This is a genomic window from Micromonospora sp. NPDC049891 (genome assembly GCF_040660295.1).
GTDB lineage: Bacteria > Actinomycetota > Actinomycetes > Mycobacteriales > Micromonosporaceae > Micromonospora.
Map to the genome: position 1 here is coordinate 57,672 of NZ_JBFAML010000017.1, position 57,671 is coordinate 115,342.

The 57,671-nt window shown below is 70.7% G+C and carries 44 protein-coding genes and 2 pseudogenes (2 of these 46 cut by a window edge); 19 read left to right on the forward strand and 27 right to left on the reverse strand.

Annotation, left to right across the window (positions count from 1 at the left end; translation table 11 throughout):
* A protein-coding gene (locus AB0I71_RS21290) for a BTAD domain-containing putative transcriptional regulator (RefSeq protein ID WP_357587154.1) crosses the window boundary here: on the forward strand, nucleotides 1-619 show its end. 2,705 nt of this gene lie to the left of the window's left edge; only the last 619 of its 3,324 coding nucleotides appear in the window; the start codon falls outside the window, past its left edge; it ends in the stop codon at nucleotides 617-619.
* Between the two features lie 14 nt (nucleotides 620-633).
* Here the strand turns inward: AB0I71_RS21290 and AB0I71_RS21295 are convergent, their stop codons facing one another.
* Nucleotides 634-1,116, reverse strand: coding sequence for a molybdenum cofactor biosysynthesis protein (locus tag AB0I71_RS21295; RefSeq protein ID WP_357587156.1), 483 nt, complete (start codon nucleotides 1,114-1,116; stop codon nucleotides 634-636).
* Between the two features lie 229 nt (nucleotides 1,117-1,345).
* Here AB0I71_RS21295 and AB0I71_RS21300 point away from each other — a divergent pair, with 229 nt between their 5' ends.
* Nucleotides 1,346-2,209, forward strand: a complete 864-nt coding sequence (locus AB0I71_RS21300; protein ID WP_357587158.1) for an alpha/beta hydrolase — start codon at nucleotides 1,346-1,348, stop codon at nucleotides 2,207-2,209.
* 12 nt (nucleotides 2,210-2,221) lie between these two features.
* On the opposite strand, the gene fxsT (AB0I71_RS21305) is transcribed toward AB0I71_RS21300, so the two are convergent.
* The 14 genes from fxsT (AB0I71_RS21305) to AB0I71_RS21370 form a co-directional block, all read right to left on the reverse strand.
* On the reverse strand, nucleotides 2,222-6,148 hold the full coding sequence (gene fxsT / locus AB0I71_RS21305) for an FxSxx-COOH system tetratricopeptide repeat protein (protein ID WP_357587160.1): 3,927 nt from the start codon (nucleotides 6,146-6,148) through the stop codon (nucleotides 2,222-2,224).
* 5 nt (nucleotides 6,149-6,153) lie between these two features.
* On the reverse strand, nucleotides 6,154-7,299 hold the full coding sequence (locus tag AB0I71_RS21310) for a hypothetical protein (protein ID WP_357587162.1): 1,146 nt from the start codon (nucleotides 7,297-7,299) through the stop codon (nucleotides 6,154-6,156).
* Between the two features lie 77 nt (nucleotides 7,300-7,376).
* Nucleotides 7,377-8,216, reverse strand: coding sequence for an AAC(3) family N-acetyltransferase (locus tag AB0I71_RS21315; protein WP_357587164.1), 840 nt, complete (start codon nucleotides 8,214-8,216; stop codon nucleotides 7,377-7,379).
* Nucleotides 8,213-10,516, reverse strand: coding sequence for an FxsB family cyclophane-forming radical SAM/SPASM peptide maturase (locus AB0I71_RS21320; protein ID WP_357587166.1), 2,304 nt, complete (start codon nucleotides 10,514-10,516; stop codon nucleotides 8,213-8,215). Before AB0I71_RS21320 ends, AB0I71_RS21315 begins: the two co-directional genes overlap by 4 nt.
* Before the next feature lie 60 nt (nucleotides 10,517-10,576).
* Nucleotides 10,577-10,753 carry a hypothetical protein gene (locus tag AB0I71_RS21325; RefSeq protein WP_357587168.1) on the reverse strand — a complete coding sequence of 59 codons (177 nt, stop codon included), beginning with the start codon at nucleotides 10,751-10,753 and terminating at the stop codon, nucleotides 10,577-10,579.
* 214 nt (nucleotides 10,754-10,967) lie between these two features.
* Entirely contained in the window at nucleotides 10,968-14,411 is a 3,444-nt protein-coding gene (locus AB0I71_RS21330) for a tetratricopeptide repeat protein (protein WP_357587170.1), read from the reverse strand.
* The gene (locus tag AB0I71_RS21335) at nucleotides 14,408-14,728 is read right to left on the reverse strand and encodes a CU044_2847 family protein (RefSeq protein WP_357587172.1); all 321 of its coding nucleotides are present in this window, start codon (nucleotides 14,726-14,728) and stop codon (nucleotides 14,408-14,410) included. Before AB0I71_RS21335 ends, AB0I71_RS21330 begins: the two co-directional genes overlap by 4 nt.
* Before the next feature lie 138 nt (nucleotides 14,729-14,866).
* The gene (locus tag AB0I71_RS21340; protein ID WP_357587174.1) at nucleotides 14,867-15,604 is read right to left on the reverse strand and encodes an ABC transporter permease; all 738 of its coding nucleotides are present in this window, start codon (nucleotides 15,602-15,604) and stop codon (nucleotides 14,867-14,869) included.
* A gap of 10 nt (nucleotides 15,605-15,614) precedes the next feature.
* Nucleotides 15,615-16,514, reverse strand: a complete 900-nt coding sequence (locus AB0I71_RS21345; protein ID WP_357587176.1) for an ABC transporter ATP-binding protein — start codon at nucleotides 16,512-16,514, stop codon at nucleotides 15,615-15,617.
* The gene (locus AB0I71_RS21350) at nucleotides 16,511-16,822 is read right to left on the reverse strand and encodes a transcriptional regulator (protein WP_204007518.1); all 312 of its coding nucleotides are present in this window, start codon (nucleotides 16,820-16,822) and stop codon (nucleotides 16,511-16,513) included. Before AB0I71_RS21350 ends, AB0I71_RS21345 begins: the two co-directional genes overlap by 4 nt.
* The gene (locus AB0I71_RS21355) at nucleotides 16,819-17,457 is read right to left on the reverse strand and encodes a transporter (protein ID WP_357587179.1); all 639 of its coding nucleotides are present in this window, start codon (nucleotides 17,455-17,457) and stop codon (nucleotides 16,819-16,821) included. Before AB0I71_RS21355 ends, AB0I71_RS21350 begins: the two co-directional genes overlap by 4 nt.
* A 111-nt stretch (nucleotides 17,458-17,568) precedes the next feature.
* Nucleotides 17,569-18,384 (reverse strand): cellulose binding domain-containing protein, encoded by an 816-nt coding sequence (locus AB0I71_RS21360; protein WP_357587181.1) that lies wholly within the window; start codon nucleotides 18,382-18,384, stop codon nucleotides 17,569-17,571.
* A gap of 284 nt (nucleotides 18,385-18,668) precedes the next feature.
* Nucleotides 18,669-19,229 carry a DinB family protein gene (locus tag AB0I71_RS21365; protein WP_357587183.1) on the reverse strand — a complete coding sequence of 187 codons (561 nt, stop codon included), beginning with the start codon at nucleotides 19,227-19,229 and terminating at the stop codon, nucleotides 18,669-18,671.
* Nucleotides 19,230-19,262: 33 nt separating this feature from the next.
* Entirely contained in the window at nucleotides 19,263-19,988 is a 726-nt protein-coding gene (locus tag AB0I71_RS21370; RefSeq protein ID WP_357587185.1) for a DUF305 domain-containing protein, read from the reverse strand.
* A 229-nt stretch (nucleotides 19,989-20,217) separates the two neighbouring features.
* On the opposite strand from AB0I71_RS21370, the pseudogene AB0I71_RS21375 reads away from it, so the two are divergent.
* Nucleotides 20,218-21,609: pseudogene (locus AB0I71_RS21375) on the forward strand (hypothetical protein); the annotation flags it as partial.
* 489 nt (nucleotides 21,610-22,098) lie between these two features.
* On the forward strand, nucleotides 22,099-23,442 hold the full coding sequence (locus tag AB0I71_RS21380; protein ID WP_357587187.1) for a glycoside hydrolase family 18 protein: 1,344 nt from the start codon (nucleotides 22,099-22,101) through the stop codon (nucleotides 23,440-23,442).
* Between the two features lie 54 nt (nucleotides 23,443-23,496).
* On the opposite strand, the gene AB0I71_RS21385 is transcribed toward AB0I71_RS21380, so the two are convergent.
* Nucleotides 23,497-24,141 carry a response regulator transcription factor gene (locus AB0I71_RS21385; protein WP_357587189.1) on the reverse strand — a complete coding sequence of 215 codons (645 nt, stop codon included), beginning with the start codon at nucleotides 24,139-24,141 and terminating at the stop codon, nucleotides 23,497-23,499.
* Nucleotides 24,138-25,241, reverse strand: coding sequence for a histidine kinase (locus tag AB0I71_RS21390; RefSeq protein WP_357587190.1), 1,104 nt, complete (start codon nucleotides 25,239-25,241; stop codon nucleotides 24,138-24,140). Before AB0I71_RS21390 ends, AB0I71_RS21385 begins: the two co-directional genes overlap by 4 nt.
* Before the next feature lie 111 nt (nucleotides 25,242-25,352).
* Here AB0I71_RS21390 and AB0I71_RS21395 point away from each other — a divergent pair, with 111 nt between their 5' ends.
* On the forward strand, nucleotides 25,353-26,093 hold the full coding sequence (locus tag AB0I71_RS21395) for an ABC transporter ATP-binding protein (RefSeq protein WP_357587192.1): 741 nt from the start codon (nucleotides 25,353-25,355) through the stop codon (nucleotides 26,091-26,093).
* Nucleotides 26,090-26,857 carry an ABC transporter permease gene (locus AB0I71_RS21400; RefSeq protein WP_357587194.1) on the forward strand — a complete coding sequence of 256 codons (768 nt, stop codon included), beginning with the start codon at nucleotides 26,090-26,092 and terminating at the stop codon, nucleotides 26,855-26,857. Before AB0I71_RS21395 ends, AB0I71_RS21400 begins: the two co-directional genes overlap by 4 nt.
* A 77-nt stretch (nucleotides 26,858-26,934) precedes the next feature.
* On the opposite strand, the gene AB0I71_RS21405 is transcribed toward AB0I71_RS21400, so the two are convergent.
* Complete coding sequence (locus tag AB0I71_RS21405; protein ID WP_357587196.1) at nucleotides 26,935-28,011, reverse strand: NYN domain-containing protein; 1,077 nt, start codon at nucleotides 28,009-28,011, stop codon at nucleotides 26,935-26,937.
* A gap of 94 nt (nucleotides 28,012-28,105) precedes the next feature.
* Here AB0I71_RS21405 and AB0I71_RS21410 point away from each other — a divergent pair, with 94 nt between their 5' ends.
* Both AB0I71_RS21410 and AB0I71_RS21415 read left to right on the forward strand, forming a co-directional pair.
* A complete protein-coding gene (locus tag AB0I71_RS21410) occupies nucleotides 28,106-28,672 on the forward strand; it encodes a nucleosidase (RefSeq protein WP_357587198.1) in 567 nt (188 codons plus the stop codon).
* A 123-nt stretch (nucleotides 28,673-28,795) separates the two neighbouring features.
* A complete protein-coding gene (locus AB0I71_RS21415) occupies nucleotides 28,796-29,227 on the forward strand; it encodes a hypothetical protein (RefSeq protein ID WP_357587200.1) in 432 nt (143 codons plus the stop codon).
* A gap of 89 nt (nucleotides 29,228-29,316) precedes the next feature.
* Here AB0I71_RS21415 and AB0I71_RS21420 read toward each other — a convergent pair whose 3' ends face one another.
* The 4 genes and pseudogenes from AB0I71_RS21420 to AB0I71_RS21435 all read right to left on the reverse strand — a co-directional run.
* Nucleotides 29,317-30,978, reverse strand: a complete 1,662-nt coding sequence (locus AB0I71_RS21420) for an ABC transporter permease (RefSeq protein WP_357587202.1) — start codon at nucleotides 30,976-30,978, stop codon at nucleotides 29,317-29,319.
* Nucleotides 30,978-31,892, reverse strand: coding sequence for an ABC transporter ATP-binding protein (locus AB0I71_RS21425; RefSeq protein WP_357587204.1), 915 nt, complete (start codon nucleotides 31,890-31,892; stop codon nucleotides 30,978-30,980). Before AB0I71_RS21425 ends, AB0I71_RS21420 begins: the two co-directional genes overlap by 1 nt.
* Before the next feature lie 141 nt (nucleotides 31,893-32,033).
* Entirely contained in the window at nucleotides 32,034-32,519 is a 486-nt protein-coding gene (locus AB0I71_RS21430; RefSeq protein ID WP_357587272.1) for a hypothetical protein, read from the reverse strand.
* A 33-nt stretch (nucleotides 32,520-32,552) separates the two neighbouring features.
* Nucleotides 32,553-32,738: pseudogene (locus AB0I71_RS21435) on the reverse strand (helix-turn-helix domain-containing protein); the annotation flags it as partial.
* An 80-nt stretch (nucleotides 32,739-32,818) separates the two neighbouring features.
* Here AB0I71_RS21435 and AB0I71_RS21440 point away from each other — a divergent pair.
* On the forward strand, nucleotides 32,819-33,349 hold the full coding sequence (locus tag AB0I71_RS21440) for a GNAT family N-acetyltransferase (protein ID WP_357587206.1): 531 nt from the start codon (nucleotides 32,819-32,821) through the stop codon (nucleotides 33,347-33,349).
* 24 nt (nucleotides 33,350-33,373) lie between these two features.
* Here the strand turns inward: AB0I71_RS21440 and abc-f are convergent, their stop codons facing one another.
* Both abc-f and AB0I71_RS21450 read right to left on the reverse strand, forming a co-directional pair.
* A complete protein-coding gene (abc-f, locus tag AB0I71_RS21445; protein ID WP_357587208.1) occupies nucleotides 33,374-35,011 on the reverse strand; it encodes a ribosomal protection-like ABC-F family protein in 1,638 nt (545 codons plus the stop codon).
* A gap of 277 nt (nucleotides 35,012-35,288) precedes the next feature.
* The gene (locus AB0I71_RS21450) at nucleotides 35,289-36,560 is read right to left on the reverse strand and encodes an amino acid permease (protein ID WP_357587210.1); all 1,272 of its coding nucleotides are present in this window, start codon (nucleotides 36,558-36,560) and stop codon (nucleotides 35,289-35,291) included.
* A gap of 70 nt (nucleotides 36,561-36,630) precedes the next feature.
* Here AB0I71_RS21450 and AB0I71_RS21455 point away from each other — a divergent pair, with 70 nt between their 5' ends.
* From AB0I71_RS21455 to AB0I71_RS21475, 5 genes are all read left to right on the forward strand, one after another.
* Entirely contained in the window at nucleotides 36,631-37,644 is a 1,014-nt protein-coding gene (locus AB0I71_RS21455; protein WP_357587212.1) for a helix-turn-helix domain-containing protein, read from the forward strand.
* 180 nt (nucleotides 37,645-37,824) lie between these two features.
* The gene (locus AB0I71_RS21460) at nucleotides 37,825-41,193 is read left to right on the forward strand and encodes an endo-1,4-beta-xylanase (RefSeq protein ID WP_357587214.1); all 3,369 of its coding nucleotides are present in this window, start codon (nucleotides 37,825-37,827) and stop codon (nucleotides 41,191-41,193) included.
* 267 nt (nucleotides 41,194-41,460) lie between these two features.
* Complete coding sequence (locus AB0I71_RS21465) at nucleotides 41,461-42,165, forward strand: YcnI family protein (protein WP_357587216.1); 705 nt, start codon at nucleotides 41,461-41,463, stop codon at nucleotides 42,163-42,165.
* A 19-nt stretch (nucleotides 42,166-42,184) separates the two neighbouring features.
* Nucleotides 42,185-43,933 (forward strand): copper resistance protein CopC, encoded by a 1,749-nt coding sequence (locus tag AB0I71_RS21470; RefSeq protein WP_357587218.1) that lies wholly within the window; start codon nucleotides 42,185-42,187, stop codon nucleotides 43,931-43,933.
* Nucleotides 43,930-44,553 (forward strand): DUF1775 domain-containing protein, encoded by a 624-nt coding sequence (locus tag AB0I71_RS21475; protein ID WP_357587220.1) that lies wholly within the window; start codon nucleotides 43,930-43,932, stop codon nucleotides 44,551-44,553. Before AB0I71_RS21470 ends, AB0I71_RS21475 begins: the two co-directional genes overlap by 4 nt.
* 54 nt (nucleotides 44,554-44,607) lie before the next feature.
* On the opposite strand, the gene AB0I71_RS21480 is transcribed toward AB0I71_RS21475, so the two are convergent.
* Nucleotides 44,608-45,627: a hypothetical protein gene (locus AB0I71_RS21480; RefSeq protein ID WP_357587222.1), complete on the reverse strand. Its 1,020-nt coding sequence runs from the start codon at nucleotides 45,625-45,627 to the stop codon at nucleotides 44,608-44,610.
* 373 nt (nucleotides 45,628-46,000) lie between these two features.
* Here AB0I71_RS21480 and AB0I71_RS21485 point away from each other — a divergent pair, with 373 nt between their 5' ends.
* The 5 genes from AB0I71_RS21485 to AB0I71_RS21505 all read left to right on the forward strand — a co-directional run bounded on the left by AB0I71_RS21485 (nucleotide 46,001) and on the right by AB0I71_RS21505 (nucleotide 51,806).
* The gene (locus tag AB0I71_RS21485; protein WP_357587224.1) at nucleotides 46,001-47,011 is read left to right on the forward strand and encodes a LacI family DNA-binding transcriptional regulator; all 1,011 of its coding nucleotides are present in this window, start codon (nucleotides 46,001-46,003) and stop codon (nucleotides 47,009-47,011) included.
* Nucleotides 47,012-47,086: 75 nt separating this feature from the next.
* Entirely contained in the window at nucleotides 47,087-48,712 is a 1,626-nt protein-coding gene (locus AB0I71_RS21490; RefSeq protein WP_357587273.1) for an FAD-dependent oxidoreductase, read from the forward strand.
* Nucleotides 48,713-48,728: 16 nt separating this feature from the next.
* Entirely contained in the window at nucleotides 48,729-50,000 is a 1,272-nt protein-coding gene (locus tag AB0I71_RS21495) for a sugar ABC transporter substrate-binding protein (protein WP_357587226.1), read from the forward strand.
* Nucleotides 50,001-50,008: 8 nt separating this feature from the next.
* On the forward strand, nucleotides 50,009-50,974 hold the full coding sequence (locus tag AB0I71_RS21500; protein WP_357587228.1) for a sugar ABC transporter permease: 966 nt from the start codon (nucleotides 50,009-50,011) through the stop codon (nucleotides 50,972-50,974).
* Nucleotides 50,964-51,806, forward strand: a complete 843-nt coding sequence (locus AB0I71_RS21505; protein ID WP_099845402.1) for a carbohydrate ABC transporter permease — start codon at nucleotides 50,964-50,966, stop codon at nucleotides 51,804-51,806. The genes AB0I71_RS21500 and AB0I71_RS21505 overlap by 11 nt, the downstream gene beginning before the upstream one ends.
* Before the next feature lie 143 nt (nucleotides 51,807-51,949).
* On the opposite strand, the gene fxsT (AB0I71_RS21510) is transcribed toward AB0I71_RS21505, so the two are convergent.
* Nucleotides 51,950-55,837 (reverse strand): FxSxx-COOH system tetratricopeptide repeat protein, encoded by a 3,888-nt coding sequence (gene fxsT, locus AB0I71_RS21510; RefSeq protein ID WP_357587231.1) that lies wholly within the window; start codon nucleotides 55,835-55,837, stop codon nucleotides 51,950-51,952.
* A 597-nt stretch (nucleotides 55,838-56,434) separates the two neighbouring features.
* A protein-coding gene (katG, locus tag AB0I71_RS21515) for a catalase/peroxidase HPI (RefSeq protein ID WP_357587233.1) crosses the window boundary here: on the reverse strand, nucleotides 56,435-57,671 show its 3' portion. 1,040 nt of this gene lie beyond the right edge of the window; the window shows 1,237 of its 2,277 coding nt (coding positions 1,041-2,277); the start codon falls outside the window, past its right edge — the gene reads right to left on this strand; it ends in the stop codon at nucleotides 56,435-56,437.

The window sequence follows — 57,671 nt, forward strand, 5'->3', positions numbered from 1 at the left end:
GTCCACGGCCGACGTCCGTGCCGCCGCCGCCGACCGCCTCGCCCGCCGCTACGAGCTGCCGCTTGTCGGTCTCTTCATCCGGTGGTACGCGGCTCTGCGGCTGGCCATCGAGGGGCGCTCCGGCGAGGCGGAGGACGCCTACCGGGAGGCGGATCGGGCGCTGCCCGCCGAGGAACTGCCCGGCATGGCGCAGGGGCTGGCCCCGCTGGCGCTGCTCTGCCTGCGTCTGAACACCGGTGGTGAGCTGACACCGGGTGAGGCGGTCCGCTGGTGGGGCGAGGACTGGGGCCCACACGAACCCTGGGTACGCCCGTTGCTGTTGCTCGCCGACGGTGACCGCAGCGAGGCCGCCGAGGCCCTGAGCGCGGTGCCGGACTCACCGCACGACCTGCTCCGCGAGGCCCGTTGCTGCCTCGTCGCCCGCGCCGCACTCGCGCTCGGCGACCGGGCCCGCATCCGTGCCGCGTACGCCGACCTGCTGCCCGCCGCCGGCGAGCTGGCGGGTGCCGGCAGCGGCGTGCTCAGCCTGGGTCGGGTCGCCCGGCACCTCGGCGACCTCGCCACCGCGCTCGGTGACCATGAGCGGGCGCGGGCCCACTACACCTCCGTTTCCGGGTGAGTGGGCTCAGGTGGCTACGCCGGACCGTCCTCGATGGTCACGTCGACGGGACCGACCCGCAGGATGCCGTCGGTCAGCGGGGTGCAGCGGACGCCTCCCCTGCCACGCAGGCCGCGCCACGCGCCGGGGCCGATGGTCACGTCCATCCAGGCGCAGGGGTGTGCCGCCCGGTTCACCCGCAGCCGTACCGGACCCTGACCCGAGTCGAGCACCAGCATCGAGCCGACCAGGTCGTCCACGGTGATGCCGCTGGTCAGGATGTTGCGTCGGACCTGCGCCAGGCCGGTCCCCGGCGGCAACGACTCGGCCGCGATGATCGTGACGCTCGCCTGGCGGTGCGCGGCCTTACCGAAGTACCGGTCGCCGACGATGCCCAGCTCGGCCCGGACCCGGATCTCGTCCACCAGCTCACCGGCCGGCGCCGGCTCCGGCCCGTCCGCCGGCCGGCCCACGAACCGGTGCACGGGCGAGGCCAGCAACTGGACGATCTCCGGCATGCCCTGACTCTATGACGCCTGTCGCGCCGATCACGCGGAGTCGACCCATGGCCGCGCCGCCGGGCGTGGGTCGCACAAACAGCCGTCGATGTTTCCGACGGCGGGTGGTCACTTCGGCTGACACCTCGGGCTACGCTGATTCCTGACGACATCGACGGCGACGACCTGGGCGCCGCCGGGTATCGCGCGGTCCCCGACGAGTGGAAGGGGCACACGCCTGGCAACGGAGGTGCGGTTCGCGAGCGGTGCCGGCGGTCGCCGGTTGACTGTGGAAATCACCGGCAAACCCGACGGGGTACCCATCTTCCTGCTACACGGCACCCCCGGCAGCCGCAGCGGCCCGAAACCACGAAGCGGGGTCCTGTACCGGTACGGCATCCGGCTGATCAGCTACGACCGTCCCGGCTACGGCGGCTCGACACCACGCCCCGGACGTACCGTCGCCGACGCGGCCGAGGACATCGCCGCGATCGCGGAGGACCTGGACATCTACCGGTTCTCGGTGGTCGGCCGCTCCGGTGGCGGGCCACACGCGCTGGCCTGCGCGGCGTTGCTGCCCCACGCGGTCACCCGCACGGCGGTGCTCGTGGGTTTCGCCAGACCCGACGTGGCCGATCTCGAATGGTTCAGCGGGATGGCGGCCAGCAACGTGCGTGACTTCGCCGCCGCGTCCGACGACCGGCACCGGTTGATGGAGCGGCTCAGGGCCCAGGCCGCGCGGACCCGGCGCGACCCGGAGAGTCTGCTGACCCAGTTGGAGACCGACATGACCTGGCCGGACCGGCGCGTCGTGCGCGATCTGGCCATCCGACGCCTGATCGCCCAGGCGTACCGGGAGGCGCTGCGCAGCGGCCCGCAGGGCTGGATCGACGACGTGCTCGCCCTCCGGCGGGACTGGGGTTTCAACCTGTCGGCGATCACCGCTCCGGTCCGGCTGTGGCACGGCGAGCAGGACAACTTCGCACCGGTGAGCCACACCATGTGGCTCGCCCGGCAGATCCATACCGCGGAGGTCCAGGTCCAGCCGGGCGCCGCCCACTTCGGTGCCGTCGAGATCCTGCCCGAGATGCTGGAGTGGCTGTCGAACTGGTGAGCCGGACGCCGGTCAGAACGGGTGCGGGTCGATGACGCGGCGGACCGGGCGCCCCCGCTTCAGTTCCGCCACCGACGGGTGGTTACCGCCGATCCTGGCCACCACCGCCTCGATGGCCTCGTCGACCTGCACCTGATGGTCGACGCCGTGCAGCCGGCGCTCGATGAGTGTCTGGTTGGCCCGGCAGCGCAGGGTATGCGGATGCGCCGGACCGAGCAGGTCGGTGAGCAGGTCGGCGGCGGCGCTCAGCAGGATGAGCGCCTCGGCGGGTTCGTGCTGGTCGGCCTCGATGATGGCCACGTTGATCTGGGCGGCCACGGTGTACGGGTGACGGTCGCTGAGTACCGCTTCGAGCCCTTCCCAGGCCTGCCGGGCCGGCGAGCGGGCCGCGTCGACCTCGCCGCGTGCCCGCATCGCGGCGGCGTGGTTGTTCAGGCACACCAGGCTGTGCGGGTGCCGGTCACCGAGTTGCCGCGCGTACGCGTCGCGCACCGCGCTGGTCTCCGACTCCGCCTGTTCCCAGTCCCCCAGCTCCAACAGGGTCACCGAGCGGCTCAGCCGGCAGGCCAGGGTCTCCGGGTGGTCCGGTCCGAGGATCTCCGCCAGCCGGTGGTAGGCCACCTCCAGCAGTTCGCCCGCCTCGCGGGTCCGGCCGGCGCTGCGCAGCGAGACGGCCAGGTTGGCGTTGGCCTCGTACACGAAGCGGGTGTTCTCCCCCATCACCGTCTCGTAGACGTCCCGCACGTGGGTGAGCAACTCCACGGACCGTTCGTAGTGGCCGGCGTCGCGCAGATCGCGCCCGAGTGACGTCGCGGACTGGAGGGTGCTCAGGTTGTCCTCGCCGAGCAGTTGCCGACGGCGATCGTAGACCTCCTGATCCAGCCGCAACGCCTCGGTCACGTCGCCCATCAGCCGGCGCGAGACCGCCAGGTTGCTCAGGGCGTTGAGGGTACGCACATGGTCGTCACCGAACTCCGTACGCCAGGCCCGGTAGGTGTCGATGTCGCGATCCAGTGCCTCCGGGTAGCGGCCAAGCCCGCGCAGGTCCCCGCCGAGGCTGCCGGCCGTCATCAGCGCGTCGGCGTGGTCGTGGCCGAGCAGGTCGACCTGCTGGGCGTACACGTCCCGGTCCAGGTCGTAGGACTCCTGGAACGCTCCCTTGTCCCGCAGCACGTTCGCCTTGTTGAACCGCAGTTGGAGCAGCTGTACGAGCACCTCCCGGCGCACCGGTTCGGCAAGCCCCCGGCCGAGAGCCTGGGTCCAGGCGTGTTCGACGCGCTCGGCCACCTCCAGCCCGCCGTCGGGGTTGCCGCGGACGAAGAAGTAGCGAACCTGGTCGACGAGCAGTTGCCGGACCGGGGCGAAGTCACAGGTCGTACCGTCGGAGACCTCGACGTGCGGCCACAGCATCCGGTACTTGCGCCACTCGTCCTGCAGATCGACCTCGCCGAGCGTCCGGGCCGCCGAAGCGATAAGCAGGTGCACCTGGTGTTTGGCGTCCTCGATCTGCTCCGCCGTCATACGGGAGCGCACCACCGAGTGCAGCAGTCGGTGGATCACGATCCGGGTGCTCTCGCGTTCGGTGCCCTGGCTGTCGTACTCGCTCTGCTGGTCCAGGCGGAGCAGCGCCAGCCGCTTGATCTGTTCCACCAGCCTGTTGATCATGAGACGGCTGGTCACCGTCGCGTCGATGGCCCGCAGCTGCTCGGCCATCGCGGTGCTGTAGACGATGTCGAGCGACACCTCGGGTGCCATCACCGAGCAGAGCTGCAACAGGCGGTAGGCGGCCGGTCGATGGGTCGCCAGCTGGTCCAGCGAGAGCCGCCACGCCGCCTCGACCCGGCCGATGTCGGTTTCCGAGCCCAGGGCACCGAGGTCACCCTGCTCGATCGCCGCCAGGTACTCGGACACCGGCGAGTGGGTCTCGACCAGCCACGCCGCCGCGGCGGCCACGGCGATCGGCAGATCACCCAGGGCCTCGGCGATCCGGTTGGCGTCCCGCTCGCCCAGGTCGGGCAGCAGGCGGCGCAGGTGGTTGACGCTTTCGGCCCGGTCGAACACGTCGACCGGTACGACGTGCGTCTGCTCCAGCCAACCCGGGCCCTGAGAGGTGATCACGACGTGCCCCGGGCCGTTGGGCAGCAACTGCCTGATCCGGTCCAACCGCTCGGCGTTGTCGAAGACCACGAGCCAGCGCAGTCCGCCCTCGCCCCGGGACAACGCCTGCTTGACCGTCTGGGCGCCCTCCCGAACGCTGCTGGGCAGGTTAATGCCGAGCCGCCGGCCGAGATCGTAGAGCCCACCGTCGACGTCGGAGGCGCCGTCGGCGTCGATCCACCAGACCACGTCGTACGCGGCCCGGAACCGGTGGGCGTACTCGGTGATGAGCTGGGTCTTGCCGAAGCCGCCCATGCCCTGCAACACCACGGGTACGGCCGCGTCGCTCTGCGAACGCAACAGCCCACGCAGCGACCCGAGCAGCTCTTCCCGGCCGGTGAAGAGCAGGTTGCGCGGCGGCGCCTGGAAGACGGTCTGCGGTCGGCCGGGAAAGCGCGGCGCACCCACCAGGAACTCGGCCTTCGGCGGCGGAAAGCCGACCAGTTGCAACAGTTGCTCCACCGCGGGACGCTCATCCAGCCGCCCCAGACGGATGGAGTTGGCGCCGGTCACGGGCATCGCGGTGGACTGCGCCGTGCCGACGTGCACAATCAGCGGGCGACGTGACGGACGCATCAGAGCGGCGTTGAGCCCCAGCTCGACTTCCTCCGAGGCGGTGTTGATCACCAGTGGGCGAGCGGCCACCGCGACGCCCTCCAGGCGTCCCGCCGGGCCCGGGTCGTGCACCTGGACGCCGACCTCACGAAGCACCCAGGAGATCCATTCGGCCCAGCCGACACCGGCGATGTCGTACCGCAGCGCCACCTCGGTCTCGCGGACCGCCGCCATCCGCACGAACTGCGCCTTGACCCGCACCCGGTCGGCCTCGTCCATGGTGGGCAGCCGGGTCACCCGGCCCTCGCTGATCACATCGGTCAGCTTCTCGAAGGCGCCGAGCAGGTTGCCGGGCGCACCCGAGCTGTCCTCGATGGTCGCCAGCGTTTCCTCGTACGCGTAGTAGGCGAGGTAGGGCACCTGGACCTGGGCCCAGTAGCGTTCCCGCGCCTCGTCGCCGAGGTGCGCGGGCAGGCCGTCGAAGCGCTGCCGGGCCACCAGCCGACCGGTGTCCGCCTTGAGCTTCTCGGCCGGGTCGATCCGCATCGCCACCGGCAGCACCCGGATCCGCCGGGGCGTGGTCTTACGGCTGATCGCCTGGGCGACCTCAGCAGCGCCTTCGATGCCCTGCTCGCTGAGGGTGAAGCAGGCGACCAGCGTGTCCGGCAGGTGCACCGTGCAGATGTCCGCCACGTCGCTGAGCCCGGTCCGGCTGTCGATGAGCGTGTAGTCGTAGTTGCGTTTCATGTCGGCGCGCAGCGCGTCGAAGAACGCGCCGCCGGCCAGCACCTCGTAGAAGTGGTCCCAGTCGAGGCCGGAGATCGATCGGCTGTAGCTGTGGTTGTGGCGGCCCGCGCCGAGGAAGTCAAGTGTCCCGCCGGGTGGCCACCGCCAGTTGATCGAAAAGGCGTGCCGGCGTACGTCGGCGAAGGTCGCGTGCCGTAGGTCGCCGGGCGCGGCCGGGTCACGGCCCGCCGCCTCCTTCGCCGCCCCCTCGTAGCCGACCAGCATGTCGATCACCCCACCGGCGCCCCGGAGCATGCCCTCGTGGATGAACGGCCGGTAGAAGCGGTGCAGTCCCGGTGACTCCAGATCCCAGTCGACGACCAGCACCCGATGGCCGTTCGCGGCGAGAATCCACGCCGTGTTGGCAAGTGCCATGGTCCGGCCGGTGCCGCCCTTGTAGGAGTAGAACGTGATGATCTGACCGTCCCGGGCGTCCGTCATGTCGGCTACTCCTCCGGATGGCTGTTCGACCGTGGTCGGGGCGGGTACCGGCGCTCCACCAGATGTTCGTCGTCGAAGTGGCGGACGGCTCGGCCGATCGCCGCCGCGATGATCGTGAACGGATCGTCGACGGCGGACATGATGCGGGGACGGGGTGCCCGGTGCCGGGCGGCGGCGCGGGCCTGCCGCCCGCCCCACCCGTCGTCCTCGGGGATGCGGAGGGGTTCGTCGCCGGCTGGCACGATCAGCGGCTGCACCCAGGCGGGCAGCCCGTCCAGCAGACGCCGCACGTCGGCTCCGCTCGCCGGGTCGATCCACGCCCGTTCCTCGACCAGCAGCACGGCCGGCCGCCGCCCCAGCTGGTCGTACCCGGCGCTGGCCTCGACCAGTTGCACGTCAAACCTGGTCCGGTTGACGCCGCCGGCCACCTGCGCCGCGACCTGTCGCAGGCGGTCGGGATGCTCCGGTCGCGTCGCAGGATCACCACCGTCGGCCGGGTCGGCGGCCGGGGACGCGGCGAGCATCGCGATCACGAACGCCGGTCTCGCCTCGCGCGGGCGCGGCGGCGGCCAGTGGGTGTGCGGCGTGGCGCGCCGCCCCTCGGCCAGCTCGACGATCGAGTCACCGAGGTACGCCAGCACCCGCTCGTACGCGTCGCGCTCACCGCGGCGGCGGCTGAGGGCGATCAACCCGGTCTCGGCGTACTGCGGCACATCCGGTATCGGCGCGACGGTGGTCTGGCCGGCGGTGCCCGGCGTCACCTCCCACAGCACCGGCAACAGGCGCTGCCCAGGCAGCCGGGCGTGCAGCGTCGCCGGCTGGCGGAGGAAGGCGGACCGTTCGGCGGCGGCCACCTCGTCGGTGTCGTAGCTCTCCGAACGCAACGCGACGAATACCGCGACGGTGGCCAGCGCCCGCTCGATGCGAGCCGCCGACCTGGTCGACGGGTCGCCGCAGGGCCGGTACATCCCGGTGCGCCAGTGCGGCCGTTCCCTCGGCAACTCATCGACCACCCGGGCCAGATCCTCGAACACCGTCCGCTCGTAGTAGTCGAGCTCGACGGTGCGGTCGACGGTGGACGGATGCGCGTGACTGAGAAAGAAATAGCAGGGTTGCTGCCCGGTGGGCGACTGTGTCTCGTCTGGCGTCATCGAGGCCGCTCCCGGGTGAGAGTGGCTGAGCCGAGTCGCACCGCCACTCCCCCAACCGTCTGCACGTCAGGCGAGCATCACGATACGTGAAAGGACCAACACTCACCAGCGTCGCGAAGGTGACGGTGACGGGCCATCCAGCCGACCGCGAAGTCGACAGCGCGGCGCACGGGCAGGCTCCGCGCGACCGCGCCGCCGACCCGGCCGTGCACCACCACCGGGTCGGGCGCCAGTTCCAGTGCCTGACCGATCCGGTCGAAGTCGCTGTCGTCGAGATCAAGGCCGGTGAAGTCCATCCGCACCCGCCGGTCACCGTCTCGGACAAAGCAGCAGTAGTCGCGTGTCCGCCGCGCCGGCAGCCGGTATTCGGCGAGGTGATAGGCGGTGCAGACCCGATGGTCCACGCCCAGTAGCAGCACCGTCGCGTCCGCGTCGTACAGGGCTCCGAGCGGGGACCGCTCCCCCAGATGGCAGTCGAGGTCATGCACCCGCATCAGCTCGCGAGCGCCGTGACCGACGGCGGCGAAGGAGGTCTGCGGGTGTCGGCTGCGGACCGCCGCCGGACTCTGCCGGACCTGCTCGGCGAGTACCCCCATCCCGCGCGACGGAGTGCTGGCGGGGTCGAACGCCTCGATCCGGTCGATGTGCCGAGCCACCTCGGCGGAGGTGAGTCCGCTGGTCGCCGTCCGGAACTCGGGACTGGACGTGGAGTTGTAGGCGGTTTGTGCGGGCACCACGACCGCGGCCCGACCGACCACCCGGCGCAGTGCGGCGAGCAGTGTCGCCGCGCCACCGTCAACCGGGCCGACCGCCCGCATCGACGCGTGCACCAGCACGGCGCGTCCCGGTGTGAGTCCCGCCGCCGCGAGCTGGTCGACCAGTTCCGTCGCCCTGACCACCGGCATGGTCCTGGTCACGGCGTCAACGCCGCCGCGAGCCGGCGTACGAACCGGTCGCCCGCCGGGGTCAACGCCCCGCAGCCCAGCAGGGCGTCGGCGGCGTCCGCGGTCCACGCCCGATACTGCTCGTGGAGTTGGTGTGCCGGGCTGCCAGGTGGCTGTCGGCTCGCCCGCTGCCGCCACATGTCGGTGATCGCGAGGTGCGCGTAGGTGCCCTGGAGCACCCCCTCGACCGGCCGGGGATCGGCCCGCCAGCCCACCGTCAAGCGGAGGCCGGGGCTGGGTGTGAAGAGGTCACAGAGGTCGAGCAGGGCGCCGAGCACACTGTGCTGGAACTCGTGGGCGATCATCACGGCCGTGGCGGGTGCGTCGGCCAGTGCGACGCCGACCGACGCGAAGGCCTGCCGCGCGGTGGAACTGCGCAGGGTACCTGCCGGGTCGTCGACCAGCGGCACCACCGCCCGCAGTCCCGTCAGCACGGCGGCGGCCTGGTGCGGCAGGTCGGTCTCGATGCTCGACCAGGCACCGGCCAGGACCTCGCCCCAGCGGGCCAGTGTCGACGCGTCGGGCCGCTCCGCCGCCTTCCAGTCGTGACAGTCCCGGTGCGGATCGAGATCCTCGAACAGGATCGTGGTACCGCCGAAGGCGAGCCGGCGGTTGGCCTGCCAACCGCCGCCCGTCACCTGCGGCACGGCGACGTCGAGGTCCCCGTCGAAGGACACCTGGGTCGTGCCGGCGGCGTGACGGATGCGCCACGATCCGGGCTCAAGAGTCAGCACGGCCGGGCCGGTGACCGGTTCCGGCACCGTCACCGCACCGAGGGACGGCAGGTGCAGCACTCCGGAGCGCATCGGTACGTCGAGTTCCACTGTGGCACCGGCCCGCACGGCGGCCACCGCGGCCACGCAGGCCAGGTGGGTACCTGCGGCGGCGTCGGTGCCGAGCTGCCGCCGCGCGTCGACAGCCCAGACGCGCACGTACGGATGTCGCAGCGTCTCCTCGACCGCGTCGGGAGCTTCCCGGTCGAGCCGCACCAGTATGTCCCAGCCGGTTCGCGTGGTCGCCGGCGTGCCGTCGGCGACCTCCACGAGCATCGCCCGGGTGATCGCGAGCTGGGATTCGGCCAGGAATCGAACATCGTCCGCGTCGGTCCTGCCGGCGGCGATCCGGTCCAACAGGCCGTCGGGCAGGTCCGTGCCGTCCTGATCGACCGGCGCGGTGACCGGTACCGGGTCGACGTCGCCTCGTGCGCTCAAAGACACGATCAACTCCTTGAGATCGGCGCAGTAGGCCGACGGGTTGTCGAAGCCGCTGCCCTCGCGGTACCGGTGCGCGAACAGCCCACCGCCGCACTGGCTCACGACCGGGCAGGCCCGGCACGTCGCCGCGAGTCCGGCCAGTCCGGTCTGTCGGAGCGCGATCTCGGGCAGCCTCGACACCTCGTCGACGGTGTGCGCGAACACGCTAAGACCGGTGGCCGCAGCCCCGTCGTACGCGGTCTTCAACGAGTCGACCTGCTCCCAGGTGCCGTCGGTCTCGACGACCACCAGGTCCGCGGGGTCGAGGCCGACCCACTCGCTGCCACTGTGACCGCCCGCAGCCGTGGATCGCAGCGAATCGAACAACCGGATCGGCATGGGCCGGCCGTCGGCCGTCCAGCGTTCGTGCACCGCCAGCAACCAGTCGGCGTACGGTGTGGCCCGCCCGGGTGGCCGGTACGGCGGGTCCGCCCAGGTCGCGTGCGGCAGCAGCAGGTCGAGTCGGGGCGGCCGGGCGGCCCGCAACGCCTCGTAGACGGCGATCGGGTCGTTGCGGATGTCCACCGTGCAGAGGATGCCGGCGAAGAGTCGACGGTAGGCCGGCCGGTCCAACAGCCCGATGCCCCGCAGCACCTGCGGATGACTGCTGGCGCCGTTGGCGAACCGCCGGTGCCTGTCGTTGGCGGCCCGGTCACCGTCGAGGGACACGCCAACCTGGACGTCGTACTCCGCGAACAGGTCGCAGTACGACTCGGACAGCCGGACCCCGTTGGTCTGCATGCGCAGATCGAGGCGGCTGACCGGCTCGATTCGTCGGCGCAGCACGGTAAGCACCTGACGCATGCGGTCCGGTCCCAGCAGCAGCGGTTCACCGCCGTGCAGGACGACGCTGACCCGCCGCAGGCGATGGGTCACGGCGTGTTCGGCGATGCGGTCGGCGACCGCCGCCACGGTGCGAGCGTCCATGATCATCGGACGACCGCGCCAGCTCTGGTCGGCGTGCTCGTAGACGTAGCAGTGGTCGCAGGCCAGATCACACCGGCTGTGAACCTTCAGCACATATTGGCTGATCGGCCAGGCCGTCCCCGGTGACCCGCTGGTCGGCACGACGACCGTGGCCTATGCGACGGATCCGAACCGGGCAACCTCCACGCCACCCTCGGCGTCGTCGCGATGGCGCATGACCGTACGGGTCACGTCCACCGCCCGGGCCACCGGGATCTCCCCCAACGGCCGGCGTCGCAGCTCGGAGAGCCGCTCGGTCATGCTGACGTGCTGGTTCTCGATTATGTTCACGGTCTTGATCTTTCTGGGCGGAACGCGGGCACCACGATCCAGGTTGGAAGTTCTCTCGATTTTTCGGGTGGAGCGGTACCGACGGAGTGAACACCTCCGACGAACGGCACAGATCCTTCCCAGCTCAGCATGGTTCACCGACACCGGGATGAACATATCCATTCGGTGGAAACTGCCCAGCCCGACATGCCGAGATGTCGACGGCAGGATGGGATCACCAGGGCGCCGCCGGGTCCAGCGGCCGCAGTCTATACAACAACTCGCGTCCGCTTCGGCTCAGTCTCCCGGAATGTTCGAACGGTTCGAGCGCCTCGACCGCCTCGTCCAGCACCGCCGACCGCGCCGGCTCGGTGAGAACCTGACTGACCAGCAGCAACGACTGTGCCAGCTCCTCGACCAGTTCGACGTTCGCCGGTTCCCTGGTCCTCAGGTCACGACGGACGTGTGCGGCCGCGCTGAGCAACGTCTCCGCGTTGCCGGAGCGTGGCCGGGTGGTGCCGCTGAGCGCGAGTTCACCGAGCCGCTCGTAGAAGGACGCCAGGTGCCGGGCGAAGTGGAGGCTTCCCGGTTCGGTGGCGAGCATCCGCTCGGCCCTGGTGCGGCCGAGCCGGTAGTAGCGCTCGGCAGCTTCGCCGTCGCCGCGCCGAGCGGCGAGGGCACCGAGGCCGGTGTAGAAGAACAGCGCGGCGCGAACGAACGTCGCATTGCGGGGCTCGACGGCGAGCAGGTCCTCGGCGACACCGAGCCCCAGCTGGTAGTGCCGTTCAGCCTCGGCCAGGTGGCCCTCCTGGACGGCCAGTTCACCCAGTCCGCCGTGGCATACCAGCAGGTCGTGAGAGAACTCGGTGTTGAGTGGCTGTACATCCCGCAGCCGACGCCGGATGTCCAGCGCCAGCTCGTAGCGCCGCCGGGCCTCGGCGAACTGCGCCGCCTTGGCCGCGAGATCCCCCAGACGCTCGTAGGAGACCGACAGGTCCCGGGCGAACGTGACGTTGTCGGGATCGTCGCCCGACAGTCGCTCCCGGAGTGCGTGACCTCGTTCGTACAGCTGCCGTGCCTCCCTGGGGTCACCGCCTTCCAGAGCGAGATCTCCGAGCACGTCGTAGGAGATGGACAGGTCCCGGGCGAACACCGGATTCGTCGGCTCCCGCGTGAACAGTCGTTCGCGGATGCCGAGCACCTGCCGGTACAGCGCCTCCGCCCGTGAAGGGTCGCCCGTTTCCCGGATGGCCTCGGCGAGCCGTTGTCGGGACACCGCCAGATCCCGCGCGTAGGTGCTGTCACCGGGGTGCGCCTTGTGCAGCCGCTCCCGGATGGCCAGGCCCTTCTCGTACAGGCCACGCGCGAGTTCCGGCTGCCCCAGCCAGGCCGCCAACCGTCCCAGCTTGTTGTAGGAGATCGACAGCTCCCGGGCGAGATAAGTGTCATCGGGTCGTGCCCAGGAGAGTCGTTCGCGGATCCCCAACGCTCGGGTGTAGAGCGCCTCGGCGCGCTCGCTCTGCCCGGAGTCCCGAGCCAGGTCACCAATCTTGTTGTACGACGTGGACAGCTCCACCATCCTGGTGTCACCGGCCGGGCCGGACCGGGCCACCTGCTCCACCTGCGCCTCCACCCCGCCGGCGAGCAACCGTTGCAGACCGATCGCGAGGTCGAGGTTGCCCGGCCGGTCTCCGCCGCCGCGCGCGCGTGCCTCCGCCCGGTCGGCGAGGCGGGTGTGCCTGTCGAACAGCGCCGCCGCCACCGGCACGGCGGCGACGGTGTCGGTGACGGCCAGCCGGGCGAGCAGATCGAGGCTACGGGCGACCTGCCCGTTGTCGGCCAGGTCGAACACCGCCGCGAGCAGCTCACGTCCGCCGTCGCGCTGCCGAGCGAGAGTCTCGGCGACAAGCGCCTCACCGAGCAGGTCGGGTCTGACCGGATTGATCTGCAACGGCCCGGCGTACAGCTCGGAGAGCCAGAGCAGGGTCTCGCCGCGCAGGGCGGCCCGGCGCTCGCCGCGCAGCTCGGGCAGGATCTGCAGCAGGTCGTCGGCCTGGCCGTCGTCCTCGGCACCGGCGAGGCTGGCCAGGGCGACCGCGGCCCGACGTGTCCGCTCGGCCAGGTCCGGCGGAGCCTGCCCGTTCCAGTGACGTGCCTCGTGATCGAGCGCGCGGTCGACGGGCGGCCGGTCGCGGGCGGCGTCCTGGTCGGACAGCGCCCGGTCGAAGGCCTCCAGCAACACCTCCAGCGGCACCTCGTACCGCTTTCCGCCGAGCGGCGGCACCGGCGGTGTCGGCGGCGACTTCTCGCCGAACCAGGCACGCCGGAACGCCTTGAACGCCGCCCCGTACAGATCCCGGCGTTCGGCCAGTGGCAGGCCACGGATCGCGATGGGGTCTCCGCTGCCGCTGAGGATCGTGCGTAGCGCCGGCTCGGCTCCCTTGCCCAGTTCCCGGACGATGTCCGCGTTGCCCGCCTCGCCACGGGCCGTGGTCCGGGTGAGCAGCACGACCCGCACCGGCGCCAGCTGACTGGCGTTGCGTCGCAGCTTGTCGAGAAGTGCCCGCAACGTGTCGATCGCGATCGCCTCGACATAGTCGATCACGATCAACCGGGGCAACGGCAGCCCGGCGACCTCCTGCACCGCGCTGTGCAACGCGGTGAGTTCGGTCCACCGTACGACCAGCCAGCCCCGCCGATCCATGGCCCGGCACAGTTCGATGGCGTGCCGGGTCTTGCCGGCACCCCCGACACCGGCGAAACGCCACACCTCCATCGCGGTGGGTCGCTCGCACCACCGTACGGCGTGCGCGAGATCCTCGTCGCGCAGCCGGTACGGTACGACCCGCGCGTCGGCCAGCAGCATCTCGGCCGGCAGGGAGCCCGGCATCTTGACGAAGCCCTCCCAGTTCGGCCGCAGGTCCGCGCCCTCGGGCACCGGCACGACCGCGTGCCACGTCCGGCGGTCGGCCAGCACCGCCTGTGCTCCGAGCCGCAGCAGGTCGTGCCCATGCGTGACAAGCGAGTCGGGTACGCCGGGCAACTCGCCGAGCAGGGCCGAGATCGGAGCCGCCCAGCCGCCCAGGTCGTTGTCGCGGTCCCGGGTACCGGTCATCACCCCGACGACCGCCCGACGGGCCGGGCACAGCAACGGCGCCCCGGAGAGGCCGGGGGCCGCCTGGCCCGCCTTGAGCCGGAAGAACCCGTCGCCGTCGACTCCCTCGAAGGTGAACCGTGCCGGGGCGCCCGGCGGCGGGGCGTTCGACTCGCGCACCGGGAATCCGTAGGCGTGGCAGTCGTCGCCCAGCGGCTCCCCGTTCGCCGTCCACACGACCGGGTGTCGGGTCACCCACGGCAGGTCGGGCGTCAGGCGCAGCAGCGCCAGATCCGGAAACGGCCACAGGACGGTGCGCTCCGGCGGGTCGGAGTGGGCGACCACGTCGGCGGGCACCGCGCCGTCACCGACGTCAACGGCGGCCGGCGTCACCTGGACCGCCTCGTGGAAGCAGCGCCGGGCGCGGTCGAACACGACGTGAGCGGCCGTGACCACCCAGCCTGGGGCGATGAAGAAGCCGCTGCCCAGCAGAGTCCCGTCGGACCCGGTCACCCGCACCACATGTCGGCGGAACTGACGAGAGGCGACCGCGCCGCCGCCCGGCAGTTGGCCGGTCCGGGTCACGAACCGCCTTTCCAGACCAGAGTGATCTTGAAGGTGGCCGCGCCGTCTCCGGCCACGATCAGTCCGGTGAGTGGGCCCGCCTTGGCGGTCAGCGACAGGCCGAACTCGACTGTCGCCTCCGTCGGCTTGGCGTGCTGCCAGGCTCGTGACAGCTCGTCGGCGATGACCTCGACCGTGTCGCGGACGCCGTCGAAGGAGAGCAGTCTCGCCGGTGAGACGTTCTCCGGGCCGCCGCCGTCCACCAGTTCCGCGAAGAACTCGACCTCTCCGGAGCGGATCGGCTCCACGTGCGTACGCCGAGAATGATCAGGTTGCATGTCGCCACCCCTCGGTACCGAAGTCGACTCACCTTGCATGGTGACATGCGCGATCACGTCCGCCGGTCGTCCACCTGACGGTCCCGCCGCCTGTCGCGGGCAGCGCCGGCAGCACCCCGGGGACGCGGCATTGCCGGGTCAGGAGAAGCGGCGTCCCTCGTCGCGGCGGTACGCCCAGCCCGCGAGTGCCGCCAGCCCGACGATCCACACCCCGAGCATGATCATCGAGAGCGGCTCGGGCTGGAAGTCGCCCACCGCCGTCCACATCAGCTCGACGGCTCCCCGCGTCGGCAGGAACGGTGCGATCGCTTCGATGAACGCGGGTGCCTGCCCGGGTGCGGTGAGCAGACCACCGCCGACGGCCAGCGGGAAGAACACCAGCTGGGCGACCACGATCGCCGCCTTGCTCGGCAGGGCGTAGCCGATGGTCAGCCCCATCAGCGTGAACGGCACGGACACCAGTGCGACGGTGGCGGCGGCGAGCGCGAACCCCGCCACTGTGGTTCGCGCCTCGGTGAGCAGTGCCGCGATGAGCACCACCGGGAGCAGCGACAGGTAGGTGAGGGTCAGGCCGGCCAGCACCCGGCCGGCGAATCGGGGCGCCGACCCCACCGGCAGGGTCCGCAGGTACGGATCCCACGGTTGGGCCCGGTCCTCGGCGACGCCGACGCCGTACTGGAAGACGTTCGCGCTGAGCACCGCGAAGGTGACCATGGCGGCGGTGGCGTAGGTGGCGCCGACGGCGTTGTCACCGACGGCCGGCACCACGAAGAAGAGCATCGCGACTGCGGGAAAGAAGGCGCTGCCGAACACCGCGACCGGGGTCCGGGCGAGTTCCAGCAGTTGATAACGGGCGTGAGCCAGGGCGTACTGCACGGAAGTCTCCTCAGGCGGTGGTCGGCACGCCGGCATCTGCCGGCCGGCTGTCGGCGGTGATGGTGAGGAACGCCTCCTCCAGTGAGGTGGGTCGGACCTCCAGATCGCGGAAGGCCACACCGGCGTTGACCAGGTCGCGGACCAGTTGGTCGGCGTCACCGGTGAGCAGGTGGACCCGCTCCCGGTCCCGTTCGACGCGGACCACGTTCGGCAGTGTCGGCAGGTCGTCGACGGTCAGGCTGACCCGGCGCAGGCCGACCACACCGCGGATGGCCGCGACGCTGCCATCGGCGAGCACCCGGCCCTGACCGATGACCACCACCCGCTGGGCCAGTGCCTCGATCTCCTCCAGGTAGTGGCTGGTGAGCAGGACCGTGCCGCCGTCGGCGTGGAACGCACGGATCGCGTCCCACAGCGCGTGCCGGGCCTCGACGTCGAGGCCGGTGGTCGGCTCGTCGAGCAGGACCAGCCGGGGCCGACCGACGAAGGCCAGCGCCACCGCCAGCCGCCGGCGCTGCCCTCCGGACAGGCCACCGGTCTGCCGTCGGGCCAGATCCGCCAGGCCGAACCGGTCGAGCAGCTCGGCCCGTGGGACCGGGTCGGTAAAGTGCGCGCCCACGAAATCGACCACCTCACCGACGCGCAGCGAGCCGGGGAGCCCGGTCTCCTGCGGAGTGACACCGACCCACCTGCGGTGCGCCGGATCGCGGGGATCGCCGCCGAACAGCAGCACCCGCCCGCCGGTGGGCCGGCGCAGCCCGACGAGCAGGTTGAGCAGGGTGCTCTTGCCGGCTCCGTTCGGCCCGAGGAGGCCGACCAACTCGCCGACCGACACGTCCAGGTCGACCCGGTCGAGGGCCAGGACGTCACCGTAGCGTCGGGTGGCCTGCTCGGCCCGGGCGAGGATCATGGCGTCTCCTTGGAATCGGCGGGTGCGAGCAGCGCACGGATCGCCTCCGTGTACTCCTCGAAAGCCAGGCGACCGCGACGGGTGAGGGCGATCAGGGTCACCGGGGTACGACCCCGGTGGGTCTTGGTGACGGCGACGTACCCGGCTTCCTCCAGCCGTCGCAGGTGCACCGAGAGGTTCCCCGCGGTCATCCCGAGGACCTCCTGCAAGCGGGGAAAGGTGACCTGATCACAATCGGGCAGGGCGGACAGGGAGGCGACCACCCGAAGACGAGCCTGGGCGTGAATGACCGGGTCGAGTTCGGTCACGGCCGACCCCGGCGACGGAGCCAACCGAGCATGCCGGCGAGGAGCATCCCGCCGCCGCCGGCCACTGCTACGACCAGGGCGTGCCAGCCGGGGCCGGCAATGGTGCCGAGCACGTTGACCACGGTGATCCAGACACCGAGCAGGAACAGGGCACGGTCCAACCAGACCGCGCCCCCCGCCATGTGCAGGATGCCGGTCAGGCCCACCGCGAGGGACGACCAGAGCAGGCCGACGAGGTCCGGCGGGAGGCTGTCGGACAACCGGCCGGCGAGCACGAAGACGGTCAGGAAGCCCAGTCCCCAGGACCAGCCGTACCAGGCGCCGCGTCGGGCGGACTCCCCGGTCACCTGCCCGTACGCCCGTGCACCGGCCACCGCGGTGAAGGTACCGGCGGCGGCCAGCAGGACGAACAACACAGTCAACGGCAGCCAGGAGGGCATCTCGACAAGGGGCGTGCCACCCGGCGAGTAGTAGAGGAAGTGGAGCCCGAAGCCGATCAGCCAGGCCAGCCCCCAGGGCCAGTAGTAGGCACGTGGGTCCGGTTCGAACTGGCGGGCGGCGGTCGCCCGCTGCTCGTCGATCAGTCGCAGGGCGGCGGCCGGGTCCTCGGGTGGCAGATCTTCGTCGGCGATCACGCAAACTACTTTAAGACGCAAAGTCAAGCGTACCGACGGCGGCCCCACCCGCGACCCGGCGCATCGTCGGTCCGCGGACCGGCAAGCGTCCGCAGACCGACGTGCACCCGGTCAGCGCCCGCAGGTCACAGTGATCCCCTGCGGCACAGTGCTGGCCGAAGCGAGCAGCCCGAACGTGGTGGTGCCGCCCGGCGCGACGGTGCCGTTGTACGGTGCGTTGCGGACCGTGACGTCAGCGCTCGCGCCGTCCAGCACGCCGCCCCAGACCGACTGAAGCCGCTCGTCGCCGGACCACCGCCACCGGACGTGCCAGCCGTCGAGTGACTCGCTGCCGGTGTTGCGTACGGTGACCGTGGCGACGAAGCCGCTGCCCCACCGGGCGTCGATCGTGGCCGTGGCACCGCACACAGGCAACGGTTCGGTTCGTGTCGGCCCTCCGATGATGTACGGATCGCGTCGGTCCTCGACGTCACTGAACCGGAACCAGTACTCGGTGTCCGGGGTCAGCCCGTCGACAGTGACCTGCCCGTAGCGCTCCATGCCGGTGCGCGATACGGCCACGGAGTTCTGCCACTTCTCCGCGTCGTCACGGCTGGTGAAGAGCAGGACCCTCATCGGCAGGTCGTAGCCACACGGTGGGCCGTTGAACTGCAGGGTGTAACTGATGGTGATGGTGGTGGCGGTGACGTCGGTGACCCGGCCGGTGACCGGCAGCGCCGGTGGGCAGGCCACCGTCGGCGTCGGGGTCGGCGTCGAGGTCCCACTCGGGCTCGGGCTCGGGCTCGTGATCCAGGTAGGGCTCGGGTTCGGGGTCCACAGGGGGGCCAGGGGCGGGGCAGCCGGAGAGTCGGCGGCACCGGCCGCGGTGACCAAGGCGACAGCGGCCAGGGTCGCGGCGGTCAGCACCACACCGAACGTGCGGAGCATCGGTTACCTCCAAGGACGGTGACCGGCCGGGCCGACTCTGCGCCGATCCCGGTGGCCGGTACGGTTGTCAGGCACCGCGACGAAACGGCTGCCGAGGTGTCGACAGCGGACGTTCGCGGTGGCACGACGGGGAACGGAATGCCCGGATCGGATGAACGCGCGGCGCGCCCACGCCGTCGCGCGACCGCACCGGCTCCCGGATGCGATCGATGAGCCTGAGTCTCGCAGTTGAGGTCGACCGACACAACAGCCGGTGTGCCTCCTGAGCACCGTCGGTGACGGCGTCAGCCCATGGACTTCGCGCCGTCGATGGCCTCCCGGATGATGTCCGCGTGCCCGGCGTGCTGGGACGTCTCCGCGATGATGTGCAGCAGCACCCGCCGGGCCGACCACTGGGCGCCCGGCTCGAACCAGGGCGCCTCCGGCAGCGGGTGACAGGCGTTGAGGTCGGGCAAAGTGGCGACGATCTCGTCGGTGTGGCGCGCCACCTCGTCGTACGCCGCGAGGATGCCGGCCAGGGTCTCCCCTGGCAGCATCTGGAGCGACTGGGCGTGGCGCTCGTAGGCGCCCGGGTCGTTCGAGCTGCCCAACGCCACCGGACCCTTGAGGATGAAGTCGGCCCAGCCACGCTCGGTGTACGCGACGTGCTTGATCACACCGCCCACGCACAGCTCGCTCACGGTGCTGCGCTCGGCAGCCTGCTGGTCGGTGAGGTCCCGCGCGGTGTTACGCAGATGAAAGCGGTGCTGGCGCAGCGCCTGGAGCAGGTCGGCGCGCTCGGCTGGCCTGTCGGTTTCGGTCATGGTCGGCCCTTCGTCGGCGGTCAGCCGGATGGTATGGGCCACCTCCGACAGTTCCCTTCGCCGACAGCGCCGGGCCTACGACGTCGCCAGCGCCTCGCGCATCCGGTTGATCTCGACGCCCTGCTCCACCACGACGCTGCTGGCCAACTCGTTGACTGTGACGTCGGAGCCCAGCGTCAGCGCCTCCTTGCCCATGTCGATCGCGCCTTGGTGATGATCGGTCATCATGGCGACGAACATCTGATCGAACTCGGCGCCCCGGGCGGCGGTGAGGCGATTCAGCGCCTCCGCCGACTGCATGCCGGACATGCTGTGCCGATGGTCGCCACCAGAGTCACGGTCGAGGCCCCGATCGGCCAGCCAGGCCTCCAACACCTTGATCTCCGGCCCCTGGGCGGCCAGGATCCGATCCGCGATGATCTTCAGCTGCGGATTCTCGCCCCGTTCCCCCACCAGCCGGGCCATTACGAGCGCCTGCTCGTGGTGCGGAATCATCATGGTCACGAAGCGGACGTCGGCGTTGTTGTGCGGTGGGCGCGGCATCGCCGACATCTCGTTCGCCGGCAGCGACTTCGCCGGCTCCCCGGGACGTCCGGGCATCAACACCGGTGCAGTGGCGTCCGGTAGGCCGGGCAGTTCGATCGGCGCCGGGGTGCTCGCCGTCGTCGCCGGCTCCGGGTCGCCGTCCGGCCACCAGACGACCAGCGCCACCCCGACGGCCAGCACCGCCAGTACCGCCAGCTCGATCAGCACCAGCCTGCGCGATCGCCCGAGAAGCTCCCGGATCCGTACACCCAGCACCACGTGACTCCTGCCGTCGGTCGAGGATGGCGGGGATGTTAGCGCGGGGCTGACCTGCGGCGGGAGTGCGCGGCCCGGCGAAAGGATCGGTTGGCCCCACCTGCGGCAATTTGCACCCCGACTGCGCCCTTCGTGTTGCTGAACCGTGACCACAAGGCCGCCGATCTCCTCGTCCCGGTGGCGTTATGGTCCCGCTACCCCTGCTCATCCTTGACGAAGGGTGTCCTACATGTCCGATCCGACCCCACGAGGGAGCCGAAGGCTGGCCATCAGCCTGGCCGCGACCGCCGCCCTTCTCCTCACTGGCGTGGCCGCCGCACCGGCGAGCGGCGCCACCGAGTCCACCACGAACGCCATCCCGGGAATCGACGAGATCGTCAGCTCCCCCAACCTTCAGCAGATCGCCAACATCCCGAAGTTCGGCGGCTTCGCCAGCGAGAGCGCGTACAACTCGGATCTGGCATTCCAGGGCGACTACGTCTTCGCCGGCAACTACAACGGCTTCAACGTCTTCGACATCAGCGACCCCACCTCGCCGCAGGTGGTCAGCCAGGTCGTCTGCCCGGGCGCGCAGGGCGACCCGTCGGTCTTCGGCGACCTGCTCTTCCTCGCGGTCGACTCGGCGCGCAGCGACGACTCGTGCAACAGCGGCAGCGGTTCGGTGGCCCAGGAGAGCTCCTGGGAGGGTGTCCGGATCTTCGACATCAGCGACAAGGCGAACCCGCAGTACATCAAGTCGGTCCGTACCGACTGCGGGTCGCACACCCTCACCCTGGTGCCGAGCAAGGACGACCAGAGCGTCTACGTCTACGTGCAGTCGTACAGCCCGTCGAGCAACGCGTTCTACTGCAAGCCGCCGCACGACAAGATCTCGATCATCGAGGTGCCGCTGGACAACCCGACAAGCGCCTCGGTGGTGGCCACCCCGGTGCTGTTCCCCGGTACCGCTGGCAACACCAGCACCAGCGGCTGCCACGACATCACCACCTACCCGGAGCTGGACCTGGCCGCTGGCGCCTGCATGGGTGACGGCGTGCTGATGGACATCTCCGACCGGGAGAACCCGGTGATTCTCAGCCAGGTCCGGGACACCAACTTCGCGTTCTGGCACTCGGCCACGTTCAACAACGCCGGCACCAAGCTGATCTTCACCGACGAACTCGGCGGCGGCAGCGGTGCGATCTGCACCAGCAGCTACCGGACCAACCAGGGCGCCAACGCCATCTACGACATCGTCGGCAGCGGCACCGACCGGGAGCTGGTCTTCAAGAGCTACTTCAAGATCCCTCGGGAGAACAGCAGCCTGGAGAACTGCGTCGCGCACAACGGCTCGCTGATCCCGGCGATGGGCCGCGACATCATGGTCCAGGCCTGGTACCAGGGCGGCGTCTCGGTCATCGACTTCACCGACTCGGCGAACCCGGTCGAGATCGCCTTCTGGGAGCGGGGCCCGCTCTCGGACACCCGCCGCATCCTCGGCGGGGCCTGGTCGACCTACTACCACAACGGATACATCTACTCCAATGACATCCAGAAGGGCTTCGACGTCCTCAAGCTGGACGACACGCGTACCAACAACGCCCGCGCGGTGGCTTTCGCGGAACTGAACGTGCAGACGCAGCCGAGCTACCCGGCCTGCACCACGGTCCTGACCGGACGCCACAACGGCAGCATGACCATCAGGACCGGGATCACCTGTATGGACGGGGTGACCCAGAACGGCGCGATCAAGGTCAACCCGGGTGCCGGGTTGATCGTGTTCAACTCGAACCTGAACGGTTCGATCCACGCGGTGAACGCCTCGGTGGTGTCGATCGTGGAGAGCCGGGTGAACGGTTCGGTGGACGCCATCGGCGCCACCATCCGTGACAGCAAGGTCAACGGTTCGGTGCGGACGAGCTGATCCGTACGTTCCCTTCAGACAGCACCAGAACTCCGGCCCGGCGGGACGACCCGTCGGGCCGGAGCCCTGTCCCGGGGAACGCACCCGGACGTGACGTCCTGGCACGTACGCCGAGCGGTGGCTCTTGACCGCGGACGGTGACCCGCTTAGCTTCATCGATCAGGAAGGTGTCTTTACTGATTTCGCTCACCCCTGCCGGGAGTGCCGATGCGATCATTCCGTCCCCGCCGACTCACCACCCTTGTCGCCCTGAGCGCCCTGCTGGTCACCGTCGCCCCGCCGACCGCCGCCAACGCGAGCGGCAAACCGGGCCGCAGCAGCGGCTACCACCGGGTCGGCTACTTCACCCAGTGGGGCATCTACGGCCGGGCGTTCCCGGTCAAGAAGCTCGACACCTCCGGCGCGGCGAGCCGCCTCACCCACGTCAACTACGCCTTCGGCAACGTGAGCGAGGACGGTAGGTGCCATGTGGACGGCGGTCCGGGCGAGGGTGACGCGTGGGCCGACTATCAACGCCCGGTGCCGGCGGAGGAGAGCGTCGACGGGGTCGCCGACGCCTGGGGCGAGCCGCTCAACGGCAACTTCGGCCAGTTGGCCAAGCTGAAGGCCAAGCATCCCGACCTGAAGGTGATGATCTCGCTGGGCGGGTGGAGCTGGTCCACGTACTTCTCCAACGCGGCCCGCACCGACGCCTCCCGCCGGGCCTTCGTCGCCTCCTGCATCGACCTGTACCTCAAGGGCAACCTGCCGATCCTGGACGGCGGCAGCGGCGGCCCCGGTGCCGCCGCAGGCGTGTTCGACGGCATCGACCTCGACTGGGAGTGGCCCAACTGGCCCGGTGAGCCCGGCAACGTCATCCGCACCGAGGACCGGGAGAACTTCACCGAACTGCTCGCCGAGTTCCGCCGGCAGCTCGACGCGTACGGCCGGCAGACGCGTCGCCACCACCCGCTCACCGCTTTCCTCCCGGCCAACCCGGCCACCATGGACGCCGGCTACGAGGGTCGCAAGATCTTCAAGTACCTCGACTTCGCCACCGTGCAGGGCTACGACTTCCACGGCACCTGGGAGACGGTGACAAACCAGCAGTCGGCGCTGCGCGTGCCGAAGGGCGCCCCGGACGACCCGGACTTCTCCGTCGAGGTGGCGATCGACGGCTGGATCGCCCGTGGGGCGCCCCGACACAAACTGGTCCTCGGCATCCCCTACTACGGCCAGGGCTGGACCGGCGTCACCGGTGGCGGGAACGGGCTGTTCCAGCCCGCCGCCGGGCCCGCTCCCGCCACCCACGCCGCCGGGTTCGAGGACTACAAACAGCTCAAGAACCTGACCCGCGGCGGCTTCACCGTCCACCGCGACCTGCGTGCCGGACACGCCTGGCTCTTCGACGGCACAACCTTCTGGACGTACGACGATCCGGCGGTCGTGCTGCAGAAGACGCTCTACATCCGGCGGGCCGGCCTGGGCGGGGCGATGATCTGGTCGCTCGACGGTGACGACGACCACGCCACCCTGACCAGGACGATAAGCCTCGGGCTCACCACCGGATAGCCGTACCGGTCTCCGCCCGCCGTCCGCCCCGCACGGGTGTTGGACGGCGGGCGGTCACCCCAGAATCCCCTCGTGGAGCGCCCGGAGCACGGCGTTGGTGCGGTCCCGGGCGCCGAGCTTGGTGAGGATCGTGGAGACGTGGTTCTTGACGGTTCCCTCGGCGAGGAAGAGAAGATCGGCGATCTCCCGGTTGCTGTAGCCGTGCGCCACGAGCCGCAGCACTTCCTGTTCGCGTTCGGTGAGGCTCGCCACCGGTGGCGCCTCCGGTCCGGCCGGGGACGGCCCGGAGCGCATCGCCCGCAGCATCCGATCGGTGATCGACGGGGCGATGAGCGTGCCTCCGTCGGCGAGCGTCCGAATCGCCCGGGTGAGCTGTTCCAGCGTGACGTCCTTCAGCAGGTAGCCCCGGGCACCCGAGCGCAGCGCGGCGAGCACGAGTTCGTCATCGTCGAACGTGGTGAGCACCAGCACCGGGATGTCGATGTTCTCCGCGCGTAGCCGTTCCAGCGTCCAGATGCCGTCGAACTGGGGCATCCGCAGGTCGAGCAGGATCACATCGGGCGAGGTACGCGCGATCACCGTGAGCGCGGCGCGGCCGTCGTCGGCCTCGCCGACCACGTCGACCCCGGCGACCTCCAGCAGCCCACGGATGCCCTGCCGGATGAGGGTCTGGTCGTCGACCACCACCACCCGGGTCATCGGGCCGGCACCCGCGCGGTCACCCGGAACCCGTCGCCGCCGTCGACGGCCAGGTCACCGCCGAGGGCGGCGAACCGCTCGCTGAGGCCACGCAGCCCGTTGCCGAGCGTCGGTTCCGGTGCTCCCCGACCATCGTCACGGGCGTCCAGGACGGTCTCCCGTTCGTCGCCGGTCACCGAGATCCGCAGGCTACGCGCGTCGGCGTGCCGGATGGTGTTGGTGACGATCTCCTGAGTGGCCCGGACGAACGCCGCACTGTCGTCCTCGTCGATCCGTACCCCCGGGGACACGTCGATTGTCACATCGAGCCCGGGCAGGTCCCGGGTCACCCGACGCAACGCCTGCTCAAGATCGGGACTCTCGGTCCGCAACTGCCCGACCGTGGCCCGCACGTCGCCGAGCAGGTCCCGGGCGACCCGGTCGGCCCGCTCAAGGTGGGTACGGACGGCCGGACCCTCCAGGTGCCGGGCGGTCTCCAGCTCCAGCGTCAGCACGGTCAGCTGATGCCCGATCAGGTCGTGCAGTTCGCGGGAGATGCGCAGCCGCTCCGCCGTGGCGGCCGACTCCGAGAGCAGGACGCTCGCGGCCTGCAACTCGACATGTGCCTCGGCCAGCTCGCGGCGCATTCGCTGCTCCCGCAGCAGGGTGACCGAGCTGAGCAGCGTCGCCACCTGGATGAGCAGGTAGAAGATCAGAAGCATGGCGCCGTCGGCCGGAGCCCGCGTCAGCGACGCCGCAGCGAACGTGATCACCAGCGTGTTGGCGACCACGACCGCCAGACCCACCGGCACCGGCACCACGTACACACTCACCGCGGCGGTGAGGACCAGCAGCACCGGCAGCAGTCCCAGGTTCGACGCGGTAAGCAGTAGGGCCCAGGCGGCGGCGACGGTCACCGCGAACGCCATGTACCGCACCACCCGGGACACGCGGGTGGCGACCGAGACGAGCAGGGCAGCCAGGTACCCGGCGAACAACGCGATCCACCAGCCGCGCGGGATTGTGGTACCGAGAGCCCCGAAGATCCCCGGGCCGGCGACGGCGAACGCGACCACGAGCATCGCGAGGCCGGACCATTCGTCTGTCCCGACCCGTCGCATGATCCCCACTCTAGGTCGGGCCGCGGCGGACCCACCTGTGCCGAAAGTAATGCCCGAAGGTGATGACTTTCGGGACACGACACGGCCCGGGACCGCTCGTAGCGTCGAGGTATGAACAACGCCGAACCGGCGATCCTCGCCGACAACCTCGCCAAGAGCTACCGCAGCACCCGGGCGGTCGTCGACGTGAGTCTGCGGGTCGAGGTCGGCGAGGCGGTGGGTGTGGTCGGCGCCAACGGCGCGGGCAAGACGACCACGGTCGAGATGATCGCCGGGTTACGCGTACCCGATCGGGGGTGGGTACGCGTACTCGGCCTCGATCCGCGCCGCGACCGGGCACGGCTGCGGCAGGTCCTCGGCGTGCAGTTACAGCAGGCATACCTGCATCACGCGCTACGGGTGACGGAACTTGTCGATCTCTACCGGAGCTTCTACCCCGACCCCCGGCCGACCGACGAGCTGCTGGACATGGTCGAGCTGACCGAGCAGCGCCGGACCAGCTTCGACAAGCTCTCCGGCGGCCAGCAGCAACGGCTCTCCATCGCTCTCGCCATCGCCGGTCGGCCCCGGGTGGTGATCCTCGACGAACTGACCACCGGCCTGGACCCCAAGGCTCGCCGCCGGATGTGGAACACGGTCGAGCAACTCAGATCGGACGGGGTCAGCGTGCTGCTCGTCAGCCACACCATGGAGGAGGTCGAGCGGCTCTGCGACCGCGTCGCGGTGCTCGACGGCGGACGGGTCATCGCGCTCGACACCCCGGCAGGTCTGGTCGCCCGCGCCGGCACCGCCACCCTCGACGACGCGTTCGTCGCGCTCACCGGCAGGCAACTGGAGGAAGAACCCGCATGAGCACCCTCGTCGAGGCCCGCCGCCCCGGGATCCGTTCGCTGGTCACCCTCATCGGGTGCGAGGCGAAGATGGTCGTCCGGGACACCGCCGGGCTGGTGGTCCCGCTCTGCCTGCCGCTGCTGATCATGTTGACGAGCGCCTCGTCCGCGAGCCGCACGACAGTCGACAACGGGCGTACCGCGCTGGACCTCTACGTCCTGCCGCTCGTGTTCACGATGGTCATCGCGATCATCGGCATCATCAACATGCCGAGTTTCCTCGCCTACTACCGGCGCTCCGGGATCCTCCGCCGGCTCGGGGTCACCCCCGCGTCACCCGCCATGGTCCTCGCCGCCCAGGCCATCGTCAGCGTGCTGCAGGCACTCGTCGGCATCACCGCCGCCCTGGTCGTCGCGTTCCTGGCCTTCGGCGCCAACCCGCCCGCCAACCTCGGCACGGCGCTCGGAGTGGTCGCGTTGGCGATGGCGGCGATGTACAGCACCGGCATGATCGTCGCGGCGGTCGCGCCCAGCCCCAACTCCGCCGTCGCCATCGGCCTGGTCGCCTTCTTCATCCTCGGCGCCCTCGGTGGCATGTTCGGCGGCCGCGACTCGCTGCCCGAACCGCTCGCCGAGGTCGGCGGCTGGCTGCCGTTCGGCGCGGCCGTCGAGGCACTGTCGGCCGCGTGGGCCGGCGCGACGGTACCGGCGGCACACCTGATCGGCCTCGGCGCGACGATCGTCGTCGGAGCCGTGGTGGCGGGCGTGCTGTTCCGGTGGGAATGACCCACCGCCCACCGGCCGGCCGGTCGCACCGAGCCAGCCGAACGGCGCCCGGAAGGCGGGATGCCGGGACCGGCCGGTCAGCACCCTTCGGCGGTGAGCAGGTAGTCGTCCGCCTCGGCGCTCCACCGCAGACCCACCGCCCCTTCCGTGGCGGCGGCCTTGCAGAACTGCAGAAAGCCGCGATAGCCCAGCTTCTTCTCGCTGAAGTCCGGCCGCACCCGCCGGAGCTGGTTCTTCAGGCCGGACAGGGCCACCTCGCCGGTCTCGCCGCCGAGATCCCGTACCACGGAACAGAGCAGCGCGAATGCCGTCTCCCGGTCGCCGTGCTCCGGCAGGGAGACCTCCGGATCGCCCTTGGCCGGGCCTTCCGCCAGCTCGATCACCCGAAGTTCGGCGAGGTGGCGCAGCAACTCGCCGAAGGTGCGGAACCCGTAGTCGGACTCGCTGAACGTGGGGTCCTTGCGCAGCAGGGTGCGCTTCAACCGCGAGGCGGTCACCTCCCCACCGGAGCTGCCCTGTAGACCCGCGACGGTCTGGGCGACGAGGACGGCCAACGCGTCGGCGTCCCGGGCCGGCTCCCCGGTCGGCGGCGCCTCGGCCGCCACCTGCTCGACGGGCTGCGGCTCCGGCTCGGGCAGCCGGGCCGGGCGGGTCCGCCGCCCCCGCGTCGGCAGGATCTCGACGCCCTCCAACCGGTCATAGAAGAGGAACTCGTCGCACGCCGGCGGCAGCAGCGCCGAGGTCGAGTTCTCCACCCCGACGCCGATCACCTGCTTGTTGAGTTCGCGGAGCTTGTGCACCAGCGGCGTGAAGTCGCTGTCGCCGGTGCAGAGGACGAACGTGGAGATGTACCCCCGTTCGAAGGCCAACTCGATCGCGTCGACGGCCATCTTGATGTCGGCGGCGTTCTTGCGGGTGGCTCCCATCCGCTGCGGAATCTCGATCAGCTCGACGTGCGAGCGGGTCAGCATCCGACGGTCCTCGTCGAAGTACGACCAGTCGGCGTACGCCCGACGCACCACCACCCGGCCGCGCTCGGCCAACGCGTCGGCGATCGGCCGGAAGTCGAACGTCGCCCCACCGTGGTGGTCGCGCACCCCCAGCGCCAGGTTCTCGTAGTCCAGAAACAGGGCGATCCGGTCTTCATGCTCCACCCGGGCAGCGTACGTCGGGTGTGCGCACCATCGGGCCCGGTGCCGTGGCACCGCGCCGAGACGGACCGTCATGGACAGCGGTTACCATCGCCCGATGGATCTTCGCGGCACGATCAGCCCGGACCGTCCGCTGCTCGTCCTGGCCATCGCCGAAGAGGCCGCGTACCTCGACGCGGGGCTTCCGGTGCTGCTGACCGGGATGGGCAAGGTCAACGCCGCGGCCGCGGTCGCGGCGACACTGGCCCGCTTTCCGCCGCCGTCGGTCCTGGTCAATCTCGGCACCGCGGGCGCTCTGCACCCGGGCTGGACCGGCACCCACGAGGTCGGCAGCGTCCTCCAGCACGACCTGGACACCGAGTTCATCCGTCGGCTCACCGGCCAGACCGTCGGCGCACCGCTGGCCCTGGGCGACGGCCCGACCCTGGCCACCGGTGACCAGTTCATCGCCGATGACGAGGCCCGCGCGGCACTGGGCCGCCGCGCTCAGCTGGTGGACATGGAGGGGTACGCGGTGGCGTCGACGGCGCACGCGTTCGGCGTACCGGTCCGGGTGGTGAAGCAGGTCAGCGACGAGGCCGGCACCGGCGCGGACCGTACCTGGAAGGAATCGGTGGACGGCTGCGCCCGCGTCCTCGCCAGCTGGGTACGGGACAACCTCTGACCGTCGTGTCGCGGCCATCTCCACGGGGTGGCCTGCGGCGAGCGGCACGTTTGGCGCAGCGAAGTCCCTCTAGCCGCGCTACTGCGGCTACGGATTGGAACGGTCATGGAGCTGTCGTCACGCATGACGATCATCATGCGAAGTGGTGTCCGAGGGGTCATCGCCGCGATGGCGATGTCCGGGCTGCGCCAGGCCACCACCTCCCTGAATCTCGTCCAGAGTTCACCGCCGAAGTCGGTGATGGAGAAGCTGGTGCCCGGACTGCTCGACCGGTTGCCCGGCGATCAGCACCCGGCGGCCCTGGCGGCGGCGCACTGGAGCTACGGGCTCAGCGCCGGGCTGGCCTTCGGCGCGCTGCCGAAACGCCTACGTCATAAGATCTGGGTCGGCCCGCTCTACGGCATGGTGTTGCTGCTCGGCTTCCACGCCACCATCGCGCCGGCCCTGGGCATCGACCGGCGGCTGACCGACTGGCACGAACAGGTGGCCCTGGTCGCTGACCATCTCCTGTACGGCATCGTGGTGGCCGGCTTCCCGATGCCGCACCGGGACTGACAGCCAGCTATCCGCACCGGCGACACCGCACACCCGTCGTGCCGAGCCTGCCGACGCGCCGCACCGCGCGTCGGCAGGCCGCCGCCAGGTCAGGCGCCGCCGGCCAGGTCGCGTCGGCGGAAGACGGACACGGCCGCCTGGGCGAGAGCGCCGGCGAGGACGGTCAGTACCACGACCGCGACCACGTTGACGTCCTCCAGCGGATACTCCCCGACGTGCTCGAAGGGCGACAGCCGCAACAGGCCCTCGGGAAGCTCCAGGATCGGGGCGAAGTAGCCGGCGATCAGCCCGTAGCCGAGCACCACCCAGATCACCGGCAGCATCCTCGGTACCGCCGCGTAGAGCAGGGCAGCGGCCGCGAGGACCAACCAGACCGCTGGAGTGTGTGCGAGGTGGCCGATCAACAGGTCACCGAGCAGGCCCGCGTCGCCGGTGCTCGCCGCCGCGCCGACGCCCATGCCCACACCGGCGACCAGCAACAACCACGGTACGCCGAGCGCCACGACGGCGACGTGGCTGCCGAGCCAGGCGGTCCGGCTCACCGATGTCGCAAGCACCGGCTCGGCCCGTCCCTCGGTCTCCTCGGCGCGCAGCGACTGCACGGCTAGCACCGCGTAGACGCCGACGACGAGCGCCATGGTCAGACCCATCATGCCGAGGTAGCCGGCGAGCAGGTCACCCGAACCACCACCCATGACCTCCACCAGGTCCTCGGGTGCGTTCTCGAAGCCGTCGAGCAGGGGCTGGGTGAACGAGCCGTAGGCCACGCCGGCCACCAGCAGCGCCGCGCTCCAGCCGATCAGGCTCGCCCGGTGCAGCCGGAACGCGAGCGTGAACGGGCCGGCCAACCAACTCGCGGCCCGTGGTGAACCCGGGCGGGGCGGCACCAGGCCGGCGCCGAAGTCCCGCCGCGCCGACAGGACGTAGCCGGTGACGGCGGTCGCCCCCGCGAAGGCCAGTGAGACGGCCAACGGCCACCAGCGGTCGTGGACGTACGCGGCGGTCTGCTGGGACCAGCCGATCGGCGACAGCCAGGAGAGCCAGGACGGTCCGCTGCCCTGCACCGCCGCCATGTCGCCCAGACCGCGCAGCACGAACGCGGCACCGAGCGCGGCACCGGCCATGCCGGAGGCGGCCCGCGGGTACTCCGACAACTGGACGGTGACCGCGGCGATGCCGGCGAAGGTCAGGGCCACCGCACCTACCGAAGCGCCGAACACCATGGACCCGCCCACGTCGAAGCCACGGCTGGTCATCATCGCGCCGATCAGCAGCGCGACCAGCACCGCCATCACGGCGGTGAGGGCCAGTGCGGCGGTCAGTTGGGCGTGCCTACCGACCACGTTGGCGCGGACGAGCTCGGCCCGGCCGGTCCGTTCCTCGGTCCGGGTGTGCCGGACCACGGTGAGCAGGCCCATCAGGCCGGCGCCGAGCAGAATGTAGAGGCCGTACTGGCCGGCGAGGAACCGTTCGATGGTCAGGTCGTCGAAGCCGAAGCCGGGTCCACCGAACAGGGCTCCGGCGGGGCTGCTGGTGAAGGCGGTAAGCCCGGCCAGGTCCTCCGGACTCTGCGCGATGGTGTCCAGCGCGGCGGCGAAGTAGGTCATCAGCAGCGGCAGACCGAGTGTCCAGGCGGGCAGCCGGATCCGGTCACGGCGCAGCATGAACCGCAACAGGCTGCCGATTCCGGTGACGGCGGTGCCCGGGCCGGTGCCGGCCGGTGCCGCGCGGTCAAGCGTCGTCGCGGCCATCACGCCACCTCCGCCGCACCGTTGTGGACGGGCCGGTCACCGTAGTGGCGCAGCAGTAGCTGTTCCAGCGTCGGCGGCCGGACGGTCAGTCCCTGCACACCCAGCTCACCGAGTTCGCGTACCACGACGGCGAGTTGGTCGCCGTCGACCTCGAACCGGATCTGGCCGCCGTCGGTGCGCAGCCCGTGCACGCCGGCCAGGTTGGCCAGGCCCTCGGCCGGCCGGTCCGTGACGGCCTCGACGGAGGTGCGGGTGAGGTGACGCAGGTCGGTGAGCGACCCGGTCTCGACGATCTTTCCTTGCCGGATGATCGAGATCTGGTCGGCCAGCACTTCGACCTGGGCGAGGATGTGGCTGGACAGCAGGACGGTGCGCCCGGCGTTCTTGACCTCTCGGATGCACTCCTGGAACACCGCCTCCATCAACGGGTCCAGACCGGCGGTGGGCTCGTCGAGCAGGAGCAGCTCGACGTCGCTGGCCAGGGCCGCGATGAGGGCCACCTTCTGCCGGTTGCCCTTGGAGTAGGTGCGGCCCTTCTTGCTCGGGTCCAGGTCGAAGCGCTGGCACAACTCGTCGCGGCGGACCGGGTCGGTGCCGCCGCGCAGCCGGGCGAACAGGTCGATCGCCTCGCCCCCGGTGAGGTTGGGCCACAGTTCCACGTCGCCGGGCACGTAGGCGAGCCGCCGGTGCAGGGCGACCGCGTCGGCCCAGGGGTCACCGCCGAGCAGCTGGGCCTGGCCGGCGTCGGCGCGCAGCAGCCCGAGCAGGATCCGGATGGTGGTGGACTTGCCCGCGCCGTTGGGGCCGAGGAAGCCGTGCACGGTGCCGGCGTCGACCCGCAGGTCGAGCCCGTCAAGTGCCTTGACCCGGCCGAAGGACTTGTGGATGTGGTGAATGTCGATGGCAGCAGTCATGGTCGTGGACCTCGTTCGAGGTAGCCCCGGGCATGCCGGGGTGCGATGTGGTCAATCGACGGATCCGGGCAGCGGCTCGCCGGATCCGGTGTGATGCGCTTGGTACGCGGATGAGTGGGCCACGCAGTCGCGTGGTGGCGGTCAGCTCGCCGTACCGTCGGTGCCGGCAGCGTCGTGTGGAGCCGGCGGCGGATCCGGCACGTACATCAAGTACTCGTCGAGCATGGACCGGTCGACGAGCAGCCCCTCGGTGAACAGTTCCAGGGCCGGCAGGGCGAGTTCGCCCATGTACTGACGGAACAGGGCGGGAAACCTCTCGGGCTCCGCGTCGGCGCCGTGCAGGGTGAACCAGAGCAGCATGCTGCCGGTCGCCTGATAGGCCAGGTAACGGGTGCGGGCGGCCCGGTCACGGCTGGGCCGCACCACCCCTGCCGCTTCCCCGGCGGACAGGTACGCCTCGGCGTCGCTGATCATGTGCTCGATCAACTGGGCCGCCAGCTCCCCGCCGGCCTGCATGCTACGCAGCAGGTACTGCACCATCGGCGCGAACTGCTCGACCTGGGCCATCTGCGCCAGCAGCATCGTCCCGGTGCCGTCGGTAAGCGCCTTTTCCTTCTCCCGGCGCATGAACTCCAGCACCCGCTCGTCGCAGGCGCGGCGCAGCCCGTCCTTCGAGCCGAAGTGGTGAACGATCAGACCGGCGGTCACCCCGGCGTCGGCGGCGATGGTGCGCAGCCCGGCCCGGAAGCCGTCGCGGGCGAACCGCTCGATGGCGGCGTCCCGGATCCGGCTCGCGGTGGCGGTCTCGCCATCGCGTTCCCCCGAACCCCCGCCCAAGGACGTCACGGCACCAGATTAAACACTTGTTCAATCGCCCGGCAAGCCCTCCGTCGCCGCAATCCTGCGAGACGCCTGAGAATGACCTGATGACCTCGCTCACCATCCGCGAACGCCAGCCGGCCGACCTGCCCGGATGCGTCGATCTGCTGGCCGAGGTGCACCGCGTCGACGGCTATCCGCTCAACTGGCCGAGCGATCCGACCCGCTGGTTGTGCCCGCCGCAGCTGTGGCGGGCATGGGTCGCCGAGACCGGCGACGGCAGCGTGGTGGGGCACCTCGCCGTCCACCGCACCCCGCCGACCGGACACGGCGCTCCCGGCCGCCCCACGGCCGAGGTCGCCCGGCTGTTCGTCGCACCCACCTTCCGCCGCCGTCGGGTCGGTGCCCACCTGCTCCGGCAGGCGCGGCAGTGGGTGGCGCAGCAGCACCTTGACCTGACCCTGGAGGTCGTCGACCAGGGCCGCTCACCAGCCGTCGCGCTGTACGAACGGGAGGGCTGGCGACATGTGGCAACCGAGACCGCCAGGTGGAGTGCGCCCGACGGCTCGAAGGTCATCCTGCGCCGTTTCGTGCTGCCCACCGGAGACGGCCCAGGTCAGGGGCTGCCCGGCCGGTAACGGGTCTATGTGCCTTCGGTCTGCTCAGTCGGGCTCGGGAGCGGGGATCTCACGGAGACCGCTCTCGTCTAGGCGCAGCCACCGCTCGACACCGATGTCGCTCAGAAACCGTTCGTCGTGGCTGACCACCACGAAGGCGCCCCGGTAGGCGTTCAACGCGTTCTCCAGCTGACCCACGCTGACCAGGTCGAGGTTGTTCGTGGGTTCGTCGAGCAGCAGCAGGTGCGGTGCCGGCTGCGCGTACAGGACGCAGGCCAGGGTGGCGCGTAGGCGCTCGCCGCCGGAGAGGACGCCGACCGGCAGCTGGGCGCGGGCCCCCCGGAACAGGAACCGGGCCAGCAGGTTCATCCGCTCCGACTGCGGGCGGTCCGGGGCGTACGCGGTGAGGTTCTCCAGCACGGTACGGTCCGCGTCGAGCAGGTCCAGTCGCTGCGACAGGTAGGCCACCCGGCCGTCGGCGCGACGTACCTGCCCGCCCTCCGGATCCAGCTCGCCGAGCAACAGACGCAGCACTGTGGACTTGCCGACGCCGTTGGGGCCGGTCAGCGCGATCCGTTCCGGGCCACGGATGGTCAGGTCGACGCCGTCTCCGGCGAACAGCGTCCGGGTGCCGTACCGCACCTGCATCCGCTGGCCCTCGACCAGGGTCCGGCCGGCCGGAACGTCGGTCTCCGGCAGCTCCAACGCCAGCGTCTGGTCCTCCCGCAGTGCCCGGCCGGCCTCGTCGAGCCGCGCCTGCGCGTCGCTCACCCGGCTGGCATGTGCCTGCTGGGCCCGACCCGCCGACTCCTGGGCGCTGCGCTTGAGCCCACCGGCGACGATGCGGGCCAGGCCCGCGTTGCCGAGGTTGCGGGCGGCGTTGCCGGCCCGCCGCTCGGCGCGTTCCCGGGCCTGCTGCATCTCCCGCTTCTCCCGCTTGACCTCCAACTCGGCGCTGCGGACCTGACGCTCCGCAAGCTCCCGGGCGGCCCGTGACGCCTCCTCGTAGGCGGTGAAGTTCCCGCCGAACAGGCGCAACTGCCCGCCCTCGAGTTCGGCGACCCGGTCCATCCGGTCCAGCAGCTTCCGGTCGTGGCTGACCAGCAGCAGGCAGCCGGACCAGTTCCCCAGCACCGCGTAGAGCCGCTGCCGGGCGTCGATGTCGAGGTTGTTTGTCGGCTCGTCGAGCAGCAGCACGTCGGGACGCCGGAGCAGCTGCGCGGCCAGGCCGAGGGAGACCGCCTGCCCGCCGCTGAGGGTGTGCAGGCGACGGTCCAATGCCACCTCGCCCAACCCCAACCTGTCGAGTTCGACGCGGCTGCGCTCCTCGACGTCCCAGTCGTCACCGACGGCCGCGAAGTTGTCCTCGCTGGCGTCGCCGGCCTCGATCGCCCGCAATGCGGTAAGTGCCGGGGCGACACCCAGCACCTCCGCCACGGTCAGGTCACCGGTCAACGGAAGGTTCTGCGGCAGGTAACCGAGCACCCCCTCGACCGTCACGCCACCACCGGTGGGTACGAGGTCACCGGCGATCAGGCGCAGCAGCGTCGACTTGCCGGCACCGTTCGGCGCAACCAGGCCGGTGCGACCCGGCGGCACGGTGAAGGACAGGTCCCGGAACACGAGGGTGTCGTCGGGCCAGGAAAAGGACAGATTGGTGCAGACGACGCAGACGTCGGACATCGCAGGAGACCTCGGGAAGGAAGCCGGAACGCCACCGGCGCCCCGGTCAGGCAGACAGGGCCACGACACGACAGGCCGCCAGCACGGCGGCAGGGCTGCTCACCCCGAGATGTCGTCGTCCCCCGAAAGCATGTCGCGCTCTCCTCGCTGCGTACCGCGCGGTTGATCCGCCGGGCCAAGCGTAGCAAGTGCCGGTCCGGCCGGCTGCGAACCGCACCCACCCGCCGAGCCCCGAATCCCGGCGGGTGGTGCGCATCTGTCGGGTGCTTGTCGCCGATCAGGAGCGGCTGCGGCCGCGCACCCGGAGATAGAGCAGCGCCGCCCCGGTCACCGCGACCGGCCAGAGCAGGTAGACACCGGTCATGGCCAGGAGGAACAGCACCACGCCGATGGTCACGGCGGCGGCGTACCAGGCCGCGCTGCGGCGGGGCAGCAACCGTAGCGCCGCCGCGACGCCGATGACGTAGACGGTGATGAAGGAACCGGTGGCGAGCAGCACCAGCGGGCGGGTACCGAAACCGGTGACGAGTACCGCCCCCAGCGCCAGGAAGGCCAGGGTGGCGGTGACGGCGAGGCTGCGGCGGGGCACCTCGCCGGCGACGCTCCCCCGGGCGAGCCAGCCGGGCAGGGCCCCGTCGCGACCGAGCGCCGCACCGAGCTTCGCCGCGCCGGCGTAGTAGGCGTTCATCGCACCGAAGGTCAGCAGCAGCGCCGCCCCGGCGACCAACCAGCGGGCGTCCCCGCCGAGCGCGACCGCGAACAACTCGCCAAGCGGTGCCGCGGACCCCGCCGCGGCCGAGCCGAGTACGGCGACGGTCGCGAAGGCCACCGCCAGATACAGCACACCGACCACGACGACCGCTGCGGCGGTGGCCCGGGGAAGGTCCCGCTCTGGACGGCGGAACTCACCGGTCAGGTGGGTGATCGCCTCCCACCCGACGAAGCTCCACATCAGCAGCGCCGCCGCGGGGCCGACGGCCGTCAGGCCGCGTGGGGCGAAGGGCGCGAAGTTCGCGGCGTCCGCCTGCGGCAGCGACAGCAGCACCGCCGCCAGCAGGAACGCGACAAGCACCCCGGCGAGCGCGAGTTGGACCCGCCCGGCGAGTTGGACACCGGCGTGGTTGGTGACGGTGACCGCGACCATCAGCAGTACGGCGGTGACCGCGACGGTGGGGGTACCGCCGCCGACCGCCGCCTCGACGTAGGCGGCGCCGAACAGTGCCGCCGCGGATGCGGCCGGCGGTACCGCGAAGTAGAAACACCAGCCGACGACGGCCGCCGCCCGCGGTCCGAAGGCCATTCGGGCGTACGTCGAGACGCCGCCCGCGTCCGGGTGGCGGGAACCGAGCGCGGCGAACGTGGCCGCCAGTGGAGCGGAGACGATCACGAGCAGCAGCCAGGCGAGCAGCGAGGCGGGGCCGGCGGCCTCGGCCGCCAACGCCGGCAGCGCGATCACGCCGGTACCCAGGACGGCGCCGACGTAGAGGGCGGCGCCCTGGGCGGCGGTGAGCCGTCCGCCGGTCGCCGGCGTGGCACGGGTCTGAGTCATGTGATCACCGTCGTCCGGGTCAGCCGGCCTGGACAGCCGGATTGGCGCCGAGCTGCGTTAGATTTCTGCCATGCGTCCGCACGTCGTCGCGGTGGCGGTGACCGACAACCTGCCGATCTTCGAGCTGGCGGTCCCGCAGGAGGTGTTCGGCACCGACCGGCGGGACATCGTCGACCCGTGGTACGAGCTGCGCCTGTGCGCGGCCGAGCCGGGCCCGTTGCGTACCACGGGCGGCGCCTGGCTCGACCCCCCGTACGGCTTGGACGACCTGGTCGAGGCCGACACCGTGCTGGTGCCTGGCTGCGCCCGGCCGACCCAGACCAGTCCCCCGGCGGAGCTGGTCGAGGCACTGCGCACGGCGTACGCACGGGGCAGGCGCATCGTCGGCATCTGCACCGGCGCGTACCCGATCGCCGCGGCCGGCCTGCTCGATGGTCGCCGCGCCACCACCCACTGGATGAACGCGCACGACTTCGCCGGCCGGTTCCCGCTTGTCGACCTCGATCCCCGGGTGCTGTACGTGGCCGAGGGCAACATCTTCACCTCGGCGGGCACGGCCGCCGCCATCGATCTGTGCCTGCACCTGGTACGGCAGGATCACGGGGCCGCAGTGGCCAACGAGGTGGCCCGGCGGATGGTGGTGGCACCGCAGCGGGGCGCCGACCACACCCAGTACCCGCCACCGCCGGTGCGGGGAGTCTCCCCGGCCGACCTGAGCCCGGTGCTGGAGTGGGCTCGGCAACGCCTCGACCGTCCACTGTCGGTGAACGACCTGGCCCGCGCGGCCAACCTGAGTCCGCGCACCCTGGCCCGCCGATTCCGCGACTCCCTCGGCACCACGCCGTTGCAGTGGCTGTTGGAGCAGCGGGTCCGGTTGGCGCAGGAACTGCTGGAGACCACCGAGGATCCGGTGGAGCGGATCGCCCACCGCACCGGCTTCGGCAGCGGCGCCAACCTGCGCCAGCACTTCGGCCGGATCAGTGGGATGACTCCGCAGACCTACCGGCACGTCTTCCGGTACCGGGTCGGCGCCTCGGCCCGTCCGGTGGTGACGCAGCGGCCGGCCGGGCAACCACTCCGATAGGCAGAGCAGGGTCGCCGACCGCGCCGATTCGGCGGCGGCCGGCGTCGCGTCGTTACCGGAAACTTCCGGAAGTTCTGGTCACAGCGGTGGTCTCGACATAGCATGCACGCGCTTAAATCCGTCCGAAGGCCCACGTCAGACACACCCTGCCAGCACCCGAACTCGCATAAAGGGATACCGATGCGCCTCTGGAACCTCTCCCATCGATCACGACGTCGATCCCGAACCATCGCCGTGCTCTCCTCGGCCGCGCTCGTGGCGGCGATCGCCGTGGCACCCGCGCCGGCGGCCGCCGCGGAGGTCGTCCTCGCCAACGATTTCGAGTCCGGCTCGTACACGCCGTGGGGACCGCGCGGTGACGTCACCCTCGCCATCACCGACGAGGGACACGAGAGCGACAGCAGCTTGTCGGTCACCGGCCGTACCGCGAACTGGCAGGGTCCGGCGACGAGCGCGACGGCGCTGTTCCGACCCGGTACGCAGTACTCGGTCACCGCCTGGGTGAAGCTGCCGGCCGGCACCGAGGGCACCGCCGGTGTGCACTTCACCGTCGAGGCGACCCCGGCCGGCGGTGGCGACAACACCTACACCTGGATCGGCGGGGACGTTCCCACCACCGCCGACAGCTGGGTGCAGATCGGCGGTACCTACACGCTGCCCGAAGGGCTCAGCGCCGCCACCCTCTACGTCGAGGCGGCGGAGAGCACCCCGTTCCTCCTGGACGACGTGCTGATCACCGCCCCGGACGGTGGACCCGGCGGACCCGAGCCCGGCACCGTCGTCATCGACACCGACTTCGAGGACGGGCTGGACGGCTGGGGCCCGCGCGACAGCGGTCCGGGCGCCCCGACTGTCGAGATCAGCGACGTCGCGCACGGCGGCGCGGCCGCGGCGCTGGTCACCGACCGGGCCAACCAGGGCGCCGGACTGGGGCGTGACGTGGCCGGCCTGTTCGAGGCGGGCGTCACCTACGAATTCAGCGCCTGGCTGCGGTTCGCCGAGGGCCAGCCGACCGACCAGATCTGGCTCAGCCTGGCCAGCACCTCCGGCGGTAGCCAGTCGTTCAGCACCCTCGCCCAGTTCGAGTCCATCACCAACACCGGCTGGACCGAGGTGACCGCCCGGTTCACGATGCCCGCCTCGGACGAGGCGCTGCTCTACTTCGAGACCCGCTGGCAGGGCGCGGACGTGGCCGGCAACACCAGCGACTTCCTGGTCGACGACGTCGTGGTCCGGGTACCCGAGCCGCCGGTCATCGAGGACCTCACCGGCATCCACGAGACCACCGACTTCCCGGTCGGCGTGGCGATCGACGCCCGGGAGACGGTGGGCGGCGGAGCGGAGCTGCTGAACCGGCACTTCAACCAGGTCACGCACGAGAACCACATGAAGCCCGAGGCCTGGTACGACGACGAGCGCACCTTCCGCCCGCACGAGCAGGCGCTCGCGGTGATGGACTTCGCCCGCGACAACGACCTGCGCGTCTACGGTCACGTGCTGGTCTGGCACAGCCAGACTCCGGCCTGGTTCTTCCAGGACGCGGACGGCCAGCCGCTGAGCACGTCCGCCGCACACCAGCAGCTGCTGCGCGACCGGCTGCGAACCCACATCTTCAATGTCGCCGAGTCACTGTCCGACCGCTACGGCCCGTTCGGCTCCCCCACCAACCCGTTGTACGCCTGGGACGTCGTCAACGAGGTCATCAGCGACAGCGGCGAGTACGCCGACGGCCTGCGCCGCAGCGAGTGGTACCGGATCCTCGGCGAGAGCTTCATCGACCTGTCGTTCGAGTACGCGCACGAGGCGTTCAACGAGGTCCACGCCGTACCCGGCAGCGACCCGGTCACCCTGTTCATCAACGACTACAACACCGAGCAGAGTGGCAAGCAGGCCCGCTACCGGGCGCTGGTGCAGCGGCTGGTCGACCGCGACGTGCCGATCGACGGCGTGGGTCACCAGTTCCACGTCTCGCTGGCCACGCCGGTCAACAGCCTGGAGACCACGTTGGAGGCCTTCGCGGAGCTGCCGCTGACCCAGGCCGTCACCGAACTCGACGTCACCACCGGCACTCCGGTGACCCAGGCCCGGCTGATCGAACAGGGCTACTTCTACCGGGACGCCTTCCGGATCTTCCGGGAGCACACCGACGACCTGTTCGCCGTCACGGTCTGGGGCCTCACCGACGGCCGTTCGTGGCGGTCGGCCAACGCGCCGCTAATGTTCGATGACAACCTGCGGGCCAAGCCCGCTTACTACGGAGCTGTGGACGGCGAACTGCCGGCGCGCCTGCGTACCGCGAACGTCTTCGCCGGTGACGTGGCCCTCACGGCCGCCGCACCGAAGGACCTGACCTGGCGCAAGCTTCCACTGCACCCGATCGAGGACACGGCGCGGTTCCAGCTGCGCTGGACGCCGGATCATCTGACCGCGTACGTCACCGTCGACGACGCCTCGGACTCCGGCGACGACCGGGTCACCTTCGCTCTGGGCGACGAGACCTACCGGGTCTCCCGCGACGGCAGCGGCGACGTGCCGGCCGTTGCGGCCGAGCGGGACGGCGGCTACCACCTGGTCGCCCACCTGCCGCTCGCCGATGCCGCCGAGGGCGACACCCGCGCCTTCGATGTACGGGTGACCGACAACGGCACCACCTCCGGCTGGAACACTCCGGGAGCCGTCGGCACCCTGAGTCTGGTGGAGGAGCTGTCGTACCTGGAGGTGCGCGAGACGGCCAGCGCGCCGGTGATCGACGGGGCCGTGGACGCCGTCTGGGCCCAGGCCGGCTCGGTCACCACCGCCAAGCAGGTCTCCGGCACCGACGGGGCGGCCGCGAACGTGCGCACCCTGTGGCGGGGCCAGACGCTCTACGTACTGGCCGAGGTCACCGACCCGGTGGTGGACGTCTCCGGTTCCGACCCGTGGACCCAGGATTCGGTGGAGATCTACGTCGACGCCGGCAACGCCAAGAACGGCCCCTTCCGCTACGACGACACCCAGATCCGGATCAACGCCGACAACGTCGTGTCGTTCGGTACCGGTGACGAGGCGTTCCAGGCCGGGCGGCTGGAGAGCGCCGCGGTGCGTACCGCCACCGGCTACACCGTCGAGGCGGCGATCAGCCTGCTCGAATACGGTGGCCTGGGCACGTTCCACGGCCTGGACTTCCAGGTCAACGACGCGTCCGACGGCGCCCGCACGTCGATTCGCAACTGGGCCGAACAGAACGGCGAGGGCTACCAGACCACCGCCCGCTGGGGTGTGGGTCGGCTGGTCGCCGGCTCTCCGGTGGAGATCACGATCGCCCGGACCGCGCGCTGGTACTCCGACAGCGGAGGCGGCTACTGCGCGACCATCACCGCCACCAACAACGGCGACAAGGCCGTGGAGTGGACTGCCGTCGTCGATCTGGAGGGTGACATCTACAACGCCTGGAACTTCAAGCGGGAGCGGCTGGCCGACGGCCGCTACCGGATCCGTGGGGTGGACTGGAACCGGACCCTGGCTGCCGGTGCCAGCACCTTCAGCATCGGGTACTGCGCCAACCTGTGACATCCGGCCAGACCATGTCGGCTGACCATGCCGGCCGGGTCGAGGCGGTGAGGTAGCTCCGGTGGCGGCCATCGCTCGTTCAGGGCGGTGGCCGCCATCCGCATGTCCGGGTCCGGTGTACCGGAGGTGACCTGACACGGACAGCCGGGCCTCGCCCGCATCGCGGGATGGGGACACGGGTGGGAACTTCGGGCGGTCGACAGCCGACCACGTAACTGTGACGTGCCGCGCAGGTCGCGGGCCGCCCTCCGGAAAGGTCGTCCAATTATGGTTCTCAGACGTCGCAGGGTCGCGCAGGTCGGCGCCCTCGGGCTCTTCACCGCCGCGGCGGTGGCGCTCACCGGAGCGCCGGCCGCCGCGCACGTCACGGTGAGTCCGTCGGTCACCACCGCCGGCTCGTACACCGTTCTGACGTTCGGGGTGCCGCACGGTTGCGACAAGTCGGCCACGACGAAGGTGTCCATCAAGGTTCCGGAGCAGATCATCTCGGTCACCCCGACGGTGAACTCGAACTGGACCGTGCAGAAGGTGATGGCGGAACTGAATCCGCCGGTCAAGGACAGCCACGGCAACGAGATCACGCAGCGGGTCACCGAGGTGGTCTACACCGCGAAGACGCCGCTGCCGGCCGACCTGCGGGACACGTTCGAACTGTCGCTGAAGCTGCCGGACGCTGTCGGCCAGACGCTGGCCTTCCCGGCCGTGCAGACCTGCGAGCAGGGTGAGACGCCGTGGGTGGAGATGGCCGGCGCCGGTCAGGACCCCGACGAGCTGGAGTACCCGGCACCGACGTTCGTGCTGACCGCGAAGGCCGACGCTGACGGCGCCGAGGCGGCGGTGCAGCCGGTGTCGCAGACCACCGACGAGCCCGCTGGCGGCACCGGTGTGGTCAGTTGGATCGGCCTGGTGCTCGGTGCGCTGGGCCTGGTGGCCGGCGGGCTGGCGCTGCTGCGTACCCGCAGGGCCGCCTGACGGGCGGGCGGCCTTGCGGGTGAGGTCGCGCGGCACGCGGGCGGCGGCGCGGACGGCCTCGGGCGGGTGGGCGCGGCGGGCGTGTGCCGCCGCGCTCGCCGGCCTGCTCGGCCTGTGCGCCGCCGTCGTCCCGGCGGCGCCGGCAGCCGCCCACGCGGTGCTGCTGGGCACCGATCCGGCCGACGGGGCGGTGCTGGCGACCGTGCCGTCCGAGGTCACGCTGACCTTCAACGAGCCGGTGACGGTACGCCCGGACGGGGTCCGTCTGCTCGACGCGGCTGGCGACGAGCTCTCCACCGAGAGTCGGTCGGTGGACACCACTGTGGTCCTGACCGTTCCACCGGACCTTGCCGGCGGCACCTACATCGTGGCATTCCGGGTCATCTCGGCCGACAGCCATCCCGTCTCCGGTGGGTTCAGTTTCGCCGTCGGGGCGCCGAGCAGCGCGGCGGTGGTGGTGCCGGAGAGCCGCCCGAGCCGCGCGCTGGACGTCCTGCGGCAGGCGGCCGAAGCGGTGGCCTACCTGGGCCTGCTGGTCAGTGCGGGCCTGCTGGTTTTCCTGATCGTCCTGCTACGCGCCGAAGCGCCGGTCCTGCGGCGTCGGTTGCTGCGGTTCGCCGGCTGGTCGGCGGGGTTGACCGTGCTGGCCCGGCTGGTGTTGGTGCCTGCCGTGCCCGCCTGGCAGGACGGTCGCGGCCTGACCGGCGTGGTCGACGCGGCCCAGTGGCTGACCGGTCTGTGGTCGGAGGAGGCCTTGAGCTCGGTGCTGGTCGTGCTCGGGCTGAGCGCCGGGTTGTGGGCCATCGCGACCGCCGGGGCGACGACGGCACCCGGGTCCGCTGCCGGGCCGGTCCGACGCGCGGCGCTGACCGCGGTGGCGTTCGCCGGTGTCGCCCTCGCCTGGGGGGCGGTCGCGCTGGTCGGGCACACCCGCACCTACGGTCCGGCCTGGCTGGTCGTTCCGGCCGACGTCCTGCACGTCACCACCGCCGGGGTGTGGCTGGGCGGGTTGGTGGCACTGCCCTGGGCGCTGACCCGGTCTGCGGATCTGGGGGCCGACGCGGCCGCCCGGACGGTGTCCGCGTTCTCCCGCACCGCCGCCGTCCTCGTCGGCCTGCTCGGTGCCGCCGGCCTGCTGCTCGCGTGGCGCATCCTACGGTCCTGGGAAGCGCTCTGGGCCACCTCGTACGGGGTGGCGCTGCTGACGAAGGTCGGGCTGACCGTGGTGGTCCTCGTCGTCGCCGCCCACAACCGGTTCCGCCTCGTGCCCCGCGTCCTCGCCGCCGGTCGGGACGGCGGCTCGGCGGTGGCGTGGCGGCTGCTGCGTCGCACCGTCCGGGTGGAGGCCGCGTTGCTTGTCGGTGTCGTGGTCGCCACCGGGTTCCTGGTCACGCAGAGCCCTGTCGTCGAGGCCGCGCCCCGGCCGGTGGCGGAGGCCGGTGGTGGCCCGTTCGTGGTGGAGGCGCCGCTGGGGCCGGGGCGCGCGGTCGCCCGGTTCACCCCCGGAGAGGTAGGAGTGAACTCGATGGAGCTGGAACTCGTCGACGCCGCCGGTCAGCCCGTGGTCCCGGTGGCGGATCCGAAGCTGACGGTGCTGCTGCCGGCGGTGGACATCGGCCCGCTGGAGCGGACGTTGGCGCGTACCGGTCCGGGCCGGTACGAGGCCGTCGTCGATCTGCCTCTCGCCGGTTCCTGGGTGGTGCAGGCGAGTGTGCGGACGTCCAAGTACGAGAGTCCGATCGCGCGATTCACTGTGGACGTCCGATGATGCCACGGCGATGGGCCCGGGCGGTGGGCGTGGCGGCGACCGTCTCGGTCGGGTACCTGGCGTTGGGTGCGGCACCCGCTGCCGCTCACGTCGAGGTCGCGGGGGCGCAGCCGAACGGTGACGGGACGACCACGTTGACGTTCAGCTTCGATCACAGCTGCGAGGACTCCCCCACCACGGAGCTGGTGGTCGCGCTGCCGGACGGGGTGACCGCGTCCGACACCGTGCCACCGGAGGGCTGGTCCGCCACGGTCGCCGGTGATCGTGTCACATTCACCGGTCCCGGCCGGGAGACCGCCGAGGTGGGGGTGACCGCCCGGATCGTGGCTCGGGCCGGCGACACGCTCCACTTCCCGGTGCTGCAACGGTGCACCGACGGCGGCTCGTACGACTGGATCGACGTCACGGCCGACAGCGAGCATCCCGCGCCGCGGTTGATCGCCACCAACGCCGTGCTCGCCGCCCAGCCGGAGCCGAGCGCCGCGCCGCCGGTCGCGGTGGCCGGCGGCGCGGCGCGGACCCAGGGCGGCGGCGCCACCCTGGGTCAGGCGTCGGCTGTGGTGGTCGTCTTCGTCGCCGCCGCGGCGGTCGCCGGGTTCGTCTCCGTCCGGCGGCAGTGACCAGCCGGCAGCGAATCTGACCTGGCCGGTGCGGGGGTGGTTTCCCCGCACCGGTCAGACGGCCCGGGCGATGCAGATGCGGGCGTCGAGCCGGGGGCCGGCCTCGTAGATCATGTACGAGACGCCACCGTCGGTGCCGAAGGCGGGCGCGGCGACCCGACCGTTGTCCGAGGCGATCGGGGCGTGGAACACCCCGAGGTGGACTTCCCGGTCGAAGTTGTTGCCGACCTCGGTGAGCCGGATCCGGCCGTCGTTGCCGTGGTAGGCGACGTAGCTGGTGCCGTTGCGTTTGAGCAGGTGCGGGCTGGAGATGTCGGTGAGCCCGTCACCGGCGGGTGAGATCAGCGGGTTCGGGGCGAACTGCCACTGGTCCCAGCCGTTCGGTGACCAGCCCCAGAAGATCTTGCGGGTGCCGGGACCGACGGTGTGCGCGCCCATGAAGAGCATGACGTACCTGTTGTTCTTTCCGGCGACGGGGTGTTCGAAGACCCGGGCGTACGAGGTCTCGGTGGTGTTCGGCACCAGGCGCGTGCTCAGGATCGGCGTCTCGTTGGTGAAGGTGATGCCGTCGCGGGACCGGGCCACCCGGGTGGTGGTGTTCTCTCCGTGAAAGTAGAGGAAGAACTCCTTGGTGGGGGCGTTCCACACCACGTGCGGTGAGGAGACGTGGCTGACCGTGGTGGTGGGCAGCACCCGGTCGACGATCGGGTTGCCGGGGTGCTCGGTGTAGGGGCCTTCGAGCCGGTCGGCGTAGGCCAGGCAGATGCCGCCGGGCGCGTCGTGCGGGGCGTAGTAGAGGTAGTACCGTCCGCGGGCCCCGGAGATCTTGTCGTAGACCCCGCGTACACAGGGGAAGATCATCTCGCCGGTGGGGTTGTAGGCCAGCGGCCCGGCGAACGCGTCGCGGACGTAGCGGTAGCTGGGGAAGCCGGCCGGGCCGGCGAAGGCGGGGCCGGCGGCGAGGGCGCCGCCGAACGCGGTGCCGGCGGCCGTGGCGGTGCCGATCAGGGCCGCGCCGCGCAGCAGGCCACGGCGGCTCACCGCGGCGGGTCGGGGTAGGTCTGCGTCGTTCATGGGGTCTCCGATCGTGAGGGAACGCTCGTCGATGGCGGAGCTGGGGATGGCGGGGAGACCGCCCGGCCGGCGGGATGCGGCGAGACGGTGGTGGCGGGGGTGGGCGGTGGCCGCCGCCAACCCACGATTCCAGTGACCGTGCGTGAGATCGCGCTCCATGAGGGAGCGGACCTTGTGATCGATGAGTTTGGGGTGACCGAGAGCTCGGGTCAAGGTGCTAATACGAATTATCACGCCGATTATCGAGAGAACTTTTCCGTTGCCAGGGGTTGACGGCAGGTGGCCACGGGTCGCAGGATTTCACACCAACGTAGCTAATGCGTATTAGCGCAGAAACGATTGGACACGCAACGTGACCGGATCGCGTAGGCGGGTGACCCAGCAGGACATCGCCCGGATGACAGGTGTCAGCCAGGCCACCGTCTCCCTGGTGCTCAACGGTCGCGACGACGGCAGCGTCCGGATCGCCCCGGAGACCAGGGAACGGGTGCTGCTCGCCATCCGGGACACCGGGTACGTCGCCGACCCGGTGGCCCGGCGGCTCGCCGCCCGGCACAACCGGATCCTCGGCGTCTTCACCTACGAGCCGGTGTTCCCGGCCGGCACCGGCGACTTCTACCACCCGTTCCTGGTCGGCATCGAGGAGTCCGCCGAGCGCCTCGGCTGCGATCTGCTGCTGCTCACCAGCGCCCCGGTCACCGACGGTCGGCGGCGCATCTTCCACGACGACAACCGGCTCCGGCTGGCTGACGGTTGCGTCCTGCTCGGCCGGTCGCTGGACCGCGACGAGCTGGGCCGGCTGGTCGCCGAGGGGCATCCGTTCGTGTCGGTCGGTCGACGCGACGACGCGGGTGGACCGGTGCCGTACGTCGGTGCGGACTACGCCACCGCCACCGCCGACATGGTCCGCCGAGCCCTCGACGCCGGGCACTCCAGGCTGGCGTACCTCGGCCAGGGCGCCGGACCGGAATCACACGCCGACCGGTTCGCCGGCTACCGGGCCGCCCTCGGCACGGCCGGACTGCCGGCCCGGCACGAACCCACCGACCGCTCCCCCGCCGACCTGCTGGACGCCCTGCTCCACGCCGGAGTCACCGCCGTGATGGTCGAGGAGTACGCCGACGGTGTCGCCCTGGCCACCGTCGCCGCCGAGCGCGGTCTGACCGTGCCCGCCGACCTGTCCATCCTGGCCCTGGGCGACCCTACCCGGCCGACGACCAGCGACCTGGAGTTCACCGGCTTCCGGATCCCCCGCCGCGAGATGGGGTGGCAGGCCGTCGAGGTGCTCACCGGACTGCTCGCCGCGGTGCCCGGGACCGCGACCCAGCGGCTGCTTCCGTGCCAGCCGGTCGACGGTGTCACCCTCCGGCCGCCCCGGCACTGACCAGCTCCTTCCGGTCGCCACGTCTTGCCCCGGCGACCCTCGACCGACCCCATGAGAGGACCGACCGTGCCCGAGATGCAGGCCGAAGTACTTGTCGTCGGCGGTGGGCTCGGCGGCGTGGCCGCCGCCCTGGCCGCGCTGCGCGCCGGCCGCAGCGTGCTGCTGACCGAGGAGTACGACTGGCTCGGCGGGCAACTCACCAGCCAGGCCGTACCACCGGACGAGCACTCCTGGGTGGAGCACTTCGGTGTCACCGCCAGCTACCGGGCGCTGCGCGACGGCATCCGGGAGCACTACCGACGCTGGTACCCGTTGACCGACCGGGCCCGTCGTACCACCGCGTTGAACCCGGGGGCCGGGCACGTCAGCCGACTCTGCCACGAGCCCCGGGTCGCGGTGGCGGTGCTGGAGGCCATGCTGGCGCCGCACCGGGGGTCCGGGCGGCTGCGGGTGCTCCAGCCGTACCGGCCGGTGGCCGCCGACACCGACGGCGACCGGGTCACCGGTGTCACAGTGGTACACCGGCACACCGGTGAGCGGGTGCACCTGACCGCACCGTACGTGCTGGACGCCACCGAGACCGGCGAGTTGCTGCCGCTGACCGGCACCGAGTACGTCACCGGCTTCGAGTCGCGGGCCGACACCGGTGAGCCGAGCGCGCCGGAGCAGGCCCAACCGACGAACATGCAGGCGGTGTCGGTGTGCTTCGCGGTCGACCACGTCGACGGCGATCACACGATCGACAAGCCGACGGCGTACGACTTCTGGCGGGAATACCGGCCGCCGTTCTGGGGCGACCGGATGCTGTCGTTCCGCTCCCCCAACCCGCGCACCCTGGAAATCTCCGAACGCAGCTTCACCCCCAACCCGGACGACGACCCCTGGCTGGTTCAGGCCGACCAGCGGGTCAATCCCGGCGACGGGAACCTGTGGACGTTCCGCCGGATCGCCGCCCGGCGCAACTTCGTCCCCGGCTCGTACGACAGCGACATCTGCCTGGTCAACTGGCCGATGCTCGACTACTTCGAGCAGCCGGTCATCGACGTGCCCGATCCGGACGCGCGGATCGCGGCGGCCCGGGAGCTCTCCCTGTCGGTGCTCTACTGGCTCCAGACCGAGGCGCCACGCACCGACGGCGGGACCGGTTTTCCCGGGCTGCGGCTGCGCGGCGACGTCACCGGCAACGGCACTGCCGCCACCGGTGGCGACGTCACCCACAGCGGCCTGGCCCAGGCTCCCTACATCCGCGAGTCGCGCCGGATCCGCGCCGAGTACACAGTCGTCGAGCAGGACCTCTCGTTGGAGATCCGGGGAGACAAGGGCGCGGTCAGCTACGCCGACTCGGTAGGTGTCGGGATGTACCGCATCGACCTGCACCCCTCCACCGGCGGCGACAACTACATCGACGTGGCCTCCTGCCCGTTCGAGATCCCGCTCGGCGCCCTGATCCCCCGGCGGGTGGAGAACCTGCTGCCCGCCGGCAAGAACATCGGCACCACCCACATCACAAACGGCTCCTACCGCCTGCACCCCGTGGAGTGGAACGTCGGCGAGGTGGCCGGCCTGCTCGCGGATTTCTGCCTGGCCCGGCGGGTCACCCCCCGCGCGGTGCGCTACACCCCCGGCCTGCTGGCCGATTTCCAGAACCGCCTCGCCGATTCCGGTGTCGAGCTGCGCTGGCCCGACATCGCCGGCTACTGAGGAAGGACATACCTCCATGAGGAACCGGTTGACGGCCGTCGTCGCGCTCACCGCGCTGCTCGGCCTGACCGCCTGCGGTGGCGACTCCGCCGAGTCCGACGGCCCGGTCACGTTGCGGATGACCACTTGGTCGGCGAACGAGGCCCACCTGAAGCTGTTCAACGAGATCGCCGCCGAGTACACCGCCACCAACCCGGACGTCGCCGGGATCACCTTCGACCCGATCCCGTTCGAGAACTACACCACCACGCTGACCACGCAGATCGCCGGCGGCAACCCGCCCGACCTGGCCTGGGTGCTGGAGAACTCCGCCCCGGACTTCGTCACCTCCGGTGCGCTCGTACCGCTCACCGACACCCTCAAGAACACCGAGGGGTACGTCTTCGACGAACTCGCCCCGGCCGCGACGAAGCTGTGGCAGGTCGACGGCGAGCTGTACGCGTACCCCTTCTCCACCTCGCCGTTCGGGGTGTTCGTCAACACCGACCTGGTGAAGTCGTCCGGCGCGCAGAGCCCGGCCGAGCTGATCGCCGCCGGCAAGTGGACCTGGCAGAACGCGCTGACCACCGCGAGAGCGGTGCAGGCGGAGACCGGCAAGGCGGGTCTGGTGGTCCGCGACTTCGACTACAAGGGCTGGGACTTCCTGTCCACCGTGTGGACCGGGTGGGGCGCGCAGGCATGGAGCGAGGACGGCCGTAACTGCGGTTTCAACTCGGCCGAGATGGTCGAGGCGATGACCGTCCTGCACCGGGGGATCTTCGTCGACAAGGCGCTGCCGGGCCCGGGCACCACCGCCGACTTCTTCGCCGGCGACGCCGGCATGACCATCACCCAGATCTCCCGCGCCTCCCTGCTGGACGGGCAGAAGTTCGGCTGGGACCTGGTGCCGCTGCCCGCCGGGCCGAAGGGCGAGTACGCGGTGATTGGCCAGGGCGGCATGGGTGTGCTCAAGCAGGGCCGCAACGCCGAGGCCGCCGCCGACTTCCTGGCGTACCTGACCAACCCCACCAACTCGGCGAAGCTGGCACAGTTCTTCCCGCCGCCGCGTACCTCGCTGCTCACCGCCGACACCCTCGCCAAGACCAACCCGCTGCTGAGCCCGGAACAGTTGCAGAAGGTGGTGATCGACGGGATCGCCGAGGGCGTGGTCAAGCCCAGCCACACCGGCCAGGCCGAGCTGAACCAGGCGGTCCGGGCCGCACTCGACCCGCTGTGGCGCCCGGACGCGGACGTGCGGGGCGTACTCGACGGCGTCTGCACCGCCATCACCCCGCTGCTGGCGAAGTAGGACCTTCGATGTCGGTCCTGACCAGGGACACCGTGGGGCGGGCCGGTGGTCGGCCCGCCCCCACCGGGGACACGCCACGCGGAAGGCGCGGCTGGTGGACGACCCGCCGCCGCGACCAGCTCGCCGGCCTGCTCTTCGTCGCACCGCAACTCGCCGGCTCGGTGCTGTTCGTGCTGATCCCGCTCGGGCTGGTCTTCTGGTACAGCCTGCACGAGTGGAACGTGCTCGCCGGCACCTTCGAGTTCGTCGGCGCGGACAACTACCAGGCCATGGCCGACGATCCGAACCTGCCGTCGGTGCTGCGGGTCACCGGGTTGTTCTCGGTGGGCCTGGTGGCGTTCAACCTCAGCCTGGCCCTGTTGCTCGCGGTGCTGCTCAACCAGCGGCTACGCGGCACCGTCGTGTTCCGGACGTTGTTCTTCTCCCCGGTGGTCGTCTCTCTGGTCGCCTGGACGATCGTGTGGGGGTTCCTGCTTCAGGACAACGGCGGCGTCAACGGGGCGTTGGGCGTGGCCGGCGTGGACGGGCCGAACTGGCTGCGCGGCGACTGGACGGCCCTGCTGTCGGTGATCGTGGTGCAGGTGGTCAAGAACGTCGGACTGAACATGGTGCTCTTCCTGGCCGCCCTGCAAGGGGTGCCGGCTGAGCTGTACGAGGCCGCCCGGGTCGAGGGAGCGAACGCCTGGACCCGGTTCCGGCGGATCACCGTGCCGCTGATCAGCCCGACGATCCTGCTCACCTCGATCATCACGGTGGTCGGTTCGTTGCAGGTGTTCGCCCAGATCGCCGTGCTCACCCAGGGCGGGCCGGGCACCTCGACCACGGTGCTCGTCTACTACCTGTACCAGCGGGCGTTCCAGTTCCACCAGTTCGGCTACGGGGCCACGCTGTCGGTGCTGCTCTTCCTGATCGTGCTGGTGCTCACCGTCGTGCAGTGGCGGATGCGCAGGAAGTGGGTGTTCCATGAACAGTAGGCTCTCCGCCCGGGCCAGGGTCGCGCTCTACGGCGCGCTCTGCCTGCTGGCCCTGCCGTTCGTCTTCCCCACCTGGTGGATGGTCACCTCGTCGGTGAAACCGGTGGGCGACATCTTCGCCTTCCCACCGTCGCTGATCCCGACCGAGGCCAGCCTCTCCGCGTACCGGCGGGTCTTCGAGCTGCAACCGTTCGCGCAGCAGTACTTCAACAGCGGGTATATCGCGGCCGTGGTCACCGTCGGCACCCTGGCGGTCTCGTCGCTGGCCGGGTACGCCTTCGCCCGGATCCGCTTCCGGGGCCAGCAGGTGCTGTTCGTGGTGGTGCTGGTCGGGCTGCTCATCCCCAGTGAGGTGACAATCGTCCCGCTGTTCCGGATGTTCAACTCGTGGGGCATGGTGGACACCCACTGGCCACTGATCCTGGTGCCGATCCTCGGCGCACCGAGCGTGCTGGCCACCTTCATCATGCGGCAGTTCTTCATCACCCTCCCCGCCGAGTTGGAGGAGGCGGCACGGGTGGACGGGCTGGGCCGCTTCGCCACCTTCTGGCGCATCGCGTTGCCGCTGGCCCGCCCGGCGCTCGGCGCGGTGGCGATCTTCACCTTCCTGCACAGCTGGAACCTGTACCTGGAGCCGATCGTATTCCTCTCCACGCCGGAGAAGTTCACCCTGCCGCAGGCACTTACCCAGTTCGTCGACGCCTACGGCGGGCCGATGTGGGACGTGCAGCTGTCGGCAGCGTCGATGACCGCCATCCCGATCCTGGTGATCTTCGTGATCGCGCAACGACAGTTCATCGAGGGTCTGGCCCACACCGGCCTGAAGGGCTGAGGCGACCCGGCCCGCGCGGCCCGATCTGTCGGCCGCGCGGGCGCTGGGACGGAGGCGACCATGGTCGACCCGTTCGACGCCCACCCGGGCAGCCGGGCTGACCCGGACCGTCGGGCGATCCGAAACGGTGTCAACCGGACCGGTCAGAACGGGTGCGGATCCAGCACGCGGTCGAGCAGCTTCCGCTGGCCCAGCGCACGTACGTCCGGATGCCCGCCGCCGAGCCGCTCGACCAGCTCGGCCACCGCCGCTTCCAGTTCGTCCGCTGCCGAGTCCGGCTCCCGCAGGTGGCGAATCAACGCCAGGTTGGCCGCGGCCCGCAGGGTGTCCGGGTGCTGGGGCCCGAGCGCGGTACGCAGCACCTTGCGCAGGTCGTCCATCAGCTCGAAGGCTCCGGCGAGATCCCCGGTGTCCGCCTTGCAGATCGCCAGGTTCATTTGGGCGGCGAGCACGAACGGGTGCTCCGCGGGCAGCACCTCGCCCAGCCCGCCGACGGCTACCTGGGCCGACATCCGGGCGGACTCCCGATTGCCCAGCGCCCGGGCCGTCACCGACAGATTGTTCTCGCAGATCAACGTATGCGGATGTCGCGGACCGAGCAGCGCCCGATAGAGCGCCTGCACCGCCCGCAGTTCCGCCTCGGCTCCGGCGGGGTCGTCGAGCGCCAGCCGGTTCGTCGCCCGGCTGAGCCGGGCAGCCAGCGTGTCCGGGCTGTCCTCCCCGTACGTCGCCCGCAACGTGTCGTACGCGGCGTCGAGCAACTGTGCCGCCTCGGCCGCCCGGCCCACCGTGCGCAGCGCCACCCCCAGGTTCGTCTGCGCACCGAGCGTCGCCAGGGCGTTGGGGCCGGACAGATTTCGATAGTCGGTCAACACCTCCTGGGACTGCACCAGGGAACGGTCGTACTCGCCGGACTCCCGCAGGTCTCGGGCCAGGTTCACGGCCGACGCGAGGGTCCAGTGGTTGTTCCGGCCGAGCATCACCCGGCGCTGGTCGTAAACCTGCTGGTCCAGCCGCTGCGCCTCGGTCACCTTGCCGTTTAGGCGCATCGAGACGGCCAGGTCATTCAACGCCGCCAAGGTGCGCGGGAAGTTCTCACCGAAGTCCCGCGACCACTTTCCGTAGGTCTGCTCGTCCTCGGCCAGGGCATCGGCGTACCGGCCCAGACCTCGCAGGTCGGCGGCGAGCCCACCGGCGGTCATCAGCGCGTCGGCGTGCGTCTCACCGAGCAGTTCCCGCTGTTCGGCGAGGGTTTCCTCGTCGAAAGCATGGGCCTGTTCGAAATGACCCTGTAAACGCAGGATGTTGCCGACGTTGAAGCGCAGCCGCAGCAGCGGCGGGCGCAGCACCTCACGCTCGTCGGGATCGGTGCTCGCCTGGAGCCGGTCGGTCCACGCCCTGAGGATCCGCTCGCCGAGCTCGCGGGCCTGGCCCAGCACACCGCGCAGCCAGATGTAACGCACCCGCTCGACCAGCAACTCCAGCACCGCCGGATCGTCGGAGTCGAGCGCCGCCTGCATGGCGACCTGCGACTCCTCCAGGTGGGGCCAGAGCATCCGGAACCGTTCCCAGCTGTCCGCCACGTCCACGTCGCTGTCCGGCCGGGCCGCGGCCAGGGCGCTGATCACCTGCCGGCGGGTGCTCTGTCGCTCCTGGTCGGTCATCCGGCGCTGGACGGCGTCGCGCAGCAGGCAGTGGATCTCGATCTGCTGCGCTCGGCTGTCGAGCCGCAGCAGTGACAGCCGGTTGATGCGCTGGATCAGTCTCGCGGCACCCGAGCGGGTCGGCACCGACGGGTCGGCCTGCCGCAGCAGGTCTCCGATGCCCCTGCTGTTCAACAGCTCGATGGAGACCTTCACCGACAGCACCGAGCAGATCTCCAGCAGCCGGTATGCGCCGGGCGAGTCCTCCTTCAGCCGGTCCAGCGACGGTCCCCACGTCTCCAGGGCGATGCCGTGCTCGGCCAACGCAACCAGATAGTCGTCCACCGACCCGCCGCTGACGGCCAGCAGTGCACCACCGACGGCGAGGGCGATCGGCAGGTCACCGAGCGCCTCGGCGACGCGGTCCGCGTCCGGCTGGGAGAGGCTGGCCACCTGCCGCTGGAGGTGCTCGATGCTCTCGGCCCGGCTGAACGGGCTGATCTCGATGGTCTCCGCGCTCTCCTCCCAGGTTCGTTCCCGAGCGGTGATGATGACGTGGCCCCGGCCGCCCTGCGGCAGGAACTCCTCGATCTCCCGGTAGTCCGCGACGTTGTCGAAGACCAGCAGCCACCGCGGATAGCGGTCGCCGCGGATCAGCGTGTCGTGCACCTGGCGGATGGCGGTCGGAATGTTCACCGCCTCGGGCAGGCCCATCCGTTGACCGAGTTCGACCAACGACGAGTCGACCAGGGCCTTCGGATCGGCCTCGATCCAGAACACCAGGTCGTACGCCGTCCGGAAGCGATGGACGTACTCCAGGGCGATCTGGCTCTTGCCCACACCACCCATTCCGCGCAGCGCGACAAGCGAGTATCCACGGCTGGCGCCGGCCCGGAGCAGCCGCCGCAACCGGCGCAGCTCACCGTCGCGCCCGATGAACTGGACGTTGGCCACCGGTGTCCTCTGCAACTCCGGGCCGGCACCCGGATAGCGGGACCCGGTCGCCGTAGTCACGTCCGAGCTGTTCAGCTCGACGCGGCCGACCAGCCGCAGCACGCTTGCCACCGCGTCACTCGCCCTGGTCAGCCCGTTGAGGAAGACCGACGTCTCCAGGGTGAACTCCGGTAGTGGCTTGACGTCGTCGACGTACACGGCCAACGGGGTGCCCGAGCCTGGGGTCTCCGACGGCGGCAGCGCGCCCGGCGCGGTCTCCGCGTACGCCGTCGAGACGACGGTAAGTGTCCGGGTCGGCGTGACCTCCCGGCGGACCGCGGGCGACCCCCCGTCGATGACCTGGATGCCGGCCAGGCCGAGGATCCGCTCCACCCACTCCGCCCAGACCTCGTCCTTCGGGGCGTAGCGCAGCAGGATCTCCCCCTGCGGCAGGAACCTCTTGCGCTCGTACTGCGACCGCAGCTGGCTGCGCACGGCATCGTCCAGTCGCGGCAGGGAGCGGACCTCACCGTCGGTTATCGCTGCGGTCAGCCGCTCGTACGCCGACAGCATCGCCCGGTCGGTACCGAACGTCGCCAGCGTCTCCTCGTACGCGTAGTAGGCCACGTACGGCACCTCGACCTCGGCCCAGTAGTCGCGACGGTCGCCCTCGCTCATCCCGGCCGGCAGTCCGGCGAAACGGTGCATGGCCAGCGCCCGGCCGGCATTGGTCTTGTCCTGTTCGGCCAGGTCGACCCGCATCGGTACCGGCAGCACCCGGATCCGCCGGTGGTTGCAGTACCGTTCGGTCACCTCGCGGGCCACCCGGGCCGCGCCTTCGATGCCCTGGTCGCTGAACGTGAAGCAGTCGACAAGCACGTCCGGCAGATGGCTCGTGCAGATGCTGGCCACGTCGCTGAGCCCGGTCCGGCTGTCGATAAGCGTGTAGTCGTAGTTGCGCCGCATGTCCGCGCGCAACGCGTCGATGAACGCCGCACCGCCCAGCCCGTCGTAGAACACGTCCCAGTCCAGGCCACTGATCCCGGCGGCGTAGTCCCGGTTGTGCCGGCCGGCGGAGAGAAAGTCCAGGCTGCCCCCGCTGGGAAAGGTGTAGTTCAGCGAGAACGCGAACCGCTGCACCCGCGCGAACTCCGCCTCCCAACCGTTCGGCAGCAGGCGGCTCTTCGGCAGCCCGTCGGCGTCCTTGGCCGAGGCCCGGGTCTCGAAATCACGGATCATGTCGATGACCCCGCCGGTGCCGGGCAGGACACTCAGGTCGATGAACGGATGGTAGAACCGATGCAGGCCGGGCGACTCCAGATCCCAGTCGGCGACAAGCACCTTCTTACCGTTCGCCGCCAGGATCCACGCCACGTTTGCCAGTGCCATGGTCCGGCCCGTACCACCCTTGAACGAGTAGAACGTGATCACCTGGCCGCTGCGTCCGTCAGTCATCGGTCCTCTTCCGTGCCTGAAAACGTGTTGCTGCCGCCCGACGTTTCGGGCCGACCGAGCTGCGGTCGCCGAACCCGGGGCCGGTCCGACGGCACGACGGGAGAGCAGCCCGTACCGGCCCTCCTGGTGGTACCTCGGTCCGGGGTGCTTTCCGGGACCAACCACTCAAGGCCGTCGGGCGGCTCGCAAGAATCCTCCGGCACCCAGCAGCCGGCAGGATGCAGGTCTCGCGGGTGGGCCGACGGTGGCGACGGGTGATCGCCCAGCTAGCCACCAGATCCCACTCCATCGCGTGGCTGACAAAGAAGAGCGGGGCGAACGGTTGTCCACCACCCCCTGCCATCGCCCAACTGCCGTTCTCCCGCCATCGACCGTGGGTGCCACCCGTCAGTCCAGGGTAAGCACACCGGCACGGACGGGTCTATACCGCTTACTTTCGGTGATGTCCGCGCATTCGGTTGTTGTGAATTCGACCGCGATACTCCGCCAGGGCATGGCCGTACACCTGCCTGTTCCCGGGCGGCGACACGAATCCGAAACGGACGCGCCCCGAGCGATCGTTGCTGATCGCCCGGGGCGCGTCGTCTTCTTGTCGGATCAGGCGAGGTCGAACCGGTCCAGTTCCATCACCTTGGTCCAGGCCGCCACGAAGTCGGCGACGAACTTGCCGCGGGCGTCGTCGCTGGCGTAGACCTCGGCGAGCGCCCGGAGCTGGGAGTTGGAGCCGAAGATGAGGTCGACCGCGGTCGCGGTCCACTTCACCTGGTCGGTGGCCACGTCGCGGATCTCGTACACGTGCTCGTCGGACTCCGACGCCTTCCAGCGCGTGCCCGGGGAGAGCAGGTTGCTGAAGAAGTCGTTGCTGAGCACGCCGGGCCGGTCGGTGAGCACGCCGTGCCGGCTGTCGTCGACGTTGGCGCCGAGGGAGCGCAGGCCACCCACGAGTACCGTCATCTCGGGCGCGGTCAGGTTGAGCATGTACGCCCGGTCGAGCAGCAGCACCTCCGGCTGGGTCTTCTCGCCAGCGCGCAGGTAGTTGCGGAACCCGTCGGCGCGCGGCTCCAGGACCCGGAACGACTCGATGTCGGTCTGCTCCTGGCTGGCGTCGGTGCGGCCCGGGTGGAACGGGACCGTGATCTCGACACCGGCGTCCCGCGCCGCCTTCTCGACCGCGGCCGAACCGGCCAGCACGATCAGGTCGGCGAGGGAGATCTTGGCCCCGCCCGCCGCGTTGAACTCCTGCTGGATGCCCTCCAGGGTGCTCAGCACCGTCGCGAGCTGCTCCGGCTGGTTGACCTCCCAGCTGCGCTGCGGCTCAAGGCGGATCCGGGCGCCGTTGGCACCGCCACGCTTGTCGGTGTAACGGAAGCTCGCGGCCGAGGCCCAGGCGGTGCTGACCAGCTGGGCGGTGGTGAGGCCGGACTCCAGGACCTTGGCCTTCAGCGCCGCGATATCGGCGTCGCCGACCAGCTCGTGGTCGACGGCCGGCACCGGGTCCTGCCACAGCTGAGGCTCCGGCACCCAGGGTCCGAGGAACCGGCTGACCGGGCCCATGTCGCGGTGCAGCAGCTTGAACCAGGCCTTGGCGAAGGCCAGCGCGAACTCGTCGGGGTTCTCCAGGAACCGGCGGGAGATCTTCTCGTACGTCGGGTCGACGCGCAGCGACAGGTCGGTCGTGAGCATCGTGGGCTTGTGCTTCTTCGACGGGTCGTGGGCGTCGGGGATGATCGCCTCGGCGTCCTTGGCGACCCACTGCTTGGCACCGCCCGGGCTGGTGGTGAGTTCCCACTCGTAGCCGAAGAGGATCTCGAAGAAGCGGTTGCTCCACTGCGTC

Bases quoted from the DNA above. Each gene is read 5' to 3' on its own strand.
- AB0I71_RS21360 (WP_357587181.1), bottom strand. From the start codon at position 18,384: ATGCTCCGCACGTTCGGTGTGGTGCTGACCGCCGCGACCCTGGCCGCT.
- AB0I71_RS21415 (WP_357587200.1), top strand. From the start codon at position 28,796: ATGACGATCATCATGCGAAGTGGTGTCCGAGGGGTCATCGCCGCGATG.
- AB0I71_RS21475 (WP_357587220.1), top strand. From the start codon at position 43,930: ATGATGCCACGGCGATGGGCCCGGGCGGTGGGCGTGGCGGCGACCGTC.
- AB0I71_RS21505 (WP_099845402.1), top strand. From the start codon at position 50,964: ATGAACAGTAGGCTCTCCGCCCGGGCCAGGGTCGCGCTCTACGGCGCG.
- AB0I71_RS21500 (WP_357587228.1), top strand. From the start codon at position 50,009: ATGTCGGTCCTGACCAGGGACACCGTGGGGCGGGCCGGTGGTCGGCCC.
- AB0I71_RS21465 (WP_357587216.1), top strand. From the start codon at position 41,461: ATGGTTCTCAGACGTCGCAGGGTCGCGCAGGTCGGCGCCCTCGGGCTC.
- AB0I71_RS21410 (WP_357587198.1), top strand. From the start codon at position 28,106: ATGGATCTTCGCGGCACGATCAGCCCGGACCGTCCGCTGCTCGTCCTG.
- AB0I71_RS21490 (WP_357587273.1), top strand. From the start codon at position 47,087: ATGCAGGCCGAAGTACTTGTCGTCGGCGGTGGGCTCGGCGGCGTGGCC.
- AB0I71_RS21345 (WP_357587176.1), bottom strand. From the start codon at position 16,514: ATGATCCTCGCCCGGGCCGAGCAGGCCACCCGACGCTACGGTGACGTC.
- abc-f (WP_357587208.1), bottom strand. From the start codon at position 35,011: ATGTCCGACGTCTGCGTCGTCTGCACCAATCTGTCCTTTTCCTGGCCC.
- AB0I71_RS21430 (WP_357587272.1), bottom strand. From the start codon at position 32,519: ATGCGCCGGGAGAAGGAAAAGGCGCTTACCGACGGCACCGGGACGATG.
- AB0I71_RS21310 (WP_357587162.1), bottom strand. From the start codon at position 7,299: ATGACGCCAGACGAGACACAGTCGCCCACCGGGCAGCAACCCTGCTAT.
- AB0I71_RS21455 (WP_357587212.1), top strand. From the start codon at position 36,631: ATGCGTCCGCACGTCGTCGCGGTGGCGGTGACCGACAACCTGCCGATC.
- fxsT (WP_357587160.1), bottom strand. From the start codon at position 6,148: ATGACGGACGCCCGGGACGGTCAGATCATCACGTTCTACTCCTACAAG.
- AB0I71_RS21450 (WP_357587210.1), bottom strand. From the start codon at position 36,560: ATGACTCAGACCCGTGCCACGCCGGCGACCGGCGGACGGCTCACCGCC.
- AB0I71_RS21480 (WP_357587222.1), bottom strand. From the start codon at position 45,627: ATGAACGACGCAGACCTACCCCGACCCGCCGCGGTGAGCCGCCGTGGC.
- AB0I71_RS21395 (WP_357587192.1), top strand. From the start codon at position 25,353: ATGAACAACGCCGAACCGGCGATCCTCGCCGACAACCTCGCCAAGAGC.
- AB0I71_RS21460 (WP_357587214.1), top strand. From the start codon at position 37,825: ATGCGCCTCTGGAACCTCTCCCATCGATCACGACGTCGATCCCGAACC.
- AB0I71_RS21385 (WP_357587189.1), bottom strand. From the start codon at position 24,141: ATGACCCGGGTGGTGGTGGTCGACGACCAGACCCTCATCCGGCAGGGC.
- AB0I71_RS21295 (WP_357587156.1), bottom strand. From the start codon at position 1,116: ATGCCGGAGATCGTCCAGTTGCTGGCCTCGCCCGTGCACCGGTTCGTG.
- AB0I71_RS21495 (WP_357587226.1), top strand. From the start codon at position 48,729: ATGAGGAACCGGTTGACGGCCGTCGTCGCGCTCACCGCGCTGCTCGGC.
- AB0I71_RS21400 (WP_357587194.1), top strand. From the start codon at position 26,090: ATGAGCACCCTCGTCGAGGCCCGCCGCCCCGGGATCCGTTCGCTGGTC.
- fxsT (WP_357587231.1), bottom strand. From the start codon at position 55,837: ATGACTGACGGACGCAGCGGCCAGGTGATCACGTTCTACTCGTTCAAG.
- AB0I71_RS21335 (WP_357587172.1), bottom strand. From the start codon at position 14,728: ATGCAACCTGATCATTCTCGGCGTACGCACGTGGAGCCGATCCGCTCC.
- AB0I71_RS21440 (WP_357587206.1), top strand. From the start codon at position 32,819: ATGACCTCGCTCACCATCCGCGAACGCCAGCCGGCCGACCTGCCCGGA.
- AB0I71_RS21425 (WP_357587204.1), bottom strand. From the start codon at position 31,892: ATGACTGCTGCCATCGACATTCACCACATCCACAAGTCCTTCGGCCGG.
- AB0I71_RS21420 (WP_357587202.1), bottom strand. From the start codon at position 30,978: ATGGCCGCGACGACGCTTGACCGCGCGGCACCGGCCGGCACCGGCCCG.
- AB0I71_RS21390 (WP_357587190.1), bottom strand. From the start codon at position 25,241: ATGCGACGGGTCGGGACAGACGAATGGTCCGGCCTCGCGATGCTCGTG.
- AB0I71_RS21380 (WP_357587187.1), top strand. From the start codon at position 22,099: ATGCGATCATTCCGTCCCCGCCGACTCACCACCCTTGTCGCCCTGAGC.